Source organism: Lacticaseibacillus thailandensis DSM 22698 = JCM 13996, assembly GCF_001312865.1.
Classification (GTDB): Bacteria; Bacillota; Bacilli; order Lactobacillales; family Lactobacillaceae; genus Lacticaseibacillus; species Lacticaseibacillus thailandensis.
Genome location: NZ_BBER01000002.1, coordinates 57,672 through 115,342, shown reverse-complemented (window position 1 = coordinate 115,342; position 57,671 = coordinate 57,672). Strand labels below are relative to the sequence as shown.

Here is a 57,671-nt window from a genome sequence, read left to right as displayed (position 1 = left end):
ATGATTAAAGTCAAAATCCTTTGGAGTTACACCAAGTGCTTCTGCAAAACGAAGCCCTGTCTTTGCAATAAGCAACAACATCCAGTCCCAATTGGGTACGGGCCCTAAATCAAGATCACTCAGCAGCGCATGCAACTCAAACTGATTCAAGTATTTTGGCTTTTTCTGAGATGGTGATTTTCCCTTAATAACTGCCTTTCGCGTAGGGTCTCTATCGATTAATCCCTCATCGACCGCATCCGTAATTGCCCCCTTGATTTGATGATGAAAGTCCATCGTCGTCTGTCGTTCATGAGTTTTTGCGTAATCGTTCAGCAACTGCTGATAAGTTTTACGATTAATGTGCCCCAGCGTAAGTGTTGGTGCCAATTGCACTAGTCGCTTGTAATTAATGTAATACTTGCTTAGTGTTACTTCGCGAACTGCTCCAGCCTTGTATAACTCAAACCATTCCTTGAAATACTGATGAAATAAAGTGTTTTCTGAAATATTTTGCAATTTCGTCATCATCCTGCAAATATTCGTGCGCATTTAAGCTCACACAGGTAAATTTCGCAATGAAGACGAATTTCGTACTACATAAATCGAAATCGTTGATGAAGAGCGATAGCATCATCTATGCTCCGAAAGAAAGCTGCAATCTGAATCTGTTCTTTTAAAGTAGGGAGTAAAATCTGCATCTTAGCCATTGTTTTTCCCGAAACTTCAACAAAGGTTGATCCTGCTCCATTTATCTCACCATAACGTTTGAGCTCGCTTGTTCGAGAAAAGATGAAGTAACTATCTAATTGCGCTGAATCAGGAACTATAGATTGAAATCCTTGGTTCGTGCAAGCCTCAGTTTTAAGTATAGCTGTGTTTCCAATACCTGCGCGCGACGTAAACAGCACCGTTCCAATGGGAAGCAATTGAGCAGAACTATGAGATAATCCAGAAGTTGTAATCTTTTTTTTACTCTCCGAGACGTAACGCTGCTGACCTATCTCAGCAGGAGCATACCAATTGATATTGCCATTCCAATAAGCTGATATTGACGTGTTTGGGGTTCCTCCCCCAATAATTTTAGCCACATCTCCGAGCTTACGCTGTTCCCAATCATTATTCCGCTGGGAAAACGCTCTATTTTCGATTAAGAAAACCATTTCTAACAAAGATACGAGTCTGCATTTCCGTTATGACATTCAGTACAGAAAGGATCACTTGAAAAGGCCACTTGTAACAAGAACCGAGTTGTGAACAAATTTCAATGGTAAGCCAACGTTTCAGAAAACATTAAAACTAAAACCCAAACACAACATCATTTCAAAACACTAACATTTGTTTATTGGAACATGATGTAATTTTTTATTAGTATAAACTGATCCCGATCAAACATGATGAGCTGACCACCAAGCCCTTACGTTACTATCAATGATGAAGAGCGATAGTGTTTTCCAAAAACTCCATAAATTTTCCAATGGCTTTTTGCTCTTCCAAACTAGGGACGGCAAAAGCGACATTCAGCATAGAGTCCTTTGATATATTCTTCATACTTCCGCTGGTTCCTGTCCCCAACGACTGAATCTGTTTGATATTTCTTGGTGTATTCAATACGCTTATTAACCATTCTTGATTAAAGTGGGAGGCAACAGCTCCTTGCCACAATCTATCTGGGAGAAATACATTGGCCCGTGTTTCTGTGTTCAAGCCCGACGCCCCAACCAAAGCGGGAGTATTCATTCGACTGATTAAAATGCACCCCTTTTTGAGTGGAGTTTTGGCTCGAAGGATTTCTTCACGTACAATTGATTTCACTTCCGTTAAATCAACATGGCCAAGCTCTATAGCTGATGTTTTCAAAATATAATAGCCTGTATCTTCTTCTCCAGAATTAACACTTACCCCTGACTCCAAACTGTTTATGGCATCTCCGAGCTTACGCTGTTCCCAATCATGAGGTATAACAATTATTTTGTCCTGCGCTAATTTGCGCCTTTTATAAATATAGCGTCAATAATTTCGACCTAATTTCTCCCTAAAACCCTAAAATAAATTAGTCACATATCAGAACCCCCCATGCGTAAACCCCGAACACCATTTAAACTACCAGTGAGGGCAGCCCACCACAAAATTTCCATTTGGAGGGACAGACTCATCGCAAGCAAAAATCGTTACGTTATTAACGGCTTTACCCTAGATTTTCTCTGTAGTTTGCCAATAAAGCTACCACAATGGCCGCACCAGTACCTGACAGTATCCACCATCGCAACATTACCTGCACCCAAGTCATCCGGGTACTGCAGTATCATCATCGACGATCGCGGCCAGGTTTACTACAGTGGCCTCCGTACAAATACGTTAATAATGCACACCCGCTCATTGGCGGGACTAACACATCCGGCCATCTGGTTGTTGGCGAGTCCGGAGCTTTTTACTGATAATTGTCCACCCCTGCATCAAGTAACTGCGTGGATGGACAATCATCATGGTTTCTTGGGCTTAGGCAGTTGCATATCCAGACCGTTACCCTGGTTCAGTATTCATGCAATCCAAAGTGCACGGTGTCACCTACCGGCTTTTACCATGGAGTTTATCGTCAACGCCATCTACGCGTAAGGCTAAATTTTAACAAGATAAATGCCGTTCGTACCATCGCTTTCACCACCACGATGCAAGAAGACCATCTTGCCCCTTTACTTCGCCAAACGGCTGGTTTGTATAAATTTGTTCATCAAGAATACCGAGCCTGTCTCTCTTTTGCAGACACAACCAACCTCCCCGCAGTCCCGCAGGGCAACCGTTATGAGCTTTGGTATCAGCATCAACGGGTTAATACGTTAGTAACCCGAATAATTGAGACTAAATACAAATATGATAGTCAGCACAATCGCGCCCGTGCTTTGACCAAAGGTTGGCGCCTACTATTAGAACAGCCCACTCCTTATAGATAGTCGTTGAATAGGTAGTCACTAGTAGCCACCCTAAGGCTGCCCCACACATACGGAGGACATAAAAGCCTCGCCCAGGGAGGGCGAGGCTTTACTATTTGCACTTTTAAACCGATAAAATCTTCAACCAGGTACCCAAAATGCTGACAGCAATAATTGCCACCAGGATCCAACCAACATTCCACTTCTTCTTTAACATCCACATAACAGCCAATGTGGCCAGAACTGGTAAGAGTGAGGGAATAATTTGGTTCAATGTCTTGATCAAGGACATGGCTGTCTTCCCACTGCCAATCGTTATTGGCGAATTAACCACAACGTAACTAGGTATCATGGCACCAACAACCATCATCCCTAGAATTGAGGCTTTTTCCGAAATGCTTTGAATGATATTTGAATCACTCATTCGTTGCATCAAGTTGGTTCCCTGTTCATATCCCAGTTTGAGACCAAAATACCGAATGATTGTTGTGGGCACATTGTAGGCCAGCAGAAATAGAATTGGGCCAAAAACATTTCCCGCCTTACACAAGGCAATTGATAACCCCGTACAAATAATGCGCCACGTGGTGAGAATTAGGGAATCACCAACCGCTGACAGTGGGCCCATCAGGCTGACTTTAACGTTGTTAATTAGAGCGGGATCGAAATCCTCATTACGTGCATTTTCCTCTTCCATTGCGATGGATGTTCCAAGGGTAATGGGTGCAAAAACGTTGGTAATGTTGAAAAATTGCATGTGTCGCGTTAACGCCTGTGACATTGCGTTATTATCATCCTTATAAATTGCGCGCAGTGCTGGTGTCATGGCATAGGCGTACCCCGTTGCCATTTGCCGGGTGTACTCCCATGACGCGCCCATGGTGAAGGTGCGCCAAAATACTGAACGTAGACTTCGTCTTACTGGGGAATTAGAAGCTGTCTGTGTCGTCTTCATCATCTGAACCTCCCAAAACTTGCTGCTGTGAAGCCTTATTTTTCTTCTCGTTGTAGTACATGATCATAATGATCACCATACCAATAATGGCGATGCAATAATTGGAACCTTAAGGTAAGCCGCTAATACAAAGCCTAGGATTAAGTACGGCACGATTTCTTTACGCAAAATTTGCTGAATTAGCATAGCAAACCCAAACGCTGGTAAAAGCCCACTGGCAACCACTAGGCCATCCTGAACAAATTTTGGAATGAAACCAACAATGGCGGATGAAAACCCGGTACCAAAGTAATAAGCAAGCATAATTAAAATGGCTGAGGGAACGAAATTGACGCACGTGCCACCCCAAAAAGCCATCAAGCTTAACTTCCTGGGCTTGCCCTCACGTGCATATTGATCACATTTAGCCACATACAGAGGAGCAATGAATACATAGGCCAAGTTTTGCACCAACAGAACCAGCATGGACAATGGCAACCCAAACGTCAGAGCTGCCGAGATGCCCTTACCAGTAGAAATTGCAAACACCGTCCCTAGAACTCCAGAGGAAACCATGTCCTGTGGAACCGAAGCACCAATTTCAATCACGCCAATGTAGGCTAACTCCAAGGCAGCCCCAACTTCAATACCCGTCGTCAAGTGGCCAAGCACCAGTCCAGTGAGCGGACCAATTACTATTGGACGCGCTACCTGGCCACGTCCAGTAAGGTAATACTCGCCATAGCCGATGAGGGCCACCAGCCCAATTAATAGTGTCTTCAAAAGCATTTCGCTCACCTCTTTCAGAAGTCGACGGTTTTCGAAGCCGCCGTGGGAACTTGTTGGATGTATACTTTGACGCCACTAGTTGACAATTTCTTAAGCTCAACCTTATCTTGCGCGGTCACATTAACCGCCGTGGAAATGTTTTCAGTGTCATCGGTCTTCTTGGTGCCACCAAGATTTAAGCTTTCAGGCTTATCCTTCAAACCTGAAATCAAACGGTAAGCATCATGGATGCTCTCAACCACAATCATGATGTCATATTTATCGGCAATGCCACTGTTAATCTGATCAATACTTTTTTTGAATTGGCATGATGACCAACTTAGCCCCTACTGGCCGTGCCATTTTAGTTGTGGCTTTACGAATAGGATCATTAGGCACATCATCGTTAGCAATTAATACACAATTAGCATGAGTCGCACCATACCACGACAGGGCTGTTTGACCATGTAACAATCGATGGTCCACCCGTATAAATTTAATCATTAGTCATCCCTCCTTTTACTAAATCTTGAATTGATATCTGTCTGACACTATCAACTGCTCACCGTATTGCACAATTTTCTTATTCTGATCAAATATCTCAGTCTTCATCGAAAATAGGGGAAAACCAACCGAACGTTGCAATAATTTGGCTGTTTCTACATCGGCTGTCACAACACTCAAAGTGGTATCGTCAGAATCCAGACTAGTAATTCCAAAATGCTCCCGAAAAATTTCATACAGGGAACCATTTAAATCGTAATCGCCTAGTGTGGCAAATCGCGGTAACGGATAATAATTATTTTCCAAAAAGATTGGATCTTGATCCAAAAAAACGTAACCGGACAGTATGCAACAAACCAGTGACATCAACATTAAATTTACTTTGCAATGCAGCGGTAGCAACTACCCGCTCTACCTTTAAAACTTTTGTTTGTGGGTGAAAGCCACTTGCTAGTGCCACTTTGGAAAAGCTTTCAACTGAACTCTCGCGCACCAGACGACTAACCCGTTGTGGCCTTTGAACAAAACTACCTTTGCCTTGAACCCGCTCTACTAGGCCATCCTTAACCAATCCGTCTACCGCAAGCCGTATAGTCACGCGGCTAACACCGTATTGTTTTTGTAGTTGTGGCTCACTTGGTAATTGGCTACCAACGAAGTATTCCCCTGATAGTATCTTCTGCCGGATGCTAGTCATTACCTGCTCATACTTCGTCACCCGTGCGCTCATAATTATTGTTCCCCCAAATAACCTTTTTTTTAGTATGGCACCTTGCCATATAGCGGCGAACGTCTAGTGAATGGTCACGTTTATCCGCCAGCTTTGCACGGTACTCACTGAGAATAGTATAGAAGAGAATTGGGTTGAAGAACTCAGCCACTTTACTATCAATCATGTCCAGGCCCAATTCCTTTGCATCAACAACCTCAACCTTTTCAGCATACTTGTGTAAGAACTTGAGAGCACGTTCATCGAGCGGACGCGTACGGCCAACACTTTCCAATACAATATATGGCTTATTTTTGTCGGTAACCTCAAATGGTCCGTGGAAATATTCGCCTGAGTGAATTGGCGCTGCATCCAACCACTGCATTTCCATCAGGCTGCAAATTGCGAAGCCATAAGCATGCCCAAAGGATGGGCCACTCCCCAAAATGTAGAACATTTTCTCATGAGCATACTTATCTGCAAATGCCTTCGTCCGTGGCTGAACTTGATCAATGGCATTGTCCACAATAGTATCAATCTTGGCAAAAGCATCCCTGAATGCAGGCAACTGGTCGTAGCCCTCAAGACCAGCCAAAATTTGTGCAGACATGTCCAACATAATGGCCATCGGATTGTTAACAACTTCGCGTTCATTACCCCACTCGTAAACAATTTTTTTTCGTCAGATACTTAAGTAACTCAGCCTTAGCATTGAACGTCAGCCCTACTGTGACTGCTCCCGCTTGTTGGGCAACATGCGCTGCCTCCACGGATTCTGGCGTACTACCACTGTGCGAGCAAACAAATACGATTGAATTAGCGCCCAAACGCTTTGGCTGAACATGAACAAATTCGTTTGAAGTATACCAACCCGTTGTAAGTGTGGTACTTTCTGCTTGTAGGAAGTAATAGGAAACATACATATCGACCAATGAGCCACCAGCTGCCACGAAGTAAACTGAGTTAATTTTGCCCTCGTTGTGCTGAAGAATCCGTTTAACAATTTCGCTTGTCTTGATCATTTTGCTCCTCCTTAATACGTCTCAATACGTCTTACTACATTTTTTTATTGTAACCGTTTTCCAGAACGTGTCAACATGTATTTTGAGTGCTTACACATTCAATAAGTGAGTAGGTAACAAAAAAAAGGTCTACACTTTCTACTGTTGGTGTCTACCAACGCAGCGAGTGTGGGCCCTATTTTTAATGACAATTTTGGCAAAATAAAAGGGCAACCCATTGGCTAACCACGCTGTCCCTCTATGCAATCAAACAAACAACAAGCGAACTATCGATCAATGTTCCAAAACGATCTAATACTGTCTATTCTAGGAATACCAAATACTAACATCAACGTCACTGCAGCAAGTAACGAAAAACGATCCTCTCGGGACGTTACCTGCCAAGTCCACGTCATTTACTGTGAACTATCTTACCCGCCCAGACGTTGTCAGAATTGTGGGTTTGCGAATCGCCAACGCAACGGGCATGAATTAACGCGGGTTAAGATCCCAGAAGCGACTGAAATGCCCACGATTCTGGCGCTTTATCAAAGCGGTCTTTCCGAATGTCCGCATCGTTATTAATTGCTTTTACATCGCGAAATTACTAGGTCATGCCCTTGGCCAAACCCGGATTGTGGTCCTCAAACAGATTGATGACTCCCACACCTTGCAATACAAGGTGCTTAAGTCCCAGTGGCGCTTATTCCATAAGACTGACCCTGACGCCCGACGGTTGCACTTTCTGTTCGGAATCAATGAATATATGACCGAGCAGAGAGCCTTTGATTTTGGTCTTGATCATCAGCTTCAACTACAAACGGTCTACGAAGCCTACCTCAATCTACATAATGCTCTAATGTCAGGCAATACAATAGCTTTCTGGCGGGTCCTGGATACATACCGCAACACCGGCAACGCAGTGGACAGATGGCGACACTAAGACAAAAACGCCAGAATGTGCTAGTAGCCACCACCAGTCCCTGTAGCAATGGCCTGATTGGGGGGCGAGAACTGCCTGATCAAATCCTTGAAACGTAACTGTTTTGGCTTTAAGAACCAACAAAACTTTTTCGATCGTATTTACCAACTAGTCGCCTAGATAACAAAAAGGTTTTCCAAAATGGAAAACCTCGGCAATTTGAAAATATTGAAACCAACAGCATTTGACGGAGACCCACAAAAAGGATCCGTGCAAGACCCCTCACTACCATTATCGACAGTCAGGCCTTAACTACGCGAATCCTTCTCCTTATATTAATTTATTCTATTCCACCGCTGGCTCAATAAACCTTCCTGCCATTTCCACCACCTTAGTGCTGGAAATAAAAGCATTCCGATCGTGTGCTCGAATGGTCTCCTCGAGATCATGAAACTCTGCCCGTGAAATAATGGTCAACAATACCGTCTTACTTTCGTGCTTATAACCACCCTCAGTGTCCTTAAACACGGTAATACCATGGCGCATCTCTTGGTGAACTGCCTTTAGTAGGTCGTCAGCCTTGCTTTGGTCCGTCACAATCATGACCTGTAATCGCTGCTGTCGCGTGTACAGGAAGTCCATAGCACGACCCCCGACAAAAATAGCGATGACCGAATAAAGGGCGTGCGGCCAACCCTCTAGGAAACCCGTTACAATAACAACGACCGCGTTGACCGCGATGCTGACCGACCCAACTGACACGTTGTAATACTTGTGGAGCAACATCCCCACAATGTCCGTACCACCACTGGACAAACCATTACGCAACGCCAGACCGATTGCTGCACTATTGATAACTGCTCCAAAAATAGCACAAATCATCGGGTCGCGCGTCAATGGTGCTAGACCAGTCGTCATATTGATCAATATCGATGAACTAACAACGGTAATCAACGTGAAGGCCGTAAACTCACGACCAATCTCTTTCCAAGCCATCCAAATTAAGGGAACGTTGAGGATAAAGAAGAGGTTAGCAGTATTCATCACTGCAGTTGTCGACACCCCTGCCACCCGAAAATTCAGGAAGCGACGGAAGATGATCGCAATAACTTGGGCTACACCGGTTACACCCCCAGCCGAGATATGACCCGGTTGCCAAAATAAGTTCAACGCTAAACTTAAGCTCAGCCCGTACAGTACCGAAATTGCTAATTTCCGCCAGATTTTTACTTGCCGTACTTTTGGATTAATCATTGCCATTTTAGCCACCACTACTTCTTGCGCATCTTTTTATCCGCAATCCCCATTACGCCCCGATACTTGGCCACCGTGCGTCTAGCAATCTTGATACCCTGCTTTTCTAAAGCATCCGCTATCTTTTGATCACTCAACGGCTTCTGGGGGTCCTCACCTTCAACAATTGTCCGTATACCATGCATGAGTTCGTTGTCAGCCGAATGCTCTTCTTTGCTTGTACTACGCCGGGTCAGTAATGAATTCATCGGTAATACACCACGGGGACTATCAATATATTCATCCTTCAAAGCCCGACTTACAGTCGATTCGGATGCACCAACCGCACTTGCCACATCACGCAGCAAAAGCTCATTGATGAAACCCTGCTCACGATTGAGGTAGGGCCATTGCACCCCGACGACATACTGGGCTACCAGCCCGATGGTGTCTTCACGGCGTTGGAGGATGCGCTTGACGGAGTGATATTCCTCGGCCAAATTGCCAGGTAACTCTGTAACTGTTCGTCCCCACGCTGACGCAGTTCATCATACTCATCGGTATTAAAAACCAGTTGCGGTCGACCGGCCTTGGTCAGGTAAACCCGATAACCACCCTCATTGGGACGCACCTTAATGTCAGGAATACGGTACTGTGTCTGCTCATCCCCAAAACCGGCTCCGGGATGCGCAGTAAATCCACCAATGATCGCCTTAGCCTGCAGAAATTCATCCACGGTCGCATCAGTCGTAGTTAGAATACGGTGTACATCATTATGCAGGAAATTCCAATAATGGTTGGTCAAAATCTCCGTTACTAGTGGTGGGCAGTCCGGTAACATCCGCGCTTGAACAACCAGCACCTCTTGGAGTGTACGGCCGCCAACACCAGGCGGATCTAGCGACTGTAAGAGGGTCAAGGCGTCAAGAAACTGTACCTGGTTGATGCCCTGTTCTGCAATGAAACGTTCCTCATCCACCTGTAGCAACCCATCATGGTCTAAATTCTGGATTAATGCCGTCACCACTTTGCGTAGTGGTTTATCGCTATACCTCAACTCAACTTGCATGTTCAAATAATCGTAAAGATTGTCGTAGGTTGACGCCGTACCGGGTTCAAAGTTGGAAACGTCAATGTCACTAGATGCCGGCACATCAACCAACGGGTTACTCATACTTAAGTCATTAAGGTATTCACGCAGGCTAAACCCATCCATTTGTAGCACCTTGAGTGACTGCTGCATGGTTTGTGACAGCAGCAACCGCTGGCTCTGTCGAATCGATTGTTCTAGTTTCATGGTTTAGCCCCCTCGCTAGTGTTATTTCAACGACTTACGTACCTCATCTAAGCTACCAACGATCCGGTCAGCACGCGACTGATCCACTCCGTACTCAGACTGATCAATCGCCCAGGTAGTCAACCCCGCAGCTTTGGCGGCCGCGATACCGTTGGTACTGTCTTCAATAACTAGGCAGTTGGCTGCAGGTATGCTCAACAATTCCACCATCCGCAAATAAATATCAGGTTCCGGCTTATTATGCGGTACTTCTTCACCACTCAGTACCTCCGTAAAGTACTGGGTGATTTGACATTCATCTAGCATACGATAAATATCACCGTAAATGCCAGCGGATGCCAATCCTACTGCCACATGATGCCCCTTCAAATACCGTAACAATGGTTTAACCCCCGGAAACATAAACCGGGCATAATCGATTGGGTGGCTAGCCTGATAGGGCAAATATTCTTTATGCAACTGCTGACGCCGCTCATCATCAGGTACGAGCGCGGACCAAACTTGTTCGTTGGACATGCCCAAATAGTCCCGAATATCGGTGGAACCTGGGTGCAGATTTTTTTTCACGAAAGAACTGCATGCGCCGATCAAAGTAGAACTGTTCGCTGTTAACCAGAACGCCATCCATGTCGAAAATAACTCCTGTAAACATATAGACTTTTCGCCACGTGGCCTGCATCCACGTAGCCTCTCCTTTCGTTTAAACAATCAGTACCCAGAGTGCTAGCAATGTGACCCCAAAACCACCAGAAGGAGCGGCAGTTGCCGCTCCTTGACTGGTGAAACACTATCAATTTCCGCTATTAGTAAGTTAACTTCCACATGTAACGACGCTTGGAAAGTGGGTGGTCACGCTTTGCGGCTAATTCCTCAGCGTAGGCGCGGAAGACACCAGTCAACAGCATTGGGTTGAAGTAATCAATGACGTGCGGACCAGCGATAGCTGACAGGCCAAAGTCCTTAGCGTCAACCAAAGTAATCTTGGCATCGAACCGCTGCAGGAAGGTCAGCGCCCGCATGTCCATCGGCCGTGTACTCCCATCGTTAGCAAACAGCAGGTATGGCGCATCCTTTTCCGTCAGTTCGAATGGGCCGTGGAAGTATTCACCGGAGTTGTGTACTGGCGCCGTGATCCACTGCATTTCCTCAAACAGGAAGCTACCAGTTGCATAGCCAACGCCCCAAGTAGCACCACTGGCCAGTACGTGAATCGTGGAATCGTTCTTGTACAATTCACCAAACTTCTTGGCCTCTGGGCCTACATGCTTAACCTGCTCATCAATCAGGTCGTACAGACCATCAAAGGCGGTCTGGGCCTCGTCATAGTAATCATAGCCTTCAAACTGGTTCTTAATTTCAACGGCTAACTTCAACGCGTTAGTCATCTTCTGGACCTTAGCGGAGTAGCTTTCGTGGAAGCCGTGGAGGATGTTGTACTCAGCCGCCTTGAGAATTGGAGCGTCAGGATTGTTGGAAAGAGCAATGACGTTAGCACCCCACTTCGTCGCGTTCTTCGTCGCTTCAACAGATTCTGGAGTCGTACCACCAAGGGAAGCGGTAATCACGATGGTCTTATCGTCAATGTTCTTTGGTGCATCATAGTTGAACTCGTTTGCGGTAATAATCGCAGTCCGCACACTCTTAGTTTCGTGTAGGGTGAAGTAGTAGCCAGGATACAAATCAGACATTGACGCACCACAACCAACAAACAAAACTTGGTTGATATCGCTGTGGTCCTTCTTAATAGCTGCAATAATTTCCTTAGGTGACAAAGTACTCATAATGTAATTCCTCCTATAGATTTTTGATTTGGTTTCTAACCAACCGCATCCAAATTAATGAAAATAAACTAAGCAAAGATTCCCAGAACGCTCAACAGAATGCCGCCGCCGATACAGAAGAGCAGAATCCAACCAGTACCGACCTTCTTCCGGAGCATCCAGTACATCAGGAACGTAAAGGCCAACGGAATCATCTGCGGGAAGATACTATTCAGCGTCTTCTGCAGGTTGAAGGCCGTACCAACCTTGATTGGCGTCGTAATACCAATCATGCTGGCAATCATCGCTCCAATAACCATCAGACCAACAATATTAACCAGGTACATCACGCGGTTCATCAAGCCACCACCGGTCAAAATCTTCAAGTATTTCTTGCCGGCGGTATAACCGAATTGACCACCCCAGTAAGTAACGGCAAACGATGGAATCAAGGAAATTACCATCGCGAGGATTGGTCCTAAGATGCTACCATGTTGAGCAAGATTAATCCCAAGACTGAAGGCCAAGATACGAATCGTGCCCTGGAAGAACGAGTCACCAACACCTGACAGTGGACCCATCAGGGAGGACTTAACGGCGTTAATAGAATCAGGATCTAGAGATGACGGATCCTTGGCGTACTCCTCTTCCATCGAAGTCACGAGCCCGAGAACAAATGAACTTGTTTGCGGCGTACAGTTATAGAAAGCCATGTGCCGCTGATAAGCTGCCTTCTTCTTCTCCAGGTCTTCCGGCTTGCTGTACAAACGGTTCAAAGTTGGCGCAATTCCGTATAGAAAACCCATGTTCATTTGACGTTCGTAGTTCCACGAGGCCTGGATGGCCCAAGACCGCCAAGTAAACGACCAGGACTTTTTGCGTAGGGCTTTGCGTTGTGCCGGGGTCATGTTTTTAGTTTCATCTGCCATGATTGCTCACTCCTTTCCTCATAGTTCCTCAAGGTCATCGTCATCGTCACTATCATCCGTGGAATCGGCCGTGGCTGCTGTACCATTACCCTTACCAGCCTTCGGCAAGAATTCGTTGACCACTAGAGCCAGCAATACAGCGAAGATGGCTACACCGGTAACCGAAATGTTGGCGTAAGCCGTGATGAAGAAACCGAGGAACAGGTATACCGCCGTCTTTTTAGATAGCATCGTTGACATCAACAGGGCAAACCCAAATGCTGGCAAGATCTTACTAGAAAGTGTCAACCCGTTGGTTAGCCAGTCCGGAATTTCCTTAACAATGGCGCTAACAACACCAGTACCGAAGTAAATAGCAATAAACGTGGGGATGAAGTACATCAGTGAATAGAAGACCATCCCCCAGACGATGTGGTAGCTAAGGACACGCTTGAACTTACCTTTTTCAATGTCCCGTTCAGCCATGTGTGACAGGGATGACATCAACATCCGCACCACGATCCCCAGCAACTGGCCAAAGACCGCAATTGGAATTGCCACGGTCAACGCCGCCTGAGCAGAGGTGTTCGATAGAATAGCAAAGGCAGTCGCAATAATTGAACCCAACACCATATCCGTTGCTACGGCAGCACCAACATTGACCAACCCCATGGAAATCAATTCCAACGAGGCACCAACCATTAGCCCTTTGGTGACATCGCCCAACACGAGACCAACCAATGTACTAACAATCAACGGCCGTTCAAGATTGGAACGCCCGAACAATCGTGAATCGAGCATGGCGATGATACTGATGATCCCAATCAATAACGCCTTCATAAACATGGTATTCACGCTCCTTTCCGTACATCAAAACGCAATTATGACAGCTTATTATTCAAAATTTCCTTCTTTGAAGTTGGTACTTGCTGCATGTACAAGGTAATACCCATGTCAGCCAACTCGCGGCTTTGTTCAACTTCCTTATCAGTGAGGTAAATCGCGTTGCTAAAGCGCTTAGCACCTGGCCGATCGAGAATCCCACCGTAATTGATTTCATCAATCGGACCGAACGCCTTAAAGAAGGTGTACGTTTCGCCAACATTGCCGAAGATCAACATGGTATTGTCCTTCAAGGCCTTGATCTTGGGAATACGCTCAATTGCCTGGTCAACCGTAAATAGGCTCAACTTAACGTCTTCTGGTTTAGAAAGCTTGAGTGACATGCGCTTAAACTCATCATTTGCGGTGTTGGTATCAATAACCACGATGCGCTCGATACCTAACGACTTCGTCCATGAAAAGACAACTTGTCCGTGCATTAGACGGTGATCAATACGAACTAATTTAATCATTACAAGTCATCCTCCTCTCCACTCTTCTGTGCGACCAACAAACTATTAACATCTACAAGCGCCTGCTGTGCTGAGGCAACAACCTTGGCAAGTTCTGCCTTGTCCTTGACCGTGTTTTCAGCCAGCAATTGTAAAATCAGCGGTAAATTCATTCCGGCAATCAATTCAACGTTTGGGTAATCCTTCAACAACTGAATCATCGTCGTATTCACGGAACCACCTAGCACATCGGTACAAATAACAAACTCATCATCGGGATGCTGCGTGAGTTCCGCTTCAATGTCATAAACATATTTGCTCTCATCACTATCAACGTAAGCGGCATAAGCTGATAAATTCGGGGTGTCCCCCATAATAAATTTCACTGTATCCTGCATGCCTAGCGCCAAACGTCCGTGACTGACCAAAATGATCCGCATAAGCGTACCTCCCTTCGTCGTTATTGGGCCTCGTTCTTCGCTAGCCTTATCTAGTAATTAAGGATGTGCTACTGGTGGTCGTGAGTTCCTCACACCTGAGCTCATTGCCTTACACTTATATACAAGCAAAAAGCGTGCCAGTTTTTGCTGACACGCTTTTTTTATTTGGACCCAAGTCGTTAAAACGCTTTCATGACGCTAATTTCCATGAATAATGTCATAGATATAGGCAACCTCGGCTTTAGGCACCGTGACACTATATTTGGCTTCAAGGACACTAAGTGCGCTTTTAATCTCCTGAAAAATATTAGTGTCAATATTGGCATGCTTCCAGTCGTAAGTGGTAATCGGTTCATTACGAATCAAGCGCTCAACCATACAACTAATGTGCACGTACAGCGCCATGCGTTGCGGATTACCCAGAACCTGCCCTGATAATTCGACGAACCGACTCATCACCACATCAATTGCGTCCATCACAGCGGTCGCGTCAAGAATTGTTAGTGAGTTAAGCACCCGTTCAATCGTAAAGTTGTGCAAGATAGTGGTGACAATGTCCTCCACTTCATGCTTATCCGCTACGACTCCTAAGTCGTGGAGTAGCGCCTCCGAATTTTCACCCAGAATGAGCTTTTCTAGTGGAATAAACGTAATGCCTTCCGCATGCGGATCAACTGTGCCCACGATGGCAAGCACATTGTATGTCCGCTTGATGGCAGCCATCTGGTTCGGATCACTAACTAAACTATATTCGTAGGCGTTCACCACCACGTCAATTTTCTCCGCAAAGCTACTATCTAATAACTGCTTAATTTGATTGGCCGTCCCGATCCCAGTATTGCAACACGTAATAATGAGGTTCTTTTTGACTTCCTGCGGATAAATGGTGCGACCCTCGGTGTACACTGTTTGAGCCGTGTGCTTCACAATTTCATCAATAGCCTTATGGTGGGCCACCTGGTCGACCACCGACAATGCTGATTGCGTCGACACATTAGTAATGATACCGATAGGAAAATCGATTGTCCCGTGAATGTACTTGTGGATGCCCGACAGTGACCCCATATCAACCATGAGAATCAGACCCGAGCTAATTTGGTTACTAGCAATATAATCGGAAACTTTTTGTCCGATGGTCTCGACGCTAATATCCAGTGGCATATCAATGCACCCAAGCGCCGTATACCCCACCAACCGGTTAACGACGTTCGCAATGCTGCTAGCAGTGGAATAGCCATGAGCCAAAACCAAGCACCGAATAGAATTATCCTTCGTCACCTTCACGGCTTCATGTAAGTATAGTTGCAAGAACAATGTGTCCACTACATCTACTGGCAGTGATAACGCTGACCGCGTCATTTTGATAATTTCATCGGTGAACGTCGCGATACGTGCGTCGTCCTGAGCTAACTTAGTACTAATTTCGTTAAGCACCGCATGGGTTTGTGCACTGAGTACCCAGTAGTTAAACTGCCGGTAATAAAAGAAGTACGCGATAACGACTAGTGAGTTGCCAGAAAACTTAACGGAAAAGCTATCTTCCAACGAATCAAGTTTGGCCTGCATCATGCGCTTCATTAGATCTAGTGGTACCTCACCCCGATCAATCACGTTGCTAAAGATCATTTCGTCGCTCAACGTATTGATGAGATCGGTACTGGCCTTCATAAACTGTGCTGAAATACCCAGCTGATTATACAAACCAACAATACGGGTAAAGATGCAACGAATCTGATTGTCCTGATCAGCATCATCATCGACTAATTGCTGCAGGCTCATCTCCTGACGAATCGTGATGAACGTACCATCACCATTTAGCCGTAGACGGATGCCCTCAGTTTCATTGTTACTCCAAATATCACTCGGCAAGTCCCCCACAACTACCTTCAGCGGACCTGCATCATCTTTCGCCTTGGACAAAGCGCTCGCTACCGTGAGGGTAATATAGTTTTTCATCTGACCAACATTGCTATCGTAATGCTGACTCGTTAGAATACTTAGCACTTGCTTGCTGAGCTGGATGGGCCGGTTAATGCGTTTGGATTGATTCAGGAAAAACAGTTTAGTAAGACTCTCACGTTCAAACTGCGTTCGTTCATTAATACCTGGCACCTCAACCTGCACGGGAATACGCCGAATGAACGTCTGTAAAAAGTTGCTTTGAATATTTTCAGTTGTCGCAAAAATCAGCCGTACATTTACCTGGTGTCCTGACTTGGTTTCGCCTAACGGAGAAATAGTACCGTTGTCAAGGTACTCGAACAACTTTTCCTGACCCTTAGCGCCCAAACGGTGCACTTCATCCAGGAAAAGCATTCCGTTATCGGCCTGATCAAACAACCCCTGACTATCCTTGTCAGCACCAGTATAGGCACCACGCTTGTAGCCAAACAGAATGCTTGCCAGCAACTCCGGGTTGTCCGCGTACTCCGCACAATTCAAGTGGACAAATGAACTAGATTGATCTAGGTAACCTTGATAAACACAATAATCATAGTAGACCCGCGCCAGATAGGACTTCCCCGAACCAGTCGGTCCCGTTAGTAATACCGGCAGCCCCACTCCAGGATAGCGAGCCGCCGCCTTCATCCGCTTAATTTGTGAAAAGAGGGATTGTTTGGATCCAATCACAGCACTCATCGGATCAACTTGACTATCATGGCCTTGAAAAATGGCGTCAACTGAAGGAAAAACCGACTCATTCAACTGGTGGCCTAGATATTTTTCTACCGCAGACCGGGCAAAAAAACACTACTGGACGCGTGTTGACCTTGATCACCTTGCCTTCGTGGACCAGCACGTTGAGGTAATGACTCGACGTATTGCGTTTGATTGATAGTGCCTTTGAAAAAAACATCGGCGGTGATGCCCAGAGAGCTAAGGTTATCCGTTGTACACATGGACACTAATTTATCATAAATCACACTTTGAATATCTTCGGACACAACAAAACCCTCCTTTGTTGAAAGCGCTTCTATATTTCAAGAATACAACAGGGTACATTGCCTTTCAACTATGAGGGTATGACTGCTGATAACAGTTAATTGGTCTAACGACCACTCGTAACGTAATTTAGTAATTTATTTTCCACATATACCGCCGGGTTAAGTATGACTTTTGAATTCGTGCTGACAGGGCACGCATATATACATTATTCAATACGGGTGCAAAGATAACGTGATTGAAGTATTCAGATACCTTATCATCCAAATCATTCAGGCCAATTTCTTTGGCATCTAGGATATAAACATTGTCACCGCCATATTTCTTCAGGAAGCGCACTGCCCGCTCATCTGCAGCGCGTGTCCGTCCAACCGATACCAGCTGGAATACTGACGTCGTTTTGTCCAAGGTCTCGAATGGGCCGTGGAAGTATTCACAGCTATTAGTAGTTGGTGAAGGGATCTGGAGCATTTCTTCAATATTACAGATAGAAAAAAATGTAAGCTGCTCCATATGCTGGGCCACTACCCAAAACGTAAATTGGTTTGCGCTCAGCGTTGCGGTCAGCCCACACCTTGGCTAGCGGCGTTGTTGCTTCAACGGCACGACGATAGATGGCATCCACGTTGTCAAAGGCCTGCATAGCAACATCGTAATCATCATAACCATCAGTATGCTGAACCAACGACATAGCAATCATCAGGGCAATACTAGTGTTAGATAATTCGGTACGGCTTTCATCCAGCGCCAAACTCTCGTACTTAATCTTAAAGTCAGCAACTTCCGTTAAGGGTGATGGATCCACGTAGAGTGCCACCACGTGCGCGCCTAACTGCTTGGCAACCTTGGCCGCCTCACAAGTCTCCTTCGTACCACGCATCGAGCAAACCACAGCCAACGTGTTGGTGCCAACATATGCTGGCGGCGACATAACAAATTCATTGCTCGTAAACATCTCTGACGTCACCGCAATCGCGTTACGCGTCATAAAGTACTGGGCCGCATAAAAACCACCAAAGGACCCACCGGCACCAATCCATACTACCCGAGTGATGGGTTGTTCGCTGCTCTTCAATACTGTTGACACAATGTTATCTGTTTCCTCTTGAATTTTAGTCATGATGTCCTCCCGTGAAGATACAACAGCATACAACTTTTTGAAACACCGTAAGAATAATCGCTTTGCGAAAAAAAATGCAAGCCCTTTCTTGAATAATTTTTAAAGCGCTTAATTTGCCCACGTTTGTTGTATACTGGAATTATCGACAGTAACTGTGGAGGTGTGATCAATGGGTGAGGCAAACGTTATTAATAGTTCTTCTTCACTAACGTTGTACGAACAACTAGCCAATCAAATACTTGATAGCATTAACCATGAACAGTATCTGCCCGGTGATCAGTTGCCCACAGAAATGGAGTTACAGCAAAGTACTGGCTACAGTCGCAGTACGGTGCGTCATGCCCTCCGCTTGCTAGTCAATAAGGGCATTCTTGTTAAAATTCACGGTAAGGTACCTTCGTCCAAACGGGTATGGGTTCCGAAGCCAGGCGTTCACAATTTTTCAGTCTGACTAACAACGTTAAGAGCATGGGTGACAAGCTCACGACTAAGCTAGTCGACATCCAGCAGCTCGAGGCAACGCCCGAGCAAGCTGATTTTTTTCAACCTCACCCATGCGTCACAGCTCATTAATGTCACCCGCCTACGCTACGTGAACGGCGACCCGTTCTGCGTAGAATACATTTACTTCACCCCAGAGTTCGCATCAATTGCTAATCAAAATTTGAACGGATCCCTTTACCAGGTACTTCATGATAAGTTTGGTAAAACCCCAGCAGGTGGACAAAAAAAATTCGACATCAAAAAGGCAGACACCAAGGAGGCCTTTCTTCTGGAAGTGGATCGTGGAACTGCACTCATGCAAATTAGTGACTTTGTATATGACCAAAACGATCATCCACTTCACATTTCGCGACAAGTTATCCGCAGCGATAAATATAAGTACGTGTTGATTCAGTAACTAGATCACAAAATGCACCGCAACTACTAGCAAAATCTACTAGTGATTGCGGTGCATTTTTATTTGTTCAGTCGCAACTATCCATAAGGCTCTTAATCGTATACCAACTTAATCCCCATTTGCTCAAACAGCTGGACATATTTATCAGCTGGACGTTGATCGGTAATAATTACGTCAATGTCGTCATAGTTGCTCATCATGATGTAGTCATTGTGGTCAAACTTGGAATGATCAACCATCAGTATCGCAGTTTTAGCATTATGAATCATTGCGGACTTAAGCGTGGATTGCTCCGCATCGGCACTGTATACCCCGTCAAGGTTAAGGGTGCTGGCTGATAAAAGCGCAAAGTCGGTTTTAAATTTATAAATCTGCTCAATCGTCCAAGAACCAACCGACGACCCCGATTTATGTGAAAGAATCCCCCCAAGCATGACCGTTTCAATCGGCGTCATTTGATTTAGGCGGTTAGCAATAAAAAGATTATTTGTAATAACGTGTAGTCCAACTTTATCAGTCAGCAAGTCTGGCATTGACATGATGGTGGAACTGCCATCGAGAAAGAGAGCCGCATTGTTGGGAATGAGTTTGACGGCAAGTTCGCAAATATAACGTTTAGCTTTTTCCTGAACCTTCTCCCGACGCGAATATGTGTACTCAATATTCTTGTCTTGCAGCAAATAAACTACGCCATATTGCCGCCTAACAATGTTATCTTCTTCGAGTGAAATCAGATCCCGTCTAAGCGTGGACTTGCTGGTAAAAATACGTTTACTAAGCTCAGCAATACTAATATGATGTTCTTTATTGAGGATATTCAAAATATCCTTGATGCGATCTGGTTTCATTTTTGACTGTGGCATGCCGCAATACCTCCATGAATTATCTTGAACCTTTATGGGAACATTCTAGTGGTCAACCTGAACCATTGTCAACACAAGGTTGACGGTCTAAAAGCGTTGCAAAGGCCTTGTAAGCGCTTTAACATGAAACTGAACAAGGGCCAATCGGCCAAGAAAATTCATATCATTGAATTTATTTGAAATTATAAGGAGGAATCGTTATGGGTTATAAGGATATGTTAAACCAAGACCTTATCTTCCTGGATGTGTCTGCCACCGATCGGCATGACTTATTCCACCAGATAGCGGCTAAGCTCAAAGCTCAAGGCTACGTGAAGGATTCCTATGAAGATGCGCTAAATCGTCGTGAAGATGAGTTTCCCACAGGCATCGTTTTCCCGCTGATCAATGTTATGCTTCCGCACGCAGATCCCGAAAACGTGAATAAGGCCTTTTTAGCAATCGTCAAAATTAAAAAAACCAATCAGCGTACTTCAAATGGGTTATAACACTGAGGAAAATGCGGATACAATGTTCTTCCTCGGAATCACTGATTCTAGTCAACAGGTTGGATTACTGCAGGAATTTACAGATTTGCTTCAGGACGAGGATTTCGTCAACACCTTTAAGAAGACTACCAGCCCTGAAGACATGTACAAACTAGTCGCAGCGCGAATTTAATTCTTTAAGGAGAGTGAACATTATGGCAAAAATTATTGTTGCATGTGGGTCTGGCGTTGCATCCAGTGAGGCTACTGTCGGTCGGATCAATAGTTTCTTCGAGAAGCACAACATTACTGGCGTTCAGGTTGAGGCGACGGATTTCAAGCAGTTGCCAAGTATTCTTCCTGACTACGATGTTTACGTTTGGATTGCCAAGCCTAACGAGGAGCTCGAAGACATTGCTAAAAAGAACAACATCGCAATGGTAAACGGCATGCCCATCTTTATGAACGTCAATCCAGAAAAATCTTACAGCGAGATTATTCAGGCGTTAAAGGCCATGCAAAGTTAACTGAACATTCAGGAGGAAAAATATCATGGACATACTAAAAACGGTCGTTAATTACGTCCTCAATTTAGGCTCAGCCGTATTTGTCCCGCTGATTATGTTTATTCTGGCACTAATTGCGGGCTTAAAGTTCAAGAAATCCATCATGGCAGCTTTAACCCTGGGGGTTGCGTTTTCCGGGATGACCCTGGTTGTTAATTACATGACCGATGCTATCGCACCCGCCGGTAAGGCTATGTCGAAGGCCTTCCACCTCAGCCTTAATGCGGTTGACATGGGCTGGCCGGGCGTGGCAGCCATCACTTGGACCTATAAAGCAGCCTTCTTGTTCTTCCCGTTGCTACTAATCATTAACTTCCTCATGCTATCGTTTAAGCTAACGAAAACACTAAACGTGGACATGTGGAACGTGTGGAACAAAATCTTCACTTACGTTGTTGTTCTGTACTTTACGCACAGTTCCATCATGGGTTTCATCGTTGCCAGCATCCAAATTGTTCTTGAGCTGAAGTCTGGTGACATGTTCCATCGCCACATTGAAGACCTAACCGGCATGCCGGGGGTTACCGTTCCACACTTCGTTACACTATTTGCGGTCATCCTTCAGCCTTTAAACCGACTAATGGACTTCATTCCTATTTTCAACAAACCATTTGATGCCGAGGCCTTGCAAAAGCGCATCGGTATTCTCGGTGACAACACGGTCATGGGGGCAATCATTGGTGTTTTGCTTGGATTTGGTGCAGGTTACTCCGTATCTGGATCCTTGAACTTGGCTGTTCAAGCAGCTACTGCCATGACGTTGTTCCCAATGATTTCAAAGTTATTCATGAAGGCGTTGCAGCCGATTGCCGACGCCATGAGTGGCTTCATGCAGAAGCACTTTAGTGGCCGTGAAGTTTATATCGGGCTAGATTGGCCTATTCTTGCTGGCCGTAGTGAACTATGGGTAACTGTTATCATTTTGGTTCCTGTCATGCTGATTTTTGCCATGATCCTACCGCACAACACGGTGCTTCCATTTGCCGGAATCATTAACCTATCATTCGTTGTTGCCGCCCTACTTATTACTGGTGCCAACTTACTACGGATGATTGTCTTGGGTCTTATCACCACCCCAGTTTTCCTCTATGGTGGTACGTTCTTTGCCCCAGTTATTACCAACTTGGCAAAGCAAACCGGTGCGGTTAAAGTTCACGCAGGCCAACAACTATCCTGGTCCACCTTTGAAGGCCCAGATTTTCGGATGTTCTTCGGTGAAGCCTTTGCCGGTAAGTGGTGGCTATCGCCGCGGCAATTATCTGGCTTCTAGTATTCGTTTGGCTGTACCACGATCAGACCCATATTCCTCTGCCAAGCCAACGTTATGGTGCACCTGCAGTCGCTGGTAACGCTGCCTCAGCAGTAGCTGCTGAAACAGATTCATCTGCTGAAGAAGACACGTCTGACTCAACAAACTTGGACAATATTGACGGTCTCGACTTTGGTAGTACCAGTAAAAAGTCGCCGGGTAAGGACGCTGAAAAGACAAGCCTTGACGACATCGACGGGTTAGATTTCAGCGACGTTAACAAGAACCACAAGAAATCGTAGGTGGATGGCATGCTCGCACGGAAAATCATTTATTCATTACTTTTGTTCATCGACGTAATTGGCGTTGGAGTGGCCTTAATGAGTGGTAATAGCGTCTTTTGTATCGTGATGGGCGTCATTACCTTAGGCTTGTACTTCAAGTCATATCCAGTACTTTTTAAGGCTGATGTAGAGGAACGCGAGCGTAAGCGCGAGCTGCGTCGCCAAGAGATGATCAAGCGTGATGCAGCACGTCATTAACAAAAATTAGCATTAGCATTGAGTACCCACCGTCATAATGGCGGTGGGTGCTTTAGTGTCCACGCAGCGTTGCTAACTTCAGCCACACAAGGCCGTCCTCTCAAGTGCTTCATTGTCCTTTCACCTCAGCACATATGATTGCGTTTAACTTTAACGGATGGCATCGTATTACCCTTAGCTGAAACGCACTGGGGAAACAAAAACAGAGGTTGATCGCAGCCTTCAAGGAAAGCTGCAACCAACCTCTGTTTCTTTATTCGTACTATTAGCTTTCGCCCTTCTGCATCTCTGCAGCTGGACGTGTCAGGTGTTCAGGAAACGGCACACGAGTTGATTCAACCGGAGTTCCAGGGACTGCGATTGGCGGAATCGCTGAACATGCTTCGCGGTAGTTCTTCCCACAGGACTGATAATCATCCAGTAGTCCTAACTTAATGAAGATTGACTGCTGATAGGCAATGCGTGCATTCCACTCCAGGGTCTCCAAAATGCGGGCCGCAATGTGCAATTCAGCGGCAGTGATGAGGATACCATGGCTGTTGAGCAAGAAGACATTCTCCATAGCTTTGTCTCCCATAGTGACCAGTGCATCATGAACCGTTTTTGCAAGCTCCATGCTGCAAGCCGGCGCGTATGGCAGGCAACGGATACGACCCAGTTCCCGAGTTGCTTCGGTAACGTTAGGCATGTCCTTACCAATAGTGGCCCAGAACATTGATTCCCGCGCGTGTGAATGGTAAACGCAACGAATACCGGGATGCGCTTGGTAGGCTTGCTCGTGCATATTAATCTCACGAGTAAGGTCCCCAACGCCATCAATCTTTTCACCAGTATCTGCATCAACCACCAAAATCTGTGCTGGATGTAGTTCCGCATAATAAGTTTCCGACATAAACGTTGGGGTGATCAGTATATACGGATGCTTTTGTTCATCAAACACCTTAATCGACATATTACCACCGGCTACGTTAGTATCCTGGCGGTCGAACATCTTACGTACAGTGTGCGCAAGATCACGGCGTTCTGTTTCAAACATCATTTCCATAATGTTGGCTTCCTTTCGTTATGTCCACTGATTTGAGTTATCTTTATCAGCTTTCAAGGCCATTATACCGTGATATACGGGCAAGTAAGCGCATTCAATGACTGTTGGCAAAACACCATTTTGCACTCAAAATTTCATTCAATTCAATTCAAAATAATTCATATAGGCATTCATAAAACGTCAAGTAATGTGTTGACCGCCGCATCATCAGCACAATAAATGATTTGTAGTAATAAGTCGCAAAGAAAGCCCGTATTATGAACAATCTCAAGGAATAGTTCACATCAGGATGAACTATTTTCAACGTTATTGAAGGCGGTTACATCGGTCCAGACTTGCTTTATCATAGATGTTGAAAGTGAACCAAAAAGTTCACCAAATCCTATGAATTTTTTTGAATCACACGAGGAGGAAAACATTATGGATGAAAAGCAACAATTTCTTAACCCAGAATACAGTCAAAGTTTCGTAGAGTCTCCTTACGTGAAACAGATGGCCAAAATTACGCAGCTACTGTATCGGCACGGCTGGGATGAGCGTAACGGTGGTAACGTCAGTTACCGGTTGACGGAGGATGAAGTCAAACCGTACGGTGACGTGCACAAAGTATTGCGCAACATCCCGATTGATTTTGATGCCTCCCCATTGGCTGGCACTTACTTTCTAGTCACGGGGACTGGCCGTTACTTCAAGAACATTATTGACTACCCACAGCGCGATACAGGTCTGGTACGTATTACGCCTGACGGTCATAGTGTGGACCTACTCTGGGGGTTCTGTGATGGTGGTTTGCCAACAAGTGAATTTCCGGCTCACTTGATGACGCATATTGAACGTCTCAAGGTCGACAATAAGCAACGCGTGGTCATGCACTGCCACCCAACTAATTTAATTGCTCTTTCCTTCACGATGCCACTCGATGAAAAAAACTATCAGCCGTATTCTTTGGAAAATGCAGGCTGAGTCGATCGTTGTATTCCCCGAAGGTATTGGCGTCCTGCCATACATGACTCCAGGTACTAATGAAATCGGTGCGGCTACCGCGAAAAAAAATGGCCAAGTACCGTCTAGTCCTCTGGCCACACCACGGCATCTTTGCTTCTGGCGATTCAATTGATGAGGAATTTGGTTTGATTGAAACCGTGGAAAAGGCGGCCAACATCTTCACTACAATCCGCGCGCAGGGTGGACGTATCCGCGATGAAATTACCGATGAGAACTTGGCACAACTTGCAAAGCGCTTCGATCTCACACCAACGCCAGAATTCATGCATGGTGACGATTTAGCAACCATGATGGCTGAATAGAATCCCCCTAAATCAAAAAAATGCACCGCAACCACCAGCCCTTTCTCGGCTAGTTAGTTGCGGTGCATTTTATTATCCATCCTCATGGTTGTTTACATCATGCTAGTACTTACTTCACCCGCGCCCATTCCCAGTAGATCATACTGTTTGGGCTCACGCTTACGTTCCGCAGCCGTGGGTTCTGTAGGTGGACCGCACCAGACTGGTAAAGCGGAATGACGCCATCCGTCTTAGCCAAAATCTGGTCGGCTGCAACCAGGTCCTGCCAGCGCTTCTGTGCGTTGGTGGCATCCGTGGTCTTGGAGGCGTGCAGTAATGCATCGTACCGGGCGTCGTGCCAACCGCCGACCGCATCGTTGCCGTCACCCGTGAACTGTTCCAAGAAGTTGATGGCGTCCGGGAAGTCCGCTGACCAAGCATCCGCAACCATGTCAAAGTTGCCTGCTTGCACCAGCGCAAGCCGGGTCTTAAACGGCACCGACTTGGTCTGCACCTTCAGCTGGGCACCATCCTGGGACAGCTTTTCTAGCGCTGCCTGGAGGTAAGCCAAGGTCGCCTTGGCCCGGTCCGTATCCTCACCCAAAATGGTGAACGTCAGGGTAGAATGCCCACTGGCCTGCATCCCCGCCTTAAACAGCTGCCGGGCCCGCTTCAGGTCGTAGCGGTTATTCGTCACGCCCTTTGCAGCCACGGTCGCAAAGTCCTGGCCCTGCGCGTTATACATCATGCTCTCAGGCACGACCGTCGTCGAAGGCACTGAGCCGTCACCCAGAACCTGCTTGATGAATTCTGGCCGGTTCAGCGCCATCGACAGCGCCTGGCGCACCTGCTCATTACGGAAAGCGGGCACGCGCTTCAGGTTCGGGACCAAGTACTCGGTGCCCGGCTGCTTCACGATTTGATAACCCTTATTGTGCTTGACCTGGGTGGCCATGTTGCCGGTCAGCGTGATATCGTCGACTTTGCCGTCCTTATACAGGTTGTAAGCCGTATTGTTTTCCTTCACGACCTGATACTTGATTTGCTTAATGGTGACGTGCTGGGCGTCCCAGTACCGCGGGTTCTTGGTCTCCGTCCACGTGTTCTCGGAACCAGTCCATTTGTGCAGCCGGTATGGCCCGTTAAACGTCAGCGTCTTATTGCTGGTACCGAACTTGCTACCGGCCTTCGTCACCACCGATTTTTCCAGCGGCATGAACGTCTGCAGGGTGATCATTTGGTTAAAGTACGGCATCACCCGGTCCAGCTTGACCTGCAGCTTCGTCGGACTAAGTGCCCTGACGCCCAAAGTCGTGGCGGCTTTCTCCCCCGCCAGGATGGCGTCAGCATTTTTGATCCCAGAAAAGATGTAGGCGTACTGCGACTTAGTCTTGGGGTTCGCGGCCCGACGCCAAGCGTACACAAAGTCGCCCGCCGTGACTGGATGCCCATCGCTCCACTTGATGCCTTTACGCAAAGTGTACGTGTAGGTCTTCTGGTCCTTAGACACGGTCGGCATCTTGGCCGCCATGTCTGGCTCAATTCGGTTGTGGTTCCACCGCAACAACCCCGCATAAACATCCGTCAGGCTCTGCGCCGAGATAATGTCCGTGGCGCGGCCTGGGTCCATTGTCTGCAACACGTCCGTCTGCATGTACGTGACTGTGGACTGCTTTTGCGCGGTTTTGCCCGTACCACAGGCCGCCAATATGCCCACTAACGTCGTCAGCATGGTACCCAGCAATACTGATTTTTTTCTTCATCAATCGTTTCCTCCACTCATGTCATTTGTACGTGGTACAAACCAATTAATAACTATAGTGCAAGTGACCACCAAATCACAACAAAAATTGGCGGTACCCGTTGGCCTTTCCCCACCACAAGCTATACAATTAAGGCATCATATGAATAGAAAGAGGTAATCCCATGACCAAACGCATCAAAGGTTCTTGCACCACGATTCTGGTCGGCAAAGACGCGTCAATTGACGGTTCCACCATCATCGCCCGCAACGAAGACGGTAACGAGCCCCTGCACCCACAGAAGTTCGTGGTCGTCCAGCCAGAAGACCAGCCCCGGCACTACCAGTCGGTTCTCAGCAAGTTCAACATTGACCTGCCTGACAACCCCCTGCGTTACACGTCCACTCCTGAAGCCGTCGACGGCCACGGACTCTGGGCCGCTGCTGGTATCAACAGCGAGAACGTTGCCATGACGTCCACCGAAACGATCACGACCAACAGCCGCATTCTCGGCGTCGACCCCCTGGTAGAAGAAGGTCTCGGTGAAGAAGACATGCCGACCATCACCCTGCCGTACATCCACAGTGCCCGCGAGGGTGTAGAACGGCTCGGCAGCCTGCTGGAGAAGTACGGAACGTACGAAACTAACGGTATCGGCTTCTCCGACCATAACGAAGTATGGTGGTTTGAAAGCATCGCCGGTCACCACTGGGCCGCAGTCCGGATCCCGGACGACGCGTACGTGGTTGCCCCGAACCGCTTTAACATCGACGACTTTGACTTCGATGACCACGAAAACTACATGGCCAGTGCCGACCTCCAGGACCTGATTGACAAGTACCACCTCAACCCAGACCGTGAAGGTTACGACCTGCGCCATATCTTTGGCTCCGCAACCATCAAGGACACGCGTTACAATAACCCACGGGCATGGTACGGTCAGAAGTACTTCAACCCCGAATTCGACACGACGCCGATCGACCAGGACCTGCCGTTCATCTGCCGGACGGACCGGAAAATCAGCATTGAAGACGTGAAGTTCGTCCTCAGCTCTCACTACCAGAACACGCCATACGACGTTTATGGTACCACCGGGACCCCAGCCGAAAAGAAGTTGTACCGGCCAATTGGTATCAACCGGAACCAAGAGCTGCACATTTTGCAGATTCGCAACGATGTGCCCGACGCGATTGCCGGTATCCACTGGCTCGCCTTTGGCCCGAACACGTTTAACGCCGTCCTGCCATTCTACGCTAACGTCAATGACACGCCGGCGCCGTACAAGAACACGACCGGCGAATACGACCCCGCCAACATGTACTGGCTAGCAAACACGCTGGCAATCTTCGGCGACAGCGACTTTACCCTGTTCGAAGACTTTGAAAACCTCTACGAACAGAACACGACCGCCGCCGCACGCCACCTGGAGATTCAGGCCGATGCCGCCGCTGCGGATCAGGACGACCTGCAAAGTTATCTTGCTGGTGTCAACGACCAGATGGCCGCCATCAACGTGAAGAACTCCACTAAGTTGCTGGGCCAGATGCTCAAACTGGCCGCACCACGGATGAAGCTACAATTCACTTTGCACGACTAAAAATTCACAAGCACCATCAAAACGCATCGTCCCGACCGGGCGGTGCGTTTGTCGTACTGCGGATGAAACCGTATGTAAATAAATAGTGAATAATTATCCTTTGATATTGTCATAATGGCATAAATCTGCTAGATTTATAGAGAAATAGCTAATTGAACGATTAGTTGTTAGTACATCAATAATGTATATATTTGCTTGCTCAGGCCAGTTTTTTTTGGCACACGACCCGTACATGTGAAAGACCATGCACGGGCCATTTTTATTTTCATGAGCGGCATACCGGGAGGAAACGTTATGTACCGTTTTTTTTGGCCAACCCAAGTTTGCCGGCGATGGTTCAAGTAACTTGCCGATTGGCTATGAATTATTCATCCGTAAGCGGCAAGGCAACGAATGGGTGCTGCCCCAGGACTTTAACGCCATTACCGTCGACACGATTGGCGATTTGCTTGGCAATATCGTCGACACCATGTCGTCATCAATTCGACTCCTATCCTTTAACCTGGAAGAGCAGCAATTTATTGACCCTGCGTTTATGGAAATGGTCGCGCGGATTCAGGCACGTACCAAAATCAACCTTTTCACTGAGCTCACTGAACGGCGCGACCCCGGCGTCAACTTTGACCAAATTCAGGCGGCCGCCCAGCGATTCCACGACAACAACCTCCTGGTCTGCATTGACGACGTGGGCGTAGGCCAAAACAACGAGCAACTAATTGCGGGTATGGAGGATTCCGTTGCCGAATTCAAGTTTGCCTGCCAGGATCTCCGGCCGTGCAAGACCTTCCCAGAAATCGAACCGTTGTTGGCTTCGTGGTACAACGAAGTGCAGCGCCAGCACAAAGCCTTTGCCGTCGAGGGCATCGAAACCCAAAGCGAAATGAATATTGTTACCACGAAGTACCCGTGTGACGTGGTCCAGGGTTACTGGCTGGGGCGGCCACGGCTGTTGGGCACGCAGATCGACGTCAACTAGGGTCGGGTTGCTAAGCGCAACCACGTACCGTGTATACGCGGTTACCAGGCGACTTTGGTTAGTGATAGGCGTACACTAGAGACGCTGGGAACGCGAAGTAACGCGTATAACGGGTGCCGACGAAAGTAGGGACCCGTTTTTTTGTGGGTGAAATGTTTGGAGTGGCATCGAGCTACGTCCCCCGCCCACACCTGGTTTTCTGCGCCGAACTACATCGCGCAAAAGTTTCCGCGTAACGCACCCCCAACCCCGAGGCCAAAACGGGCCTGACGGCCACAGTACTTGGCGCTACCACTATTAAATACCGGGCTATGCCTAGTCGTTCTGGTATACAAAAAAAGGACCCCCAGCCGGTGAACAGGAGGTCCTCGTGATACGTCAGCAAAACGCGCTTGTCTGTTTAAAAACGTTTACAAAATAATATTTTACACATATTGTAAGCGAATGCAAGGGTGTAGACCAATGTTAGTGAAATTGTTTTCATTGTTGGTAACGTTGGTGATACAGGGGGTGATGAAGGCAACTACTCTTCACCCAGGTCCTCGCCGTTCGTTGCAATAACACGCTGGTACCATTTGAAGCTGTCCTTGCGGATACGCTTTAACGTACCGTTACCCTCATCGTCCTGGTCCACGTAAATGAACCCGTAACGCTTGGACATTTCCGATGTGGATGCACTGATCAGGTCAATTGGTCCCCACATGGTGTATCCCATGAGATCAACACCGTCCTTAACGGCTTCCTTCATCTGCTCAATGTGTCGCCGCAGGTAATCGATGCGGTAACTATCGTGAACCTGACCATCAGCAGTTAGCTTATCCTCGGCGCCTAATCCATTTTCAACAACAAACAATGGTACACGATAACGGTCCCAGAATGTATTCAGGGTAATCCGCAGTCCGACGGGGTCGATCTGCCAGCCCCACTCACTGGTCTGCAAATATGGGTTCTTTTCGCCAAAGACCAGGTTACCCATCGTCGTGTCGCCAGCGTGCTTAGCTGACGTGACCGTCGACATGTAGTAACTGAAGCTCAGAAAGTCGACCTTACCTGCTTTCAGGATGGCCTCATCCCCTGGTTCCATCGCAATTTTCACGCCGTGTTCAGCAAAGAAACGGTTCATGTACTCTGGGTATTCGCCCCGTACCTGCACATCCGTGAAGAAGAGGTTGGCATCATCACTTTGTTGCGCCGCCCGCACGTCGTCGGGATTTGGCGTGGCCGGGTAGGTCTGCATCCGTGCCAACATCGACCCAATCTTGAATTCGGGGTTGATTTTGTGGCCTTGCTGAACGGCCAGGGCGCTGGCAATAAACTGGTGATGTAATGACTGGTAACGAATCTGGGTCTTTTCCCGCTCGGAAAGTCCTGCGTCGATAGCCCCGCTGCCGGTAAACCCAAACGTCGTGGAGTTGATTTCGTTAAACGTCAACCAATACTTGACCTTGTCCTGGTAACGGGTGAAGACCGTCTTGGTAAACCGTAGAAAATCGTTGATGGTCTCCCGGCTGGCCCACCCGTTTTGCTTTTCCGTCAGGTGTAACGGCATCTCGTAGTGAGACAGGGTGACCACTGGTTCAATGTTGTACTTGGCCAGTTCATCAAACACCCGGTCATAGAACGCCAAGCCCGCTTCGTTAGGTTCCTGATCATCACCTTGTGGAAAGATCCGGGCCCATGCGATCGACATCCGGTACGCCTTGAAACCCATTTCGGCAAATAGGGCAATGTCTTCCTTGTAGTGGTCATAAAAGTCGACCCCGCGCCGCTTAGGGTAATGCTCGTCCGACTTATCGGCAATAGCTTCCGCCATGCTCTCCTTGGTGACATCACTCATGGTAAAGTTCTTCCGGTCGTCGGCTTTGCGCACAACTTCGGCCGTCGTTAGGCCCTTGCCGTCGCGATTCCAACCACCTTCGACCTGGTTAGCGGCAGTGGCGCCACCCCAGAGAAAGCCATCCTTAAAGCCAGTGGGAACATTTTCTCGATACATACAGATAACCTACCTTTCAAATACCTAAATTAACGAATGCCCATTAACAATTGTTCCTGCGGGAAGATGACGCCCTCTTCGTTCATGGGCAGAACATCCTTAAAGTCCCCGCTGTTGGTGACGATGACCATGACGGTCGGATCGTAGCCCGCTTGCTTCACGGCGTCGAGGTCAAACGAGATGACCGCATCACCGGCATCCACGTGGTCACCCACGTGCACATGGGTAGTAAAGTATTTGCCGCCGAGTTCCACGGTGTCGATACCGATGTGAACAAGCAGCTCGGTACCGTCGTCACCCTTAATGCCAATCGCGTGCTTGCTATCGGGCAGGACGGTAACCGTCCCTGCAATTGGAGCAACAACTTCACCATCGCTAGGAATGATGGCCATTCCTTTGCCCATAATGCCCTGAGCAAAGGTAGGATCGTTGACTTGGTCAAGTGCTTCCACGTCCCCTTTGATTGGTGCCAGGATGGAAACACCCGCGGCAGTCGTTACCTTGCTTAGTGCACTCTGCTGCTTGGTAGCCGTTGGCTTAGTTGTTTCAACGTCATCTTCAAATCCGAGAATCAGCGTAAAGACAAAGGCCAAAACAAAACTAAGAGCAATACCACCAATGATAATGTACAGGTTGGCCATGTTGTTGGCTTGATGAATGCTGGCAAAGCGGTCAACCCGGTCAGACCAGGCATCACGTAACCCTTGACGCCCAGTACGCTGACGATGGCGCCGGCAATCCCACCAGCAGCCAAGGATGCGTAAAATGGCTTCTTCTTTTTCAAGTTGATCCCATACATTGCGGGTTCGGTAATACCCAGCAGGGCTGAAATACCGGTAGAAATACCTAACTGCCGCGTTTCGGCATTCTTCGTCCGGACGGCAACGGCAAAGACGGAGCCGGCCTGGGCCATGTTAGTAATGAAGTTGATCGGTAACAGGGTCCGGTCATAACCTAAAGTCTTGAAGTTACTCATGACCACTGGTACAAACGCGTAGTGCATCCCGGTCATGATGATAATTGGCAGGGTCGCACCCAGAATCAGTCCGGCCACCCCACTCATGTGGGCAAACAACCAAACGAAGATCGCGGATAGGAACGTCCCGACGTAGTTACCCAGTGGGCCAAAGACGACCAGAGTGAACGGAACGGTAATCACTAACGTCACCATTGGCGTAAACATCATCGTCACGGCACCGGGCATCCACCCTTTGACCCAACGGTGAATGTAGGACATAAACCAGATGGCCAAGATGATGGGAATTACTGAGGACGTGTAGTTAACGTACGGCACGTTCAACAACCCGAACAATTTGATGGCGGCCACGTGGCTACCCGCGGAAACCGCGTTATACGCGTTGACCATCGTTGGGTAGAGCAAAACACCCGCCACGGAAAGCCCAAAGAACTCGCTAGTTTTAAACTTCCGCGCTGCCGTAACAGCCACGAAGAACGGTAAGAAGTAGAATACACTGTCGGAAATCATGTACAGTACTTGGTACCAACTTCCCTTGGTGTTCATCCAACCAAAGGCGACCAGCAGTGCCAACACACCTTTGATCAATCCAGTACCCGCTAAAGCGGGCAGGATAGGCGTGAAGATACCCGAGATGACATCCATGAGTTTGGATACAATGCCTTCTTTTGCAGTGCTTTCGCTGCCACTACCGGTACCACCAAGTTGTGCCTGTACTTCATCGAAAACGTCGCTAACGGTATTCCCGATGATGACCTGAAACTGTTCGCCAGAAAATTGCGCGCCCATGACGCCCTTAATGCCCTTGATGGCATCCATATTGACTTTATCTTTATCGGTTAAGTTGAACCGTAAGCGGGTCACACAGTGCCATGCGTTGGTGATGTTATCCTTACCGCCAACATTTTTGATGACACCTGCCGCAATTGCCGCATTGTCAGCCATATTGTTTCCTCCATTCATTCTTACCCATTTGGCGCGACCCAGGGTAAAAGAAAACCCAAATATTGATAGTGCAGCCTAAATACCTCAGCCTGCTCTATCAATATTTGGGTAATGCCTGGTCGAACCAGTGACAATCCACAAATATCAATGATTATTGCGTGTTAAACGCCATACATGGAGCGTAATATATAATTTTTCATTATTGCTAATGTGCCACCCACGCGCTTGTTCCAGATAGGCCGCAATTTTGCCCGCAGCCTCATAGGCCTTGGGATACTTCATGCGGATCACCTGCCCAATCGTGGGGTCTAACTCCTCGCCACCACTTTCACCATGGATCTGCCGCACGACGAAGTACCGTAAATGCGTCACGAACCGGGAATAATTTAGTGACGAAGTATCCAATTGCATTTGGAACGAGTAACTCACAATTTCCACCACGCGATTAATCAACTCCGTCATTTCGACGGTGTCCTCTACCAGCGTGGCGTCACTCTGCGCGCTCACAAAGTGATAGGTAAAGAAAGTCAACTCCGACTTTGGTAACGACACACCCGTTTCGGCTTTGACAGTTGCCAGAGCACGCTTGGCCGCAGCGTACTCCTTGGGGTACAAACGCCCCACCTGCCACCGAAACTCATTGGGATAGTCCTCACCCCGCTGCGTGCGTTCCAGCGCAAAGGCAATGTGGTCAGCAATCGCCAAGTAATTGTAATTACTAAAGTGGATCCCTAGAAAATCCCCTGCTTCCTGACTGACCTTTGATGCTAGTTGTAATATGGCGGGATCAATGTTGGCCAAAATCATGGGTGGATTCTGGTGGGTCACGGTATCCTCCTCGGCTTTGAACCGGCGATCAACCTCATCGGTATGCACTTCATCACCGGCATTCTTACCAAAACCAATTCCACGCCCGAGTAGCACCCATTCAGTACCAGATTCATCTTTTGCCAAAGCGACGTTGTTATTGATTTTTTTTAATGTACCGCACGATAACAACCTCCTCAATGGCAAAAAAAATACCTACACCGCACGAAGCGTCAATACGCCTCAACGTGTAGGTAATGCCTGGTCGAACCAGTGACAATCCCGTCTGATTACAATATTCATACTAATGGGTTCAGTAAGCGCTGTCAACTGATTTTTGAAATTTTTTTATTGGGTTGCTAGTGCCCAGCCAATCAACCATGGTAGCGCTTTGCTAATTACTGGCCTTTTTATCACCATGGCCGCTCCCGAGATGTACCTGTATCCGCCCTTGTACTCGCCCCCATTAACGCCTAAAATAACAGCATCAATTACAAAAAGGAGCAACCATGGAAAAACTCAAGAATCGGCTGGACGCCTTTAGTGATGCAATCATCGCGATTATTATCACCATCATGGTACTCAACATTCCCCCAGTATTGCATGATTCGCTACATAACTACCTGCAACTGGGTAAGTCCGTCAGCATTTACTTCATTAGTTTTATTTTTATCGCTAATATGTGGTATCAGCACGGGACGGCGTTTAGCGAAATCACCACGATGACCTACCGCATCGTCATTTTGGACATGCTGTTCCTGATGCCGCTGTCGCTGATGCCATTGCTGACCAACATGATGGCCAGCAACACTACCACCATCACGGTGGTGTTGTACGGCGCGTTGCAACTGGTGGTGAACTTGCTGTTCCGTTTCCTCACCAAAGCCATTGTTCACCTCCAATATACCGAGGCTACAGAGATGCGCCAGGTGTACCAAAAGATCTACGGTAACACCAACCGGGTGATGGACGCGCTCAGCTTAGCAACCTTGGTGGTAGCCTTCGTCCAACCGGAGTTTTCTTTATTTGTCTTCTTGGCGTACCCCATCGTCATGTTTCTGCTGAACAGTTCCGCCCGCCAAGAGATGTACGACGTCGCGGCGTTGCCCACCGAGCAACAGCACGATTTCACGCAACTATCCGGGAACGACCTGCGCGACTTTCGCAAAGCCCAGCGTGAATTCCTGCGTAACGCCCAGGAAGCAATCACTAATGGTCAACCGCCCACTGACAAAGACGCCACAAACACGTCAGCCGCAAGTGGCGTCGCCGAGAAGGCAACCAAGCCGCAAGCGCCCGGCGTGCCTCCTAGCATTAGTTCCTGGCTCGACCAAAACGTTGACCCCACCAGGCAGCGCCAGATATACGCTCGCTTTGCCAACATGACGCCAGAACAACGCGCCGCCATGGAGGCCCGCGTCGCACAACGTATGCAACGGTGGTTCGATCAACGGCATGTCAACCGCAATCACCACCACACGCCCCAACAACGTTAATAGTAATCTACCTGCCGTCCGGACAAGGGCGGCTTTTTTTGTCGTGTCGCCACAAACCGGGAACACAAACAACGTCTACCACCTACGTCAACTGACGATTCAGCGGGCAAACCGGCAACTATTAGCCAACCCTGCGTTTTTAAAAGCCCACTACAAACATTTGTTCGGTATAGTATGGTCATCCCCGTAGCAATACGCAAAGGAGAGTTGGCCCATGCCGTTTCCCCACCAATCGCTCACACTCATCGCGTACCTGCAGCTTTACTTTGCCCTGCGACCACCACCACAACCAGTCCTCCCGCTGCAATAAAAAAAGGACCAGCTAATCAGCTGATCCATCGTGCTTAATCTTTAGTTTGTGCATCCGTAGCCACGGGTCCGCGCATTAATAGCAGTGCGGCCAAACTACCGACAACTACCACTGCAGCAGCGCACAGGGCTACTGCACCCATGCCGCGGTCGTATGCCCGCAAAACGACCTGGCAGACCGCATGCACAAACGGGGTCCGTGCGAGGCGCGCTGACCAGGCAATACTGTGCCCGGAAAACGGCCCGGCCGTCACTAGCGCCGCGTGAATCCCCGCAGTCATTTTGGCCGGCATCCCCGTACCATTTAAATGAGCACTGAGGTATTGCTCATAGCGGGTATCCTGAACGAGGCCAAACCCGACGACACCCACGGTCGTACCCAGTTGCCGGAACACGTTGATCAAGCCAGACGCCATTCCCATCTCCTGTGGGGCGACACCTTCCATGCCGGCCGTGTTGAGCAGCGGGTTGACCATCCCGTTAGTGATCCCAATCAGCACCATCCCGGGCCAGAGGTTCGCAAAACTAACCTGCGGCCCCACTGCATTGGCGATGGCGAGAAAACCCATGGCCCCAATTAACAAACTGAAGCCAATGAGTCGCTTCTTGGGAAAGCGTGCGCCCAAGATACCGGTCAGTGGCCCCAGGATCAGGGACCACATGCTAATCGTTAGCTGCCGTACCCCGGTAGCTAGCGCCGAATAACCGATGTAGTTTTGCATTAGCGCCGTCAGGAAGGTACTAAACGAATAGATGCCCGCGCCCAACGCAAAGGCCACAATTACGGTACCGATAAAATGTGGCTCCTTGAAAAAGGCGACGTTCAGCATGGGTTGCTGCAGGCGGCTTTCCACCACCACAAAGATCACCATGATGATCAAACCGGCAACCAACCAGCCCCCGACATGCAACCCTAACCACGGCCAACCAGGATGGGATTCCTTGACGATGAGGCCGTAGATAATGCTGAACAGCCCGGCTGCTGAGAGCAACATCCCCCACAGGTCGACCCGCTCGTTCTCACCGTAGCTGGGCGTCTCCTGAACGAAAATAATCGTCATGATGACCGTGACAATTCCCACCGGCACGTTAACGTAGAAAATGGACGGCCAACCAAAGTGCTCCACGAGGTACCCGCCAATCAGTGGCCCTGACGCTGACGAAATACCAATCACTGAACCTAGAATCCCCAACGCGGTGCCCCGCTGCCGGCCTTCAAAGTTCGAGGCCACCAAGGCCATCGCTAGGGAATTCATCCCGGCCCCACCAATGGCCTGAACGCCACGCCCAATATCGAGGACGAATAAACTGGAGGCCATTCCGTTTACAGCCGAGGCCACGACAAAGAGGATGAGTGAGCCCAAAAAAAATCTTTTTGCGCCCGTACATGTCACCCAACTTAGACATGATCATGAGTGAAACGGCATAAACCAACGTGTAAGCGTTCAGCACCCACTGCAGGTTCGTAAAGGACGTATTAAATTGCCGCACCATGGTGGGTAACGCGACGTTCACGACGGTGACGTCCAGTAAACCCATGAAGGTGCCGAGACTCATTGCGGTTAGTGCTAACCAGCGGTGGGGATGCTTTTGTGTATCATTTACCATTGTTCATTTCCTTTTCTGTACTGCTGTTGATTTTCTGCAGGCAACATCGCAGCCACCGTTGCTTGGTTTTGGACAGCTCGATATTCAAATCTAGGGTTTGAATCGTCCACTCCAGGTGGGCGACCCGGGACTCCGGATTATTTTCCGTCGCTAGGAAGGTCTCCAAGTGCTTTCGCGCCCGGAGGTATTCGTCCAGATCCGTCTGCACCATGTCCCCAAAGGCAGTGAGGATGGTCCGCTGAACGTCTGGCTGGACGTCGGCAAAGCCCCGCACCTTGAACTGGTAGACCGATTCACGCCGAACATCCGTGGTGACGGGGGCAGCCATTAACGCTTGAAAGTGTTCCCGACCACGCGCGGTAATATGGGAAACCTTGGTGCCCCGCGTACTACCAGGTGCAGCCCGCTGTTGAATGAAGCCGTCTGCCTCCAAACGTTTTAACAACGGATACATGACCCCGTTGGAGATTTTCCGTCGCGGTACTAAAGCAATGCCTAAAATCTTCCGTAACTTATACCCTGACATATCCCCAGACATCAGGGTGCCCAGAATTAATAACTCGTACATGTAGCCCTCCATATGTCGAAACGACAGGTTTAACTATACGTCACTCCGACACATAGTGCAACCATCAATTAGTCAACCTCCCAAACCATCATCAGCCCAACATTTCCCCCACAAAACACAGCACCAGGCCTTTATCGATACAAGCGCTTACATTATTTGGTGAAACATCTAAAAAAATTGGTGGGACCCCCTTTGTCCCAACCATGATTGGGTGTACAGTAAGGGCAATCATTATGATAGAAGAGGGTGTTGTTGTGTCATCGTTACTTGTTTCTAGTCCGGACTTTCGTGATGGTCATACCATGCGTTACGCAAATTCGGCGTGGGGCGGTGACCAAAGTCCTGAAATTCACGTAATGGGTATCCCGGCAAGAACCGCCACCATGGCCGTCACCATGGTGGACGCGGATGTTCTGGGCCACCGTACGCTACCACACTGGGTCATTTGGAATATCGACCCCCGTGACCGTATTCCCAGCCACATTCTCCCCGGAGCCCACGTCAACGAGATTGCTGGGGCCATACAGGGCGATGTTCTAGGCCGCCATGGTTACCGTGGGCCCAAACCAACATGGTTGCGCCGGGTAACCCATCACTACGTATTCACCGTGTACGCGCTGGATACCCGCCTTCCTTTACCTAGCGGGGCCAGTTACCACGACTTCATGCGCAGCATCCATGGCCACGTATTACGTTATGGTTCACTCACCGGTCTATTTAGTCCGGCCAATAAATAAATAAATAGATACAAACAGGGGCCGGTATCCACCAATGATAGTGGATACCGGCCCCTGTGCTGTAAATTAAACATAATGCGGGCGTTAAATATTCAGAGTCTCAACAACTACTCATCCGATTGCACTACGTCGCCCGGATAGTCAACGTCGGCCTGTTGATGGGCAAGTTCAGGGGTCCGGTACATGTGCTTATCAACCCAGGTACCAGCGCCATAACCAGTCGTCAGCACCGGAACAGTTTGTCCATCCACCGAACGGTTGATCACACAAAAGCTTTCCCCGTCACCAGCACTCTGATACCAACCACGAACATTAAACCATTGGTAACCGTTAGCTTCAAAGGTGTCCGTTTTTCCCCAATGATCCGACCTATATTCATCCATCACAAAACCATCATAATTACCACAATCCATAAATCGACGCTCAGCTGCTGTATATTCACTGGTATCGTGCAGTTCAGTGTACTCAGTTGTGTCACCCTGTGACGTGGTCATCTTGTTGCCACTAATAACCACCTTGGTGTACCCTGCCGGTTCATAATCTGACCCCGAGGTGTAACTATACCAAGTACCCTGCATGGCTGCCGGAAACTGCGGTTCTTGCTTAGCGGGCACAACGGCAGTAGTACCGTTCGAGCTAGCACTAGCACCCGAACTAGTACTGCTGGCATTACTACTTGCCTGCGTTTTATTACTGGCGGTACTGCTGGATTTAATCGTCTGTCCCCTAACAATCTTTTTAAACGCACTGCGTAACTGCTGATTACTAGTTTGGACAAAGGGGACCAGCCCATCACCACGGGCGCGTTTTTGAGTCACCAAAACTCGATACCCGTCTTTGCTTGAGTAGGTAAATAAGTACCAAACATGACTAGTAATATCAACGTAACTACTCAGTACGTTTAGTTTTGTACGCGAGTCACGATTCTTTTTGGGGAACCAAACAACCTTGCTAGCTTTACCACCAACAAGAATATTGCTACCTTTAGTCACGTACTGCTTAATTGACATGTTGTACCAGCGAAATTCCACGTTCTTGGTAACGCGCCCATACGACTGACCCATTTCCGTGCCAAATTGATTCATATATTGATCCAAGTGGTGGCTTTTCGCCTCGGTCCAATGAGTATTAACGTGTTGCTCCCGCGTAGTTTTTGCAGAGCGGGAGCTACTAGTACCGTTAGCTGCACTGTGACTAGCCGTATGCCCACATGACGGGAGTACTAATGCAACTATTGCTATCAACGCAATTCCCAGATGCTTGCGCATATTATCACTCCATCATCAAATTTAAATAACACACATAACAACAGAGCATTTTAATACGCTTACATTGTAAAAACAAGCACCTTAGTCCGTCCGCGCCGCCAACGCTTCGACCATGTCGACCCGCTGCAAACGCCGGTGCGTGACCCACATGACGATGGCGGTAAACGCAGCAGTGAGGACGGCTGCCAACAGGTATCCCGGCCAGTGAATGACCAGCGGGAAGATGATTTGGGCCGACGCCGCCTGGTTCAGAATAAACGCAGTCAAACCGTTGCCCAACAAGAAGCCCACGAGGATGCCGACAATCGTGAGGATAATGTTCTCGCGCACGATGTACATGGTGACCTCGCCATCGTAAAAGCCTAACACCTTGATGGTCGATAGCTCGCGCATCCGCTCCGAAACGTTGATGTTGGTCAAGTTGTACAGCACCACGAACGACAACAGACCACTCAGTACAATAATGATCACGATGAAGGTATCCATGCTGCTACTCATTTGTTGGATCGTTGTCCGCTGGTCATCCGCATAGCTAGTGTTGATGGCCCCACCGTCACGTAATAGCCGCTCCGACAGGTGCCGCCGTTGCTTGGTAGTCTGGGTAGACGTCCGCACCAACAGTGCGTTAGTACGCGCCCGATGACCAAAGGCAGCACGGTACGCCGCCCGTGTCATGTAAGCAAAGTGACCGGTGTAGTTCTGCGCAATACCCGTGACCCGCACCCGGGCGTGAGCGCCATTCGGTAACTTGAGCCGCACCCGACTCCCCCGCTGAGCGTGGAGGATGGTGGCCGCCTTTTGCGTCAAGACCACCCCGCGGGCCGTCAACTTAATACTGTCGCCTTTGGTGGTTTCCACGTTCACGTAGCCGTGCAGGTTGTTAGTTTTGGTGGGCACAAACAGACTGATTGAGCTGACGTTATGGCCCGCACGTTGGGCTTTGACGGTGTTGGACAGGACCGTGGTGCTGCGCTGGTAGTGCGCATCTTTGTTCAGCACCCGCCGCGCCGTCGTCGGCGTACCGTTATCGCCCAACGTCACGACGGCACTATACCGGATGATGTCGTCAAACTGCCGCGTCCCCGCTGCATTGATCGAATCACGAATCCCAAAGCCGGTCACAATCAGCCTGCGCCGCCGGCAATCCCGATGATGGTCATCAGCATACGCGACTTAAACCGGAAGAGGTTCCGGTAGCTAACTTTACGGTTGAACGACAACCGCCGCCAGAGTGGCGTGATGCGTTCCAGAAGGATCCGCTTACCCGCTTTCGGGGCCTTGGGCTGCATTAATTCGGCGGGTTTGGCCCGCAACTCCGTACTAATGGCAATGGCGACCGCCCCGACCGTCGCCACGAGGCAAACGCTAGCGCCAACCCAATGTTGTCCCACTGCCAATTGATGACGGCGGTCCGGACGATGGAAGTATTGCTGCCGGACATCTGGATCACCAGGCGTGGTAGGAGTTCGCTACCAATGGCGGCCCCCAGCGTGGTGCCACAGATGGCAGCTAGTAACGCGTAGATAAAGTAGTTTCGGCTAATCGCCGCCGTCCCGTAACCCAGCGCCTTCATGGTCCCGAGTTGGCTCCGGTCCTCGGCCACCATCCGCGAGATGGTCGTGAACGTAATCAGGGCCGCGATCAGGAAGAAGAACACGGGAAAGACGTTGCCAATAGCGGCAATGCGTTGCGCCGATTCCCCGTAGTCCGCGAAGCCACTCAGGTCACTACGCTTCGTGTAGCTGAACTGCGGCGTCGGTACCTGCTTGGCAACCGACTGCTTGGCGGCCTGTAATTTGGCCACGACAGCCGTCAGGGTCGTCCGCTGTTGTTGCATGGCTGGGGTGGTCATCCCCGCCGTAGCCGCTTGGTCCAACTGCGTCAACGCCGTCTGCGCCTTCGTCAACCGCGCGTCGACTTTGGCGGTGGCCGTCTTGATCAGCTCCGCCGCCGAGTAGCCGCCCGCCCGCGTAAGGCGTGCTTCACCAATGTGACTTTGTGTGCCGCACGGACTTTGTACCCGTCACTAAAGCTATTGCCGTGAGTTAAACCTTGGAAGTAAAAGCTGATACTCGTGTAAACGTTGAGATCCAAGTTTCGGGCCGGCACGTACGCAAAGTAGGCCACCTGCCCGTTGCCAATGTTGGCGTTTCCCTGATTATACGTGGAGTCAATAAACTGTGGTGAGTTGGCAAAACCGACCACGCGGTAAGTCCGCCGCTGCAAGTGGCTGGTCTTGGCAAAGCGGTAGGTGCTGCCCAGCCGGTAATGCCCGTAATCATGCGCCCGTGCGTCGAGCACGATTTCATTCGCGTGCCGTGGCAGGTGGCCGCTTGTCAGCATCAGCCGGTTCAGTTGCCGGTTATTCGTGTACCCGTTAACTGCCACCACGGAATCATCCGTGCGCGCCAACGCAAAGAGGCTCTTGGTTGCCATGACCTGTGCCCCTTTGACCTGCCGGGCCGCACGGACATCACTGTGCGTGAGGCCGGCCGTACTGGTGACCGTCACGTCGGCCAAGTGCTGTTTGTCCACCATCGTCGTGGCGGAATCGGTGTAGGCGGGACCAATCCCCTTCACACCAACATACGCCAGCACGCCCAGCATAATAATTAAAATAATGGCCACAAAGCGGCCCAGGCTACGGCGAATGCTGCGGCCCAACATGGTATTCAAAATTTTGCGATACATACGCGCCACCTACCATTCAACCGCGTCGACCGACAGCGGTTCGGGGTTATCCGTGACGCTACGGACCTGCGCGTCGTTGATGCGAATGACGCGATCCGCCATCTTGGCGATCTCCGCGTTATGCGTGATGATCACGACCGTCTTGCCGTCGCGGCGACTAGCATCGGCCAGCAACCGCAACACCTGCTTACCCGTCTGGTAGTCCAATGCCCCAGTCGGTTCGTCAGCCAGCAGCAGTTGCGGGTTCTTGGCCAACGCGCGGGCAATAGCCACCCGCTGTTGTTCACCACCCGACAATTGGGCGGGGAAGTTGTCCAGACGTGCACCCAAGCCAACCGCGCGCAACGTTTCGTCGGCATCCAACGCGTCGGGCACTAGCGACGCCGCCATCTCGACGTTTTCACGCGTGGTTAGGTTAGGAATCAAGTTGTAAAACTGGAAGATAAAACCCACGGCCCGACGCCGGTATTCCGTCAACTGTTTGGCGTTAAACTGGGCAATATCGGTGCCATCAACTAGCACCCGGCCACTGGTAGGCGAATCCATGCCGCCCAAAATGTTCAGGACCGTCGACTTACCGGCACCACTAGGGCCGAGTATGACCGTCAACGCACCGGCTTCCACTTCAAAGCTGAGCGCGTTGTTAGCCACAATTTTGGTCTCCCCCATCTGGTAAATTTTGGATTCATCCTGCACTTCGATATAAGCCATCGCTTCGCCCTCCGTTTTGGTTACTTATAATGTAGTATACCGCGTTGAAACCCGCTCCGCCCCACCCCAATGCAAATGGGTCACGCAAAAATGTCTGCACGGGCGGTATTTATTGCTATACTAAGGGGAATCGGCTGGCGACGTACCCATCACCAACAACCAGTCACTGGGGGCAAAGTCATTGCAGACAACATCGAAACGGACCGTCGCTTTACGTGCGGCCATGGGCACAACCATGTGGGGCGTCGGCGGCGTCTTGAGTAACGTCATCTTTAACACCAGCAACGCCACTCCCGCATGGTTGGTCAGCATGCGCCTGGCCTGGGCGGGGCTGGCCATGTTGATTTACGGTTGGGTGACTCACCAGCCTCTCTTCCATGTCTGGCATCGTCGCGCCGACGCGGTCCGCCTGGTCGCCTTTGGCCTGATCGGTGTCGCGCTCGCCCAGTTTAGCTACCTACTGGCCATCTTCTACGGCAACGCCGCCATCGCCACCATCATGTTGTCACTGGTGCCAGCCATCATCACCGTGGTCATGTGTGTCCGCGAACGAATGTGGCCGCGCCCCGTCGACACCATCGCCATCATTGTCGCCCTCATTGGCGTCTTCCTACTGGTTACAGATGGTAACGTCACCCAACTTCACGTGGCACCCCTTGCGCTGGCTTGGGGACTGGTGGCGGCCCTGACCGGCGCCGCCTACACGCTGCTGCCACGGCCATTACTACAGCACGAACCACCCCTAGTCGTGGTGGCCTGGGGACTGGCAATCGGTGGTTTAGTCATGAACTGCCTGAGCCCGTTCTGGCACATGCCGGCGGGGTTGCACTCATGGAGCTGGGTTGCCATCCTGTTCATCATCTTTGGCGCTACCTTTCTCGCTTACATCCTGTACGTTTCCAGCCTCAAGACCCTGCGCCCAGCTACTGCCAGTATGATCGGCAACCTCGAACCACTCACGGCCACGGTGCTCTCGATTATCTTCCTCGCCCTCGGTTTTCATTTTCTGCAATTTACCGGCATCGTGCTCGTCTTGACGGCGGTCTGCCTAATGAGCTGGATTCCCCAAAAGCAGCGTCTGTGATGGGCTCTTACCCGTCAAGATCAGGCGTGCATCCTGTCTGAATCCGGCACAACATTTCCCGGGAAATATGTTTCTCGAACGACTAAGGTACAGAATCCAGTTACAATACGATTCATGGAATGTATTGCGGTACCAATATCAAATATACTGTTGCTGGAATGTGCCACTGATGTGCCACCTCAACAATTAAGACTGCTGTTACTTTGGCAGTCTTATTTATTTGGATTTAGTATAGTAATACCGATACAACACCAAATGTGAAAAGAGCTGCAATAGCGATAGCAAATCGTTCATTTTCATTGAAAATTTCGAAGTGAGCAACCGCGTCATTCGTTAAAACGATGTCTTTAGTGAAATTAACGCAAAAAAAAGAATCAACAAGCAGTATGCACCTGCGTACTCGTTGATCCTTTTTTTTGCAAATTCCAAAGGCCATAGTCATAACACCCAAGACCACGCTTAGGAAACCACCTGAAGCCGGCGCGTTGGGTGTTGCTAGTCATGACCGTGCTACGATTTAAGATTCCTATGCCGCTTTTTCTTGCTGATGCGTAACCGGGTTTTTTTAGGAACAACGCGCACACGATTCCGACCGCACCGATTGCCGTCGCAACGATCAAGGCGGCATGTGAGCCGCTGACAAGCGCTTGATGTATGCCATGAGCATAAGCGGCTTTATCAGTATGCAATAATGCCGTTTTGGGTGCATCATTCATCGATACGGATTGCAATACTGAAACCAGCACAGCCGTACCGATCGCCGCACCGACTTGACGAACAACGTTGTTCCCGGCACTGCCGTGGCTGATCAACTCAGGCGTTAATGAGTGCATACCCATCGTGCCAGCAGGCATCATCGCAAACGTCAAACCAACATTTCGTAATGCGTACAGTGCGACTACGACCCAGATTGGGGTGGTCAAGCCAATGAAAGTCAATCCTAAGGTGCTGATTGTCATGACGGTGATACCGAACAATACCGCTTGACGACCTTTGTTTTTAGCAACTAAACTGCCGGAGATTGGGGCCAAGAAAAACATCAAAGCCGCACCCGGCAATAGGGCTAATCCAGAATTCGTTGCGGACAATCCGCGAGCATTTTGCAGATACAGTGGCAAGATAAACTCAACGTCAACCATACTGATCTGGCGATCGCCGCAATCACCGCAGCAACTGTGAAGTTACCTTGCGTAAAGATCCGCAACTCTAGCATCGGATGAGGGATCGTCAGCTGTCGCCAGATGAACACGGCTACCATCAAAGCACCTACGATTAGACTAGCAATTACTTTACTGTCTGATCAGCCGTCATCAGAGACCACCGATACACCGTAGAGGATGCCGCCGAAGCCGACGCTTGATGAAGCAACCGACAACCAATCTAGCGGCGTTGGCTTATGTGGAACAACATCGGCCATGAACAGCATTGACATGATCAAGGCAATCAAGATGATTGGTGCCATTACACCAAAGATATACCGCCAGCCGAAGTTATCAACGATATAGCCGCCTAGTGTTGGGCCGACAGCAGGGGCGATCCCGAACACAATACCGAGTAACATCGTCGGTGTGCCTCGATTTTCTTTAGGATATACGGAGAAAAGAATGGTCATGGTCAACCCTGATAGAATCCCTGCACCAACAGCCTGAATTAGCCGTGCTGATAACAGAATCGCAAAGTTTCCGGCAGTGAAAGCCAATACCGTTCCTGCTAAGAATAAGGCTAGTGATACCGACAGCAGGTGCTTGGTGTTGAACAGATCAGCCATCCATGCCGAGATCGGGATCAATATGCCACCGATCAAGGCGTAACCGGTGGACAACCACTGTACCGTTGATACGCTGATATCAGATGCACTGATCAAACTTGGCTGAGCAACAGACAACACGGTTTGGTTGAGCATTGAGACGAATGCGCCGATAATCACGACTGCCACCAACAATCCGCGGCTGTGTGCAACGGCTTGTGTTTCTTGCGTAACTTTTTGCGAAATGAAGACTCCCATCTATCTGTTTTCATGAATACAAGCAATAAGTGTAACGGCATGAAAATTGATTGTCAAGGGTCTAACTGTCAAGTGCCTACATTTCTCGCGAAATAACACTACCGCGTTCACTTTGGTCACGCCTGATTCGCCGCAAAAAAAAGCTGCCTGAAATTTATTCAAGCAGCATCGTCACACCTGTAAGTTATTGAACTGCACGCCAGCGACTGCGCTTAGTAGGTATCAGCCCGACCACCGTCATGGCGATCGCACCTATTCCTGGCAGGCAATCGATCAACACCCACCAGCTTGACAGGTTAATGTCATGCAATCGGCGGACTTTAACAGAGATCAGTAGCAGCCACACCACCATCAACACCAGCCGACCAACGAGATGAATGTCAGCACCACCAGTCATGATTGATCGCAAGGTGTCGCCTTTGAGTAAAGCGATGCAGATGACGAGCAAAGCGCCGATCATGTAATTGATAATCACTGGCACCCAGTATTGCATCCGGTCAGCGGTACCCTTGAAATCCAGCAAGTGTTTGAAAAAGTCGAAGTAAGTACGACGCATTGATGTGCCTCCAAGTTTTTCTTACATTTTAAATGTAAGATATCTAACTGTCAAGTGTCTTGCATGGCTTTCAAGCTAATAATTATGGCACGGTGGTAAACCAGGCTGTAATCGTCTGTTCCGGTAGGCCTAGTGCATGACTAGTTTCAGTGATAAAGGCCTGCCACTGATCGCTGGTCATCTGCTCGGCTGGTATTGAGAAGTCCTTATTGACCGCGTATCGCCGCATGAGTTGACGCAGTTGTCGCTTTTGTTTGAGGTCTAATTTGAAGAACGATTCCCGTCCGCTAGCTGGCATATGACTGAGATAGCCTATCTCTGACTGTTCACCATCGATCGTCAAGAACGTCCGCACTGGGATCACGAAGTAAAAGACCATTGCAATCTGCGGGTAGAACCACCCAACGATCAGTGAAACAACGATCAGAAACAAAGTGGTACGGGCAAACGAACCATATATGCTCAAATATGTCTGCATGAAGTCCACAGTATCTGGATAGCGTTGATGCAAGGTCTTATACGACACGTATTGGAGCAGTAATGTACTGATAAACACGACCCCACCATACACGGTGACCGTCACATTATTCGCATCGCTCACCATAGTGGTGGTGAGATTGGGGATCAGGCTAACGATAAAGATCAAGACTAACACCCACAGCATCATCCGTTTGGACATTTCATCAACTTCATCAAAGGTGCGTGCAAGCTGATACCAGATACTTCCAACAAAGCAGAAGCTGACCCCATACACTAAGATTGAAACCACCAGCTTATGCAGTGGCAGTGCAGTGCCATCGGTCATCGTGTTGGGCAGCTCCAAAACCATGATCGTGATAATGATCGCCAAGATGGCGTCGACAAACGTATCAAAACGGGCCTTCATGTTTTTGCTAAGCATCAGCAGGCCTGCTTTCTTCGGAATAGGCGCTTGCGACCTTGCCCAACAGTGTGATCAGCTGTCCTTGCTCCTTTTCGGTGAGGTTAGCAACCATTCGATTCTCGACATCATCAAAATACTGATCGAAGCCCTGGATCGCATTTTTGCCTTTATCGGTGATGAAGATTTGCTTACTTCGGCCGGAATCTGCGGGTATTTTGCGCTCAATGTAGCCATCACGTTCAAGAATCTGCAACAGATTCGAGATGCTAGCTGAACGTCGGTGAAAGATATCTGCCAGTTCGCGTTGAATGATCCCGGGTTGCTGCTGAATGACATTCAATGTGCGTGTCTGCTGCGGGGTGAGGCCGACGTTTAGCGTTAATGTGTCTTGTAAGCTGTGCTGTTGGTTGATCATGATTTGACGCAGTAAGTCGTTAATCATGGCGACATTTGTTTTCATGTGAGATCCCTCCTCAATGATTATACCAAAAAAAATAAAATAGACGCTTGACTATTAGATTTCTAACTATTATGATGAACTCGTTGAAACGTAGATATCTAACAATCAGGAGGCAACCATTATGGACTTTTTCGGTGCATATTACTCAGACGAAGAAATTAAGCAATTCCGGCAAGCACACAAGGGTGAACGGCCATTTTTGGACAAACTTTTCTTTAAGGAAAACGGCGAACCAGAAGATTCCGATAGCAAAACCAACTTCTTTGGCGGTTTTGGTGGCTTTTCTGGTGCGGCGTTCGGACGCTTCGGCGGCGCTGGATTTGGCTTTTCAACCAAAGAACGCGATGCTATTTGCACGATCATTTGAGTGATGACGAATTCAAGGAATTCACCGATGCGCATGAAGGCGCACCCGGATTTGGTCATTTTTTTCGGTCGGAGCGACAAGGATTCTAGCAAGTAATCACTAAGGGCGGTGGCGTAGATGAAACCATTACTGAAACGTGTGATGGGATTCCGTGCTCGGAGGGCAAGTTTTCGCATATTGTAGACGCGTACAGTGATACGGCCAAGGTTCAGCGAATTACTGTGCATGGCCTCCGTCACTCGCATGTGTCGCTGTTGATCAGCCTCGGTGAAAACCCACTCCAGATCAAGGAACGTCTGGGGCATGAAGACATCGAAACGACGCTTGGCACTTACGGTCATCTCTACCCCAACAGTAACTTTGAAGTCGCAAAAAAAGCTCAACGGAATCTTCTCCAAGGAGGTGCCCGATGAGCCAAAATAATTTGAAAAGGGTCAAAACTGTGCCACCGTAAAATCGGTGGTGCTAGAAACGTTGATACCACGGGACGGGTGCGAGATATGCCATTGTTCCCGGGAAATATATAATCGTTATTGGGTCTGTCCATTGTGGCAGGCCCTTTTTGGCCACAAAAAAAAGCCGCGGGCGACAACGTCCGTGGCTACATCAGCTCAATCTACGTTTACTTAATCCTGCCGCGTCTGCAGGTAATGCGTGATGCCCCGGTCGAGCCGCTGCAAGCCGTCCTGCAGCATGGCTGGTGGGCACGCATAATTCAGGCGCAAGAAGCGATTGCCGTTGCCGTGGTAAATCGTCCCGGGTGACACAATCAGTCCGGTCTCCTGCCGTATGCTGGCGGCTAATGCCGCCGCATCGTCAGTGACCGCGCCCACATTTAACCACATCAGGTAAGTAGCTGTGCTCGCGACCACGTGCACCGCAGGGATGTGGTGTGTAATAAAGTCCCGCGCCTGGGCAAAGTTGGCGGCCAGCTGCTGCCGCAATGCCGCTAACCACGCGTGACCCTGGGTGTAAGCCGCAATGGTGCCGGGAATCGCCAGCAAGTTGGGTTCCGCAACCTCATCCGTATTCAGTCCGCGACTGACCTGTGCGCGCAAGTGGTCGTTGGGGACGATCACCGTGGCCGCGTGCAGGGCCGCCACGTTAAACGTTTTACTAGGCGAAACCAAGGCAATGGTTTGCTGAATCAGCGGGATGGGCAACGCAAAAATCGGCGTATAATCCGGCCCCCGCCATACCAGGTCCCCATGGATCTCATCGGACACCAGCACCACGTGGTATTGCCGACACAATGTTGCGACCCGCGTTAACTCGGCGCGCGTCCACACTTTGCCCACCGGATTGTGCGGGTTACACAGAATCATCATGGTTGTGAGTGGCAAAGCCAACTGCCGTTCCAGTTGGTCAAAGTCCACCTCATACTGTTGGTGCACGTACCGTAACTCGTTGGTGAGTACGTGCCGCCCGCTATTTTCAATCGAGTTATAGAAAATATTGTAAACCGGTGTTTGTACCAAAACGCTATCGCCCACGTGGCTCATCCGCCGGACAATAGCGGACAGAGCCGGCAACACCCCAGTCGTAAAAATCATCCATGCCGGGTCGGGCGGCACCCCGTGTTCCGTCGCGTACCAATCCGCCACGGCATGAAAGTAATCCGCGTGCGGCTCCTCGTAACCAAAAGCCCCAAGGGTCAGTTTCTGCTGCATCGCCGCCACAATTTCCGGGGCCGTAGCAAAGTCCATGTCCGCAATCCACATCGGCAGTTCACCCGGTTGGACGTCCCACTTGACCGAATCGGTCCCCCGGCGATCCGGGGCGTGCGTAAAGTCGTACATTAAGCCGTCTTCCTTTCCCCCACGGGTGCTGCGGTGACAATCTCCGTCTGCGCGGGGTCAATCTTCGTCACATCCATAATCAACGTATCGATACCCTGAGCCTGAATCCGCCCACTGAGCGGGTTCTTCACGCTGGTAATCGTACTGGTGATGTCCGCATCAATGTGGGCACTGTACTCAAACGCCAGGTCCGTCTGGAGTAGGCGGCAGTTCTTCATCGTCAAGTGATCGACGTAGCACAGGCCCTGGTCACTCGTGATCGTGCAGTTCACTAACGTTAGGTGCTTAGTGTTCCAGGCCAGGTATTCACCATCAAGGGTTGAGTCGTAAATAGTAACGTTGTCGCAATTCCAGAAGGCGTCTTTGGCGATAAAGGTGGAGTTGTGCACCTCCACGTTTTGCGCCCCGTCAAAACAATAGTTACCCACCAAGTTCACGTGGTCCAGGTAGATGTTCTTACTGTCCTTGCCAAAGTAATCACCGTTCACCTGCACGTTGGTCAGGCGAATATCATCACAAGTCCACATGGTCTCGCTGGCATCGGCGAAGTGGACGTGGTCCAGCCGGATGTGACTGCTGCGCCGGAACAACTTGGGTGCCTGCAACGCGCTGTTGCGAATCGTAATGTCGTGCGTGTACCAGATTCCTGAACGGGACATGGTTTCAAAGGTGGTGTGGTCGGCCACCACGTGCTGGCTGTACCATAGGGGGTACTTCCACTTAAAAATTGAATCCTTCAGTTGAATGTTACGACTCTCCTTGAGTGGAGACTCGCCCTCCCCAAACACGGTCCCGCTAATCGTCGCGTCGTGTTCCGCAAACAAGGGGCGTTCGCCCTCAAAGTATGCATCTGTATATTCCGTCATGTGTTCCTCCTCTAAATGGTAATAAATGAACGCAAGCAGGGCCAACCCCTTTGAACGGGATGGCCCTGCTATCTTCTAATGAAACGTGCCCACTACCAAGGTTGGTCGGTTGGTCCCACCGTAAATTCACTCACGTTAGTATCAGCTGGCATGTCAATCGCAAACTCAACGACTTTGGCAATCCGGTCCGCCGTGATCTCGTAGGTGTCATAAGTCTGCTGCATGGCCTGCGCCGCACCCTTGTCGGTGATGGTGTGTAGCAACTCCGTCTTAATGGCCGCCGGGTAAATCGTCGCCGTACGAATGTGGCTACCTTCCTGCGCAGCTTCCATCCGCAACACCTCCATCAGGTCGCGGACAGCCCACTTGGTGGCACCGTAGACCGCCCCGTTCGGGTACGCCTTCAGTCCAGCCACGGAACTCGTGGCAATAAAGTGCCCCGACTTCTGCGCCTTGAAAACCGGTAGCGCCGCAGCAATCCCGTTGAGGACCCCCTTCAGGTTCACGTCCACCATCTGGTTCCACTCGTCGACCTTCAACGCAGACAGCGGGGAGCTAGGCATCAACCCAGCGTTCAGGAACATCACGTCGAAGCGCCCAAAGGTGTTCTGGGCCAGCTGGACGAGTTGTTCATTATCCTCAGGACGGGTCACGTCCGTCACGCGGTAAGCCGCCTCCCCACCAGCATCCTTGATTTCGTCCACCAGCGCCTGGAGCTTCGCCTCACGACGGGCAACCAACACAACTTTAGCCCCACGACTCGCCAGTAACTTAGCGGTTTCGGCACCAATGCCGCTGGACGCACCAGTAATGACAACTACTTTATCTTTAATCATAGATATCCTCCGTCTGCGAACGCCGCAGTCACAACGCTGGGCGCCACTCACTGTACATATCAACTTAAAGCGTTGATGACAAGTTCCATGATAGGCGTCGGCGGGCAGCATGTCTAATGCTTATGCTGTATGAGCAACTATACGTATTATGAATAGATTGGCAGCCTTTCCTGATTCGGCCATAATGCACCAAAAGGGCGTCATCCACGGATGACGCCCTTCTTAATACGTGGCTCAACCACCACCAAGTTAAATTGCCAGCCGTTTGGCCAGGTACCGTGAAGCCAGCGACAACAGGTAGTTAATGACAAAGTAAATGGCGCTAACGCCACGTACATCGGAATCATGTAGTTAACGTTTTGCCCATAAATAATCTCTGCCCGGTACATTGCCTCAGGCAACAGGATGATTGTGGCTAAACTCGTGTCCTTGATCAGGCTGATGAACTGACTGACGATGGGCGGGATCATCTTACGAAACGCTTGGGGCATAATGACTTGCACCATGCCTGCACGTACGTGAGCCCGTTACTACGAGCCGCTTCCATTTGACCTTTGGGAACCGCGCTGATCCCACTACGAATGATTTCAGCGAGCATGGCCGACTCAAAGATACTAAGCGCGATAATCGCGGCCGGTACGACAGCAACCCGGATCCCAATGCCAGGTAAGCCAAAGTAAACGAAGAACAGAATCAGCAGCAACGGCAAGTTTCGGATAATATCAATAACGAAGCCCACGATGGCCGAGAAATACTTAACGTTAATGTAACGCGCAACCCCGAGCAATGAACCAGCCAAAAAGCTGATAATAATGGCCCAGATCGACACCTCAATGGTAATGCCGAACCCTTCTAGCAAGTAGCGGAGGTTGACCCAAGACAACGCCTTTACGAATGTGTCCATATCAGTTCACCCCCTAAGCCGTTTGCCAGCGTTTTTCGAGATAGCGCATGAAGTACGAGAGCGGCATCGTAATTACCAGGTACAGCAACCCCACCGCCAGGTACGTATCAAACGTCTGCAGGTTGGCCGACGCCACCAGCTTACCCTGATACATCAGGTCGAACCCAGACACAAAGGCTAGGACCGAGGAGTTCTTGATTAGGTTAATAAACTGGTTGCCTAATGGCGGAATAATAATTTTAATGGCTTGCGGAAAGATGATGTGCGTCATCGCTTGTAGGTAGGTCAAACCGTTACTCCGGGCGCCTTCCATTTGCCCCACGGGTACGGACTCGATACCGGCCCGCACGGTTTCAGCGATGAAAGCGCTAGTGTAGATGGTCAGCCCAATCGTGCCGGCGGTAAAGCCGTCAATGGCCACCACGTACTTGGGAATAACCACGTAGAAGAACATGGTAATAACCAGCAGCGGGATGTTCCGCACGACTTCCACGTACACGCGCCCAATGATGCGCACGACTTTGTGGGCACTAATTTCCATCAGGGCAAAGACGGTCCCGATTACGCAGCTGCCAATCAACGCCAAGATACTGCACCAGACCGTGTAACCGAGACCGCTGATCAGCGTCCCCCAGTTATCGAAGAGTACTGAGAACATAATCACTCAACCTCCTTCAAACTGAAGCCAGGAATGTCGCCAAACCACTTCTTGACCAAACGGGCGTACTCCCCGTCGGCCTTCATGTCCTTGATGGCCCGGTTGACTTGCCGTAAAAACGGCCGCTGTCCCTTGTTGACCGCAATCCCGTATGGTTCCTTGGTGTAAGTACCACCAACCAACTCGTAGTTGTGATCCTGGGCCGACATACCATAGAGAATCCCGTTATCAGTCGACAACGCATCCGCCTGACCAGACTTCAACGCGGTGAAGGCCGATGCGTAGTCCGCCAACTGCAAGACCTGCGTCTGCGGCGCGGCTTTCTTGATTTCATCCCCATACGTGGAACCCTGGGTCACGATGACCTTGGTTCCCTTCTTAAGGTCCTTCACGCTGTGGATCTTGCTGCCCTTCTTGACCAGCAACGACCCGCCGGCTTTGAAGTACACGTCGGAAAAATCAACCTGCTTTTTACGGTCGGGGGTAATCGACATCGTCGCCACGATGGCGTCAATGTTACCCGCCTTCAGCATGGGCATCCGCGTATCACTAGTAATGGTGACAAACTCGGCGTGTCCCTTTTTGCCCAGGATCCGCTTGGTGATGGCCTTGGCCATATCGACATCAAAGCCCTTGATGGTGTTCGACTTCACGTCCAACAACCCAAATAGGTTCGTGTCCGCCTTGACACCCCACACGATGGTGTTAGTCTGCTTCGCCCGGTGGAGTACGCTCTGCTGGGCCAGGTTCTTCCCGCAGCTCGATAAGCCCACCGTCAACAACACCAGCAACATGGGGAGCAACCACTTCATAATGCGCTTACGCATAGTGCTCCCCCCTTAGTGGTTAATGATCTTACTGATGAATTCCTTTGCCCGCGGCTCCTGAGGATTATCAAAGAAGCCGTTGACATCGCGACTATCCTCCAAAATCTGACCATCCGCCATGAACACGATCCGGTCACCCACGTGCCGGGCAAAACCCATTTCGTGCGTCACCACGACCATGGTCATTCCCTGGGTGGCAATCTGTTGCATAACGGCCAGCACGTCGCCAATCGTTTCGGGGTCCAACGCACTAGTCGGTTCGTCAAAGAGAATGGCCTTGGGGTGCATCGCCAAGCTCCGGGCAATCGCAATTCGTTGCTTTTGTCCCCCGGATAACATGCTCGGGTAACTGTCAGCTTTGTCCGCCAGGCCCACAGTTTTCAGTAACTCGTGTGCTTCGGCTTCCGCCTCCTCCCGCGAGGTCTTTAACACCAAGCGCGGTCCGAGCGTAATGTTATCCATCACACTCTTGTTGGCGTAGAGGTTAAAGTGCTGGAACACCATGCCGACATCCTTACGCAACCGGTTGATGTCGGTGTGCTTGTCCGCGAGGTCCATGTTGTTCACCAGCAGTTGCCCTTGCGAAATGCTCTCCAGTCCGTTGATCGTACGTAATAGCGTACTCTTCCCGGAACCAGATGGGCCAATAATTGTCACCACTTCACCTTTATCGATGGTGAGGTTGATGTCCTTTAAGGCGTGGAATTTATTCGGATAATACTTCTCAACGTGCTTGAACTCAATCATGGACATAACCGCGGCCTCCGTTTTCTTTGTATTAAATAATTTTACATTGAAAATTAGGAGAAAGCAAACTAAGCTCTCATAATGTCAGCTATTTATTCGTATTTACGTAGGCGACCTTGGCCTCGATTGTAAACTTAGCAAAGGCGTCCCGCAGACCCGAACGACCGGGTTCCTTCTGGGGCCCGCCCGACAACGTTACTGAGGCCAGCGCGAGGTTAAACTGACTCTGCGCTTCCGCGATGGGCGACAGCCCGACGGTGACCACTTCGGCCAGTTCCGTCGCGTCGAGTTCGTTCAGCCCGCCCCGAATAATCCACCGTTTGCCGTGCTGGGCCAATTCAAAGTAAGGCAGCAAGACTGGCTTACCCATAGCCAACACCGGCTGGGCCGTCTGCTGGGCTACTTCGTTGAGCACGCGGTCACTCACCCCCTGGTAATCCAGCGTCATCACGCCGGTTTCCTCCATCCGCTTGGCCAAACGGTCAATGTTGCGCTGCTGGTGCGAACCAATTACCAACGTGGTCGGCAGTAGTTGCGATTCTGTAAAAACGCCCGCTGTTGGGGTCTCCTTTTGCACGAATGCTTGCGCCGCGGCTTTACGCGCTTTGGCGTTACCACCCAACGCCCGTTCGATCACCGGCGAAATATCCGCGGGTGCCTTTTTGTTCGTAAAGTAATACATGAAGTTGAGGTAGATAAAGTAGAGCAGCACCAAAAATAACGTGAGAAAGAGTGCCCCCCGAATCCGGTAACCCGCATAACGCAGGTTGGCAACTGCAACGTACAGCAAGTAGAAGTTGGCAAAGAAGGCAATGATGGTAAACACGCGGCCCTTCGGCTTATCCTGGATGTTGAAATAACCAAAGATCCGGTTAACGATGTCTAGTGCAGTAAGCATGTATTGGCCTCCCTATCAGTTTGACGTAGCCGCGCTGGATGCGGCACTACTCGTAGCTGACGAACTGTCAGCCGCGCTGGCCGCCCCGCTACTGGACGCGGCGGAACTAGAAGCCGCACTCGAAGAGCTACTGCTAGCAGCAGAAGACTCACTAGTGTGGCCCTGCTCACTCGTATCACTAGCCGCGCTCTGCGCTGCACCGCTACTACTACTCTGATCTGCGGGTGCGGCACTACTTTGGGCGGCACTGCTGGCGCTAGAACTGTCATCTGTCGGCTTAGACTTTTTGTGGTGGGTGGCACTCGCGCTACTAATGGAGGCGGAACCGCCGGACTTAGCCGCAGCTGAGGATGCCTTCGAGGCGCTAATGCTGGACAGCAGGCTACTCTGTTCTGACGAACTCTTCGGCCGGTTCACCGGATTAATGGTGTTCACCACGTTGTACGCACTGCTCAAAAGAATAATGGAAACAATTGCCGCTGGTGATAATAACGGAATAGTCCGATATGCCATGTTGTGTACTCCTTGTTGAAAGATTGATTCATTGGATTTTATCGTTAATGAAGGTCGGTGGCGGGGAATGTAAGCCGGCAGGTCGCTTTTACCCGCGGGACGCCACTCTTTGATTTAAACGAGCTCCACCCCGCAAAAGCTGC

General features: G+C 49.4%; 54 protein-coding genes and 10 pseudogenes (1 of these 64 only partly in view). 15 read left to right on the top strand and 49 right to left on the bottom strand.

Annotated features, from left to right (window positions below; genetic code table 11):
- From JCM13996_RS04115 to JCM13996_RS11570, 10 genes and pseudogenes are all read right to left on the bottom strand, one after another.
- Positions 1-507, bottom strand: partial view of a site-specific integrase gene (locus JCM13996_RS04115; protein WP_054750215.1) — the 5' portion only. 429 nt of this gene lie to the left of the window's left edge; 507 of the gene's 936 nt are visible here — the first part of the coding sequence; the start codon lies at positions 505-507; the stop codon falls past the left edge of the window.
- An 83-nt stretch (positions 508-590) separates the two neighbouring features.
- Positions 591-1,142: pseudogene (locus JCM13996_RS04110) on the bottom strand (restriction endonuclease subunit S); the annotation flags it as partial.
- A gap of 265 nt (positions 1,143-1,407) precedes the next feature.
- Complete coding sequence (locus JCM13996_RS04105; protein WP_225353484.1) at positions 1,408-1,941, bottom strand: restriction endonuclease subunit S; 534 nt, start codon at positions 1,939-1,941, stop codon at positions 1,408-1,410.
- A 1,092-nt stretch (positions 1,942-3,033) separates the two neighbouring features.
- Complete coding sequence (locus JCM13996_RS04100) at positions 3,034-3,867, bottom strand: PTS system mannose/fructose/sorbose family transporter subunit IID (RefSeq protein ID WP_225353456.1); 834 nt, start codon at positions 3,865-3,867, stop codon at positions 3,034-3,036.
- 69 nt (positions 3,868-3,936) lie between these two features.
- Positions 3,937-4,632: a PTS mannose/fructose/sorbose/N-acetylgalactosamine transporter subunit IIC gene (locus JCM13996_RS04095; protein WP_225353455.1), complete on the bottom strand. Its 696-nt coding sequence runs from the start codon at positions 4,630-4,632 to the stop codon at positions 3,937-3,939.
- Between the two features lie 14 nt (positions 4,633-4,646).
- Positions 4,647-5,115, bottom strand: a pseudogene (locus JCM13996_RS04090) (PTS sugar transporter subunit IIB).
- A gap of 18 nt (positions 5,116-5,133) precedes the next feature.
- Entirely contained in the window at positions 5,134-5,481 is a 348-nt protein-coding gene (locus tag JCM13996_RS12845; protein WP_225353483.1) for a UTRA domain-containing protein, read from the bottom strand.
- Positions 5,411-5,845 carry a GntR family transcriptional regulator gene (locus JCM13996_RS10405; protein WP_082383808.1) on the bottom strand — a complete coding sequence of 145 codons (435 nt, stop codon included), beginning with the start codon at positions 5,843-5,845 and terminating at the stop codon, positions 5,411-5,413. The genes JCM13996_RS12845 and JCM13996_RS10405 overlap by 71 nt, the downstream gene beginning before the upstream one ends.
- The gene (locus JCM13996_RS11575; RefSeq protein ID WP_225353454.1) at positions 5,820-6,452 is read right to left on the bottom strand and encodes a phosphoheptose isomerase family protein; all 633 of its coding nucleotides are present in this window, start codon (positions 6,450-6,452) and stop codon (positions 5,820-5,822) included. The genes JCM13996_RS10405 and JCM13996_RS11575 overlap by 26 nt, the downstream gene beginning before the upstream one ends.
- Before the next feature lie 25 nt (positions 6,453-6,477).
- Positions 6,478-6,846, bottom strand: a complete 369-nt coding sequence (locus tag JCM13996_RS11570) for a phosphoheptose isomerase family protein (protein WP_225353453.1) — start codon at positions 6,844-6,846, stop codon at positions 6,478-6,480.
- A gap of 499 nt (positions 6,847-7,345) precedes the next feature.
- Here JCM13996_RS11570 and JCM13996_RS12840 point away from each other — a divergent pair, with 499 nt between their 5' ends.
- A complete protein-coding gene (locus JCM13996_RS12840) occupies positions 7,346-7,768 on the top strand; it encodes a transposase (RefSeq protein ID WP_082383807.1) in 423 nt (140 codons plus the stop codon).
- Positions 7,769-8,092: 324 nt separating this feature from the next.
- On the opposite strand, the gene JCM13996_RS04070 is transcribed toward JCM13996_RS12840, so the two are convergent.
- The 13 genes from JCM13996_RS04070 to JCM13996_RS11560 all read right to left on the bottom strand — a co-directional run bounded on the left by JCM13996_RS04070 (position 8,093) and on the right by JCM13996_RS11560 (position 18,782).
- Entirely contained in the window at positions 8,093-9,001 is a 909-nt protein-coding gene (locus tag JCM13996_RS04070; RefSeq protein ID WP_082383842.1) for a YitT family protein, read from the bottom strand.
- 17 nt (positions 9,002-9,018) lie between these two features.
- Positions 9,019-9,480, bottom strand: coding sequence for an RNA polymerase factor sigma-54 (locus JCM13996_RS10395; RefSeq protein WP_082383841.1), 462 nt, complete (start codon positions 9,478-9,480; stop codon positions 9,019-9,021).
- Positions 9,414-10,277: an RNA polymerase factor sigma-54 gene (locus JCM13996_RS04060; protein ID WP_054749848.1), complete on the bottom strand. Its 864-nt coding sequence runs from the start codon at positions 10,275-10,277 to the stop codon at positions 9,414-9,416. Before JCM13996_RS04060 ends, JCM13996_RS10395 begins: the two co-directional genes overlap by 67 nt.
- Positions 10,278-10,298: 21 nt before the next feature.
- Entirely contained in the window at positions 10,299-10,844 is a 546-nt protein-coding gene (locus tag JCM13996_RS04055; RefSeq protein WP_162205178.1) for an HAD family hydrolase, read from the bottom strand.
- Positions 10,845-11,080: 236 nt separating this feature from the next.
- Positions 11,081-12,061: an SIS domain-containing protein gene (locus JCM13996_RS04050; RefSeq protein WP_202813245.1), complete on the bottom strand. Its 981-nt coding sequence runs from the start codon at positions 12,059-12,061 to the stop codon at positions 11,081-11,083.
- Between the two features lie 65 nt (positions 12,062-12,126).
- On the bottom strand, positions 12,127-12,966 hold the full coding sequence (locus tag JCM13996_RS04045; RefSeq protein ID WP_082383806.1) for a PTS system mannose/fructose/sorbose family transporter subunit IID: 840 nt from the start codon (positions 12,964-12,966) through the stop codon (positions 12,127-12,129).
- 18 nt (positions 12,967-12,984) lie between these two features.
- Positions 12,985-13,791 carry a PTS mannose/fructose/sorbose/N-acetylgalactosamine transporter subunit IIC gene (locus tag JCM13996_RS04040; RefSeq protein ID WP_054749842.1) on the bottom strand — a complete coding sequence of 269 codons (807 nt, stop codon included), beginning with the start codon at positions 13,789-13,791 and terminating at the stop codon, positions 12,985-12,987.
- Positions 13,792-13,826: 35 nt separating this feature from the next.
- Complete coding sequence (locus JCM13996_RS04035) at positions 13,827-14,300, bottom strand: PTS sugar transporter subunit IIB (protein ID WP_054749840.1); 474 nt, start codon at positions 14,298-14,300, stop codon at positions 13,827-13,829.
- A complete protein-coding gene (locus tag JCM13996_RS04030) occupies positions 14,300-14,719 on the bottom strand; it encodes a PTS sugar transporter subunit IIA (protein ID WP_054749838.1) in 420 nt (139 codons plus the stop codon). Before JCM13996_RS04030 ends, JCM13996_RS04035 begins: the two co-directional genes overlap by 1 nt.
- 198 nt (positions 14,720-14,917) lie before the next feature.
- Positions 14,918-17,359, bottom strand: a complete 2,442-nt coding sequence (locus JCM13996_RS04025; protein ID WP_156321857.1) for a sigma 54-interacting transcriptional regulator — start codon at positions 17,357-17,359, stop codon at positions 14,918-14,920.
- An 86-nt stretch (positions 17,360-17,445) separates the two neighbouring features.
- Positions 17,446-17,664, bottom strand: a complete 219-nt coding sequence (locus JCM13996_RS04020) for a hypothetical protein (RefSeq protein WP_054749834.1) — start codon at positions 17,662-17,664, stop codon at positions 17,446-17,448.
- Positions 17,665-17,791: 127 nt separating this feature from the next.
- Complete coding sequence (locus JCM13996_RS11565) at positions 17,792-18,175, bottom strand: phosphoheptose isomerase family protein (protein ID WP_225353452.1); 384 nt, start codon at positions 18,173-18,175, stop codon at positions 17,792-17,794.
- The gene (locus JCM13996_RS11560) at positions 18,144-18,782 is read right to left on the bottom strand and encodes a phosphoheptose isomerase family protein (protein ID WP_225353451.1); all 639 of its coding nucleotides are present in this window, start codon (positions 18,780-18,782) and stop codon (positions 18,144-18,146) included. The genes JCM13996_RS11565 and JCM13996_RS11560 overlap by 32 nt, the downstream gene beginning before the upstream one ends.
- 169 nt (positions 18,783-18,951) lie before the next feature.
- Here JCM13996_RS11560 and JCM13996_RS04010 point away from each other — a divergent pair, with 169 nt between their 5' ends.
- Together JCM13996_RS04010 and JCM13996_RS12835 are read left to right on the top strand one after the other, a co-directional pair.
- On the top strand, positions 18,952-19,233 hold the full coding sequence (locus JCM13996_RS04010) for a GntR family transcriptional regulator (protein ID WP_054749832.1): 282 nt from the start codon (positions 18,952-18,954) through the stop codon (positions 19,231-19,233).
- Positions 19,234-19,314: 81 nt separating this feature from the next.
- Positions 19,315-19,683, top strand: a complete 369-nt coding sequence (locus JCM13996_RS12835; RefSeq protein ID WP_082383805.1) for a GntR family transcriptional regulator — start codon at positions 19,315-19,317, stop codon at positions 19,681-19,683.
- Between the two features lie 92 nt (positions 19,684-19,775).
- On the opposite strand, the gene JCM13996_RS04000 is transcribed toward JCM13996_RS12835, so the two are convergent.
- Positions 19,776-20,546, bottom strand: coding sequence for a DeoR/GlpR family DNA-binding transcription regulator (locus JCM13996_RS04000; RefSeq protein ID WP_054749828.1), 771 nt, complete (start codon positions 20,544-20,546; stop codon positions 19,776-19,778).
- Positions 20,547-20,746: 200 nt separating this feature from the next.
- Here JCM13996_RS04000 and JCM13996_RS12830 point away from each other — a divergent pair.
- The 4 genes and pseudogenes from JCM13996_RS12830 (at position 20,747) to JCM13996_RS03980 (ending at position 23,370) form a co-directional block, all read left to right on the top strand.
- Positions 20,747-21,206: pseudogene (locus tag JCM13996_RS12830) on the top strand (PTS sugar transporter subunit IIA).
- A gap of 22 nt (positions 21,207-21,228) precedes the next feature.
- A complete protein-coding gene (locus JCM13996_RS03990; RefSeq protein ID WP_054749826.1) occupies positions 21,229-21,540 on the top strand; it encodes a PTS sugar transporter subunit IIB in 312 nt (103 codons plus the stop codon).
- Between the two features lie 25 nt (positions 21,541-21,565).
- Positions 21,566-23,130 (top strand): annotated as a pseudogene (locus JCM13996_RS03985) (PTS galactitol transporter subunit IIC).
- Positions 23,131-23,139: 9 nt separating this feature from the next.
- On the top strand, positions 23,140-23,370 hold the full coding sequence (locus JCM13996_RS03980) for a hypothetical protein (RefSeq protein ID WP_054749824.1): 231 nt from the start codon (positions 23,140-23,142) through the stop codon (positions 23,368-23,370).
- A 265-nt stretch (positions 23,371-23,635) separates the two neighbouring features.
- Here the strand turns inward: JCM13996_RS03980 and JCM13996_RS03975 are convergent, their stop codons facing one another.
- Entirely contained in the window at positions 23,636-24,415 is a 780-nt protein-coding gene (locus JCM13996_RS03975; protein ID WP_054749822.1) for a class II aldolase/adducin family protein, read from the bottom strand.
- Between the two features lie 420 nt (positions 24,416-24,835).
- On the opposite strand from JCM13996_RS03975, the pseudogene rhaD reads away from it, so the two are divergent.
- Positions 24,836-25,722: pseudogene (gene rhaD, locus JCM13996_RS03970) on the top strand (rhamnulose-1-phosphate aldolase).
- A 109-nt stretch (positions 25,723-25,831) separates the two neighbouring features.
- On the opposite strand, the gene JCM13996_RS03965 reads toward rhaD, so the two are convergent.
- On the bottom strand, positions 25,832-27,433 hold the full coding sequence (locus JCM13996_RS03965; protein ID WP_156321856.1) for a peptide ABC transporter substrate-binding protein: 1,602 nt from the start codon (positions 27,431-27,433) through the stop codon (positions 25,832-25,834).
- A gap of 194 nt (positions 27,434-27,627) precedes the next feature.
- Here JCM13996_RS03965 and JCM13996_RS03960 point away from each other — a divergent pair, with 194 nt between their 5' ends.
- A complete protein-coding gene (locus JCM13996_RS03960) occupies positions 27,628-29,040 on the top strand; it encodes a C69 family dipeptidase (RefSeq protein WP_054749818.1) in 1,413 nt (470 codons plus the stop codon).
- A gap of 346 nt (positions 29,041-29,386) precedes the next feature.
- Positions 29,387-30,016, top strand: coding sequence for an EAL domain-containing protein (locus tag JCM13996_RS03955; RefSeq protein ID WP_054749816.1), 630 nt, complete (start codon positions 29,387-29,389; stop codon positions 30,014-30,016).
- Between the two features lie 523 nt (positions 30,017-30,539).
- On the opposite strand, the gene JCM13996_RS03950 is transcribed toward JCM13996_RS03955, so the two are convergent.
- The 4 genes from JCM13996_RS03950 to JCM13996_RS03935 all read right to left on the bottom strand — a co-directional run bounded on the left by JCM13996_RS03950 (position 30,540) and on the right by JCM13996_RS03935 (position 34,929).
- Positions 30,540-32,009: a glycoside hydrolase family 1 protein gene (locus JCM13996_RS03950; protein WP_054749814.1), complete on the bottom strand. Its 1,470-nt coding sequence runs from the start codon at positions 32,007-32,009 to the stop codon at positions 30,540-30,542.
- Positions 32,010-32,038: 29 nt separating this feature from the next.
- Positions 32,039-32,650 carry a PTS sugar transporter subunit IIA gene (locus tag JCM13996_RS03945; RefSeq protein WP_082383804.1) on the bottom strand — a complete coding sequence of 204 codons (612 nt, stop codon included), beginning with the start codon at positions 32,648-32,650 and terminating at the stop codon, positions 32,039-32,041.
- Positions 32,581-33,930, bottom strand: coding sequence for a PTS transporter subunit EIIC (locus tag JCM13996_RS03940; protein WP_054749810.1), 1,350 nt, complete (start codon positions 33,928-33,930; stop codon positions 32,581-32,583). Before JCM13996_RS03940 ends, JCM13996_RS03945 begins: the two co-directional genes overlap by 70 nt.
- Positions 33,931-34,074: 144 nt before the next feature.
- The gene (locus JCM13996_RS03935) at positions 34,075-34,929 is read right to left on the bottom strand and encodes a PRD domain-containing protein (RefSeq protein ID WP_054749809.1); all 855 of its coding nucleotides are present in this window, start codon (positions 34,927-34,929) and stop codon (positions 34,075-34,077) included.
- Between the two features lie 317 nt (positions 34,930-35,246).
- On the opposite strand from JCM13996_RS03935, the gene JCM13996_RS03930 reads away from it, so the two are divergent.
- Entirely contained in the window at positions 35,247-36,233 is a 987-nt protein-coding gene (locus JCM13996_RS03930) for a TMEM175 family protein (RefSeq protein WP_054749807.1), read from the top strand.
- A 344-nt stretch (positions 36,234-36,577) separates the two neighbouring features.
- On the opposite strand, the pseudogene JCM13996_RS03925 reads toward JCM13996_RS03930, so the two are convergent.
- Positions 36,578-38,150: pseudogene (locus tag JCM13996_RS03925) on the bottom strand (MFS transporter).
- Positions 38,140-38,718 (bottom strand): PadR family transcriptional regulator, encoded by a 579-nt coding sequence (locus JCM13996_RS03920; RefSeq protein WP_082383839.1) that lies wholly within the window; start codon positions 38,716-38,718, stop codon positions 38,140-38,142. The pseudogene JCM13996_RS03925 and the gene JCM13996_RS03920 overlap by 11 nt, the downstream one beginning before the upstream one ends.
- A 254-nt stretch (positions 38,719-38,972) precedes the next feature.
- Between JCM13996_RS03920 and JCM13996_RS03915 the strand changes: the two genes are divergently transcribed.
- Positions 38,973-39,455, top strand: a complete 483-nt coding sequence (locus JCM13996_RS03915; protein ID WP_054749805.1) for a YbhB/YbcL family Raf kinase inhibitor-like protein — start codon at positions 38,973-38,975, stop codon at positions 39,453-39,455.
- Between the two features lie 107 nt (positions 39,456-39,562).
- Here JCM13996_RS03915 and JCM13996_RS03910 read toward each other — a convergent pair whose 3' ends face one another.
- From JCM13996_RS03910 to JCM13996_RS03890, 3 genes and pseudogenes are all read right to left on the bottom strand, one after another.
- Positions 39,563-40,723 carry a DUF4767 domain-containing protein gene (locus JCM13996_RS03910; RefSeq protein ID WP_082383800.1) on the bottom strand — a complete coding sequence of 387 codons (1,161 nt, stop codon included), beginning with the start codon at positions 40,721-40,723 and terminating at the stop codon, positions 39,563-39,565.
- Between the two features lie 81 nt (positions 40,724-40,804).
- Positions 40,805-43,414: pseudogene (locus JCM13996_RS13120) on the bottom strand (ABC transporter permease).
- 201 nt (positions 43,415-43,615) lie between these two features.
- Positions 43,616-44,083, bottom strand: a pseudogene (locus tag JCM13996_RS03890) (ABC transporter ATP-binding protein); the annotation flags it as partial.
- Positions 44,084-44,306: 223 nt separating this feature from the next.
- Here JCM13996_RS03890 and JCM13996_RS03885 point away from each other — a divergent pair.
- A complete protein-coding gene (locus tag JCM13996_RS03885) occupies positions 44,307-45,209 on the top strand; it encodes a DMT family transporter (protein ID WP_082383799.1) in 903 nt (300 codons plus the stop codon).
- A 374-nt stretch (positions 45,210-45,583) separates the two neighbouring features.
- On the opposite strand, the gene JCM13996_RS03880 is transcribed toward JCM13996_RS03885, so the two are convergent.
- The 5 genes from JCM13996_RS03880 to JCM13996_RS03860 form a co-directional block, all read right to left on the bottom strand.
- Positions 45,584-46,348, bottom strand: a complete 765-nt coding sequence (locus JCM13996_RS03880; protein WP_054749793.1) for an MFS transporter — start codon at positions 46,346-46,348, stop codon at positions 45,584-45,586.
- A 161-nt stretch (positions 46,349-46,509) separates the two neighbouring features.
- A complete protein-coding gene (locus JCM13996_RS03875; protein WP_054749791.1) occupies positions 46,510-47,214 on the bottom strand; it encodes an MFS transporter in 705 nt (234 codons plus the stop codon).
- Between the two features lie 184 nt (positions 47,215-47,398).
- Positions 47,399-47,770 (bottom strand): DUF805 domain-containing protein, encoded by a 372-nt coding sequence (locus JCM13996_RS03870; RefSeq protein ID WP_054749789.1) that lies wholly within the window; start codon positions 47,768-47,770, stop codon positions 47,399-47,401.
- Positions 47,771-47,852: 82 nt separating this feature from the next.
- Positions 47,853-48,671: a TMEM175 family protein gene (locus JCM13996_RS03865; RefSeq protein ID WP_054749787.1), complete on the bottom strand. Its 819-nt coding sequence runs from the start codon at positions 48,669-48,671 to the stop codon at positions 47,853-47,855.
- Positions 48,664-49,113 (bottom strand): MarR family winged helix-turn-helix transcriptional regulator, encoded by a 450-nt coding sequence (locus JCM13996_RS03860; RefSeq protein WP_054749785.1) that lies wholly within the window; start codon positions 49,111-49,113, stop codon positions 48,664-48,666. The genes JCM13996_RS03865 and JCM13996_RS03860 overlap by 8 nt, the downstream gene beginning before the upstream one ends.
- A 121-nt stretch (positions 49,114-49,234) precedes the next feature.
- Here JCM13996_RS03860 and JCM13996_RS03855 point away from each other — a divergent pair, with 121 nt between their 5' ends.
- A complete protein-coding gene (locus JCM13996_RS03855; RefSeq protein WP_054749783.1) occupies positions 49,235-49,480 on the top strand; it encodes a hypothetical protein in 246 nt (81 codons plus the stop codon).
- Positions 49,481-49,575: 95 nt separating this feature from the next.
- Positions 49,576-49,857, top strand: a pseudogene (locus JCM13996_RS10385) (tyrosine-type recombinase/integrase); the annotation flags it as partial.
- Between the two features lie 249 nt (positions 49,858-50,106).
- Here the strand turns inward: JCM13996_RS10385 and JCM13996_RS03850 are convergent.
- From JCM13996_RS03850 to JCM13996_RS03810, 9 genes and pseudogenes are all read right to left on the bottom strand, one after another.
- Entirely contained in the window at positions 50,107-51,279 is a 1,173-nt protein-coding gene (locus JCM13996_RS03850; protein ID WP_054749782.1) for a MalY/PatB family protein, read from the bottom strand.
- A complete protein-coding gene (locus tag JCM13996_RS03845; RefSeq protein WP_054749780.1) occupies positions 51,279-52,145 on the bottom strand; it encodes a DUF3737 family protein in 867 nt (288 codons plus the stop codon). The genes JCM13996_RS03850 and JCM13996_RS03845 overlap by 1 nt, the downstream gene beginning before the upstream one ends.
- Positions 52,146-52,237: 92 nt before the next feature.
- Entirely contained in the window at positions 52,238-52,981 is a 744-nt protein-coding gene (locus tag JCM13996_RS03840; RefSeq protein ID WP_054749778.1) for an SDR family oxidoreductase, read from the bottom strand.
- 249 nt (positions 52,982-53,230) lie between these two features.
- Positions 53,231-53,885, bottom strand: a pseudogene (locus JCM13996_RS03835) (amino acid ABC transporter permease).
- 13 nt (positions 53,886-53,898) lie between these two features.
- Positions 53,899-54,543: an amino acid ABC transporter permease gene (locus JCM13996_RS03830; RefSeq protein ID WP_054749776.1), complete on the bottom strand. Its 645-nt coding sequence runs from the start codon at positions 54,541-54,543 to the stop codon at positions 53,899-53,901.
- 2 nt (positions 54,544-54,545) lie between these two features.
- Positions 54,546-55,370 (bottom strand): glutamate ABC transporter substrate-binding protein, encoded by an 825-nt coding sequence (locus JCM13996_RS03825; RefSeq protein ID WP_054749774.1) that lies wholly within the window; start codon positions 55,368-55,370, stop codon positions 54,546-54,548.
- A gap of 12 nt (positions 55,371-55,382) precedes the next feature.
- A complete protein-coding gene (locus JCM13996_RS03820) occupies positions 55,383-56,123 on the bottom strand; it encodes an amino acid ABC transporter ATP-binding protein (RefSeq protein WP_156321855.1) in 741 nt (246 codons plus the stop codon).
- An 82-nt stretch (positions 56,124-56,205) separates the two neighbouring features.
- The gene (locus tag JCM13996_RS03815) at positions 56,206-57,015 is read right to left on the bottom strand and encodes a DUF6681 family protein (protein ID WP_054749771.1); all 810 of its coding nucleotides are present in this window, start codon (positions 57,013-57,015) and stop codon (positions 56,206-56,208) included.
- A 15-nt stretch (positions 57,016-57,030) separates the two neighbouring features.
- Complete coding sequence (locus JCM13996_RS03810) at positions 57,031-57,528, bottom strand: hypothetical protein (RefSeq protein WP_054749769.1); 498 nt, start codon at positions 57,526-57,528, stop codon at positions 57,031-57,033.
- Between the last annotated feature and the right edge of the window lie 143 nt (positions 57,529-57,671).

What these genes read in the sequence shown, in the direction of transcription:
- JCM13996_RS12845 (WP_225353483.1), bottom strand. Translation starts at nt 5,481, where the DNA reads ATGTCACTGGTTTGTTGCATACTGTCCGGTTACGTTTTTTTGGATCAA.
- JCM13996_RS03980 (WP_054749824.1), top strand. Translation starts at nt 23,140, where the DNA reads ATGCTCGCACGGAAAATCATTTATTCATTACTTTTGTTCATCGACGTA.
- JCM13996_RS03840 (WP_054749778.1), bottom strand. Translation starts at nt 52,981, where the DNA reads ATGATTAAAGATAAAGTAGTTGTCATTACTGGTGCGTCCAGCGGCATT.
- JCM13996_RS03865 (WP_054749787.1), bottom strand. Translation starts at nt 48,671, where the DNA reads ATGCTTAGCAAAAACATGAAGGCCCGTTTTGATACGTTTGTCGACGCC.
- JCM13996_RS04070 (WP_082383842.1), bottom strand. Translation starts at nt 9,001, where the DNA reads ATGATTAATCCAAAAGTACGGCAAGTAAAAATCTGGCGGAAATTAGCA.
- JCM13996_RS03875 (WP_054749791.1), bottom strand. Translation starts at nt 47,214, where the DNA reads ATGGGAGTCTTCATTTCGCAAAAAGTTACGCAAGAAACACAAGCCGTT.
- JCM13996_RS03880 (WP_054749793.1), bottom strand. Translation starts at nt 46,348, where the DNA reads ATGGTTGACGTTGAGTTTATCTTGCCACTGTATCTGCAAAATGCTCGC.
- JCM13996_RS04025 (WP_156321857.1), bottom strand. Translation starts at nt 17,359, where the DNA reads ATGAGTGCTGTGATTGGATCCAAACAATCCCTCTTTTCACAAATTAAG.
- JCM13996_RS03940 (WP_054749810.1), bottom strand. Translation starts at nt 33,930, where the DNA reads ATGGCTGACAATGCGGCAATTGCGGCAGGTGTCATCAAAAATGTTGGC.
- JCM13996_RS03965 (WP_156321856.1), bottom strand. Translation starts at nt 27,433, where the DNA reads ATGCTGACGACGTTAGTGGGCATATTGGCGGCCTGTGGTACGGGCAAA.
- JCM13996_RS03815 (WP_054749771.1), bottom strand. Translation starts at nt 57,015, where the DNA reads ATGCTTACTGCACTAGACATCGTTAACCGGATCTTTGGTTATTTCAAC.
- JCM13996_RS04035 (WP_054749840.1), bottom strand. Translation starts at nt 14,300, where the DNA reads ATGATTAAATTAGTTCGTATTGATCACCGTCTAATGCACGGACAAGTT.
- JCM13996_RS11565 (WP_225353452.1), bottom strand. Translation starts at nt 18,175, where the DNA reads ATGGAGCAGCTTACATTTTTTTCTATCTGTAATATTGAAGAAATGCTC.
- JCM13996_RS03825 (WP_054749774.1), bottom strand. Translation starts at nt 55,370, where the DNA reads ATGCGTAAGCGCATTATGAAGTGGTTGCTCCCCATGTTGCTGGTGTTG.
- JCM13996_RS03860 (WP_054749785.1), bottom strand. Translation starts at nt 49,113, where the DNA reads ATGAAAACAAATGTCGCCATGATTAACGACTTACTGCGTCAAATCATG.
- JCM13996_RS03945 (WP_082383804.1), bottom strand. Translation starts at nt 32,650, where the DNA reads ATGGCCAACCTGTACATTATCATTGGTGGTATTGCTCTTAGTTTTGTT.
- JCM13996_RS03810 (WP_054749769.1), bottom strand. Translation starts at nt 57,528, where the DNA reads ATGGCATATCGGACTATTCCGTTATTATCACCAGCGGCAATTGTTTCC.
- JCM13996_RS10405 (WP_082383808.1), bottom strand. Translation starts at nt 5,845, where the DNA reads ATGAGCGCACGGGTGACGAAGTATGAGCAGGTAATGACTAGCATCCGG.
- JCM13996_RS03830 (WP_054749776.1), bottom strand. Translation starts at nt 54,543, where the DNA reads ATGTTCTCAGTACTCTTCGATAACTGGGGGACGCTGATCAGCGGTCTC.
- JCM13996_RS04000 (WP_054749828.1), bottom strand. Translation starts at nt 20,546, where the DNA reads ATGCCACAGTCAAAAATGAAACCAGATCGCATCAAGGATATTTTGAAT.
- JCM13996_RS03950 (WP_054749814.1), bottom strand. Translation starts at nt 32,009, where the DNA reads ATGTATCGAGAAAATGTTCCCACTGGCTTTAAGGATGGCTTTCTCTGG.
- JCM13996_RS04045 (WP_082383806.1), bottom strand. Translation starts at nt 12,966, where the DNA reads ATGGCAGATGAAACTAAAAACATGACCCCGGCACAACGCAAAGCCCTA.
- JCM13996_RS11570 (WP_225353453.1), bottom strand. Translation starts at nt 6,846, where the DNA reads ATGATCAAGACAAGCGAAATTGTTAAACGGATTCTTCAGCACAACGAG.
- JCM13996_RS04010 (WP_054749832.1), top strand. Translation starts at nt 18,952, where the DNA reads ATGGGTGAGGCAAACGTTATTAATAGTTCTTCTTCACTAACGTTGTAC.
- JCM13996_RS03930 (WP_054749807.1), top strand. Translation starts at nt 35,247, where the DNA reads ATGGAAAAACTCAAGAATCGGCTGGACGCCTTTAGTGATGCAATCATC.
- JCM13996_RS04040 (WP_054749842.1), bottom strand. Translation starts at nt 13,791, where the DNA reads ATGTTTATGAAGGCGTTATTGATTGGGATCATCAGTATCATCGCCATG.
- JCM13996_RS04095 (WP_225353455.1), bottom strand. Translation starts at nt 4,632, where the DNA reads ATGCTTTTGAAGACACTATTAATTGGGCTGGTGGCCCTCATCGGCTAT.
- JCM13996_RS03855 (WP_054749783.1), top strand. Translation starts at nt 49,235, where the DNA reads ATGGACTTTTTCGGTGCATATTACTCAGACGAAGAAATTAAGCAATTC.
- JCM13996_RS03920 (WP_082383839.1), bottom strand. Translation starts at nt 38,718, where the DNA reads ATGTACGAGTTATTAATTCTGGGCACCCTGATGTCTGGGGATATGTCA.
- JCM13996_RS03820 (WP_156321855.1), bottom strand. Translation starts at nt 56,123, where the DNA reads ATGTCCATGATTGAGTTCAAGCACGTTGAGAAGTATTATCCGAATAAA.
- JCM13996_RS11575 (WP_225353454.1), bottom strand. Translation starts at nt 6,452, where the DNA reads ATGGCCATTATGTTGGACATGTCTGCACAAATTTTGGCTGGTCTTGAG.
- JCM13996_RS03960 (WP_054749818.1), top strand. Translation starts at nt 27,628, where the DNA reads ATGACCAAACGCATCAAAGGTTCTTGCACCACGATTCTGGTCGGCAAA.
- JCM13996_RS03870 (WP_054749789.1), bottom strand. Translation starts at nt 47,770, where the DNA reads ATGCGTCGTACTTACTTCGACTTTTTCAAACACTTGCTGGATTTCAAG.
- JCM13996_RS03975 (WP_054749822.1), bottom strand. Translation starts at nt 24,415, where the DNA reads ATGGAAATGATGTTTGAAACAGAACGCCGTGATCTTGCGCACACTGTA.
- JCM13996_RS03910 (WP_082383800.1), bottom strand. Translation starts at nt 40,723, where the DNA reads ATGCGCAAGCATCTGGGAATTGCGTTGATAGCAATAGTTGCATTAGTA.
- JCM13996_RS03990 (WP_054749826.1), top strand. Translation starts at nt 21,229, where the DNA reads ATGGCAAAAATTATTGTTGCATGTGGGTCTGGCGTTGCATCCAGTGAG.
- JCM13996_RS11560 (WP_225353451.1), bottom strand. Translation starts at nt 18,782, where the DNA reads ATGACTAAAATTCAAGAGGAAACAGATAACATTGTGTCAACAGTATTG.
- JCM13996_RS03850 (WP_054749782.1), bottom strand. Translation starts at nt 51,279, where the DNA reads ATGTACGACTTTACGCACGCCCCGGATCGCCGGGGGACCGATTCGGTC.
- JCM13996_RS04100 (WP_225353456.1), bottom strand. Translation starts at nt 3,867, where the DNA reads ATGATGAAGACGACACAGACAGCTTCTAATTCCCCAGTAAGACGAAGT.
- JCM13996_RS04060 (WP_054749848.1), bottom strand. Translation starts at nt 10,277, where the DNA reads ATGAAACTAGAACAATCGATTCGACAGAGCCAGCGGTTGCTGCTGTCA.
- JCM13996_RS03845 (WP_054749780.1), bottom strand. Translation starts at nt 52,145, where the DNA reads ATGACGGAATATACAGATGCATACTTTGAGGGCGAACGCCCCTTGTTT.
- JCM13996_RS04030 (WP_054749838.1), bottom strand. Translation starts at nt 14,719, where the DNA reads ATGCGGATCATTTTGGTCAGTCACGGACGTTTGGCGCTAGGCATGCAG.